Below are 57,518 nucleotides of genomic sequence, written 5' to 3'. Positions count from 1 at the left end.
GAGCGACTTGCCCTCGACGAGCTCCATCACGATCCACGGCCGGTCGTCCTCGTCGACCACGTCGAACACGGTCACAGCGCTGTTGTTGCGGATCCGCGCAATCGCCTTGGCCTCACGCAGGGTGCGCGTGATCAGCCGCCGCTTCTCCTCCTCGTCGATGTTCGACGGGAACCGCAGCTCCTTGACGGCGACGGTCCGCCCGAGCGTCTCGTCGACGGCACGCCACACCGTGCCCATGCCGCCCCGGCCGAGCACTCCGCCCAGCCGGTACCGCCCCGCGAGGAGACGCTCGCGGTCGTCCTGCCGAGTGTCCTGACGAGATGTCCCCGCCCGCTCCGCCTCCGACATGAGTCCCCTCATACAACCCGCCCTGACAGAGCCTCCATTGTCTCTCACCCGACAAGTGCCCGACGCCCAGGGTGCCCCTGGTCCCGCCACCCGACCGCGCGGCCCGAGCCTTGAGCGCACAGCGCGCCCGAGGCCCGGTGAATCGTGCGTTCCGCTTGACCGGCATGATGAGCCGCGACAAGGGAAGGAACCCACATGGCACGACCGGCGATGCCCCTGCTCCGCGCACCGCGGACACTGGTGGCCCTCCCCGTGGCCCTGGCGCTCATCGCCCTGGTGGCCCCGGCACTTCTCGGTCTGTCCCCCACCTCCTCCTCGGCACGCCTCGCCTCGTCGTCCTCCACGGCACGGGCCACGGACTCCCTGCTGCCGCGGCTGCTCACCCGGGGCAAGGCCCCCGCCGCGGCCCTGCTGGCCCGCGAGGCGACCGGTACCCATTACGCCGGGGCCGGCCAGGGCATCGCCCGCGCCGACCACTTCCGGGCCGGCAGCATCACCAAGACCTTCATCGCGACGGTCGTCCTGCAACTGGCCGCCGAGGGACGGCTGTCGCTCTCCGACCCGGTGGAGCGGTACCTGCCGGGCCTGGTGCGCGGGGCGGGCAACGACGGGCGCGCGCTGACCCTTCGTTCCCTGCTGACCCACACCAGCGGCCTGTACGACTTCACCGCCGCGACCGGGGGCGCCGTCCCCCTCACACCGCTTCAGGCCGTGCGCATCGCGCTCACCCACCCCCCTGCCGAACCCGGCACCTTCTCCTACTCGAACACCAACTACGTCCTGCTCGGCCTGGTCATCGAGCAGGTCACCGGCCGCTCCTACGCCGCCGAGACCGAGCGCCGCGTCATCGCTCCGCTGGGTCTGACCGGCACTTCCTTCCCTGGCTCGCGCACCTCCCTGCCCTCTCCGCACGGCCACGCCTACGCCACCGACGGGACCGATGTCACCGAACTCGACCCGCGGGTGGCCGGCGCCTCGGGCGAGCTGGTGACCACGCTCGCCGACCTCGACCGCTTCTACGCCGCGCTGCTCGGCGGCCGCCTGCTGCCCCCGCGCTGGCTGCGCGAGATGCTCGACACCCGTGCCGCACATGGCTCGTACGGCATGGGACTCTTTCCCGTGAAACTGCCCTGCGGCACCGTCGTCTGGGGGCACAACGGGCGCATCTCCGGCAGCTACGTGCGCTCCGCGGCCACCGTCGGCGGTCGTCGTGTACTGACCTTCCGGGTGAACACGACGGCGATAGCGGATCCCGGTCTCGAACCCCGGCTGCTCGCCGCCGAGTTCTGCCCTCGCACCAGGTAGAACGGTCGGGGTTCGAGCGGAGATCCCGCCTTCCGTCATCCGTTCGAGTGACGTTCCCGTGTCCGGGCAGTTGGCATGCCCTACAGCGGCACGATGTCCGGCGCCCCCAACCGCGCCGCGTCCGCCGTCAGATCGTCCGGCTGCCGCTGCGACTCCCGCTCGGCCTCCACCCGCTTCTCGTAGTGCTGGATCTCGCGCTCGATGTGGTCCTTGTCCCAGCCCAGCACCGGCGCCATCAGCTCGGCCGCCTCACGGGCGCACCGCGTCCCCCGGTCGAACGTCTCGATGGAGATGCGCGTACGCCGCGTCAGGACGTCGTCCAGATGCCGCGCGCCCTCGTGCGAGGCGGCGTAGACGACCTCGGCGCGCAGATAGTCGTCGGCGGACTGCAGGGGCTCGCCCAGGGTGGGGTCGGCGGCGATGAGTTCGAGCAGCTCCTCCGCCAGCGAGCCGTACCGGTTCAACAGGTGCTCCACCCGGACCACATGAATGCCCGTCCGTGCCGCGATCCGCGCACGCGCGTTCCACAGCGCCCGGTACCCCTCCGCGCCCACCAGCGGAATGTCCTCGGTAACGCACTCGGCGACCCGCATGTCGAGCCCGTGCACCGCCGCGTCCACCGCGTCCTTGGCCATCACCCGGTACGTCGTGTACTTGCCGCCCGCCACGACGACGAGCCCGGGCACGGGGTGCGCCACGGTGTGCTCGCGCGAGAGCTTGCTGGTGGCGTCCGACTCGCCGGCGAGCAGCGGCCGCAGGCCCGCGTACACGCCCTCCACGTCGTCGCGGGTCAGCGGCACCGCGAGCACCGAGTTCACGTGTTCCAGCAGGTAGTCGATGTCCGCGCTGGACGCGGCCGGGTGGGCCTTGTCGAGGTCCCAGTCGGTGTCGGTGGTGCCGACGATCCAGTGCCGGCCCCAGGGGATGACGAACAGGACGGACTTCTCGGTGCGCAGGATCAGCCCTGTCGTGGAGTGGATGCGGTCCTTGGGTACGACCAGGTGGATGCCCTTGGAGGCGCGCACGTGGAACTGCCCCCGCTCCCCCACCATCGACTGGGTGTCGTCGGTCCACACACCGGTCGCGTTGACGATCTGCTTGGCGCGGATCTCGTACTCCCCGCCCGCCTCGACGTCCTGCACCCGGGCCCCGACGACACGTTCGCCCTCGCGCAGAAACCCGGTCACGCGCGCGCGGTTGGCGACTTTCGCGCCGTAGGCGGCCGCCGTGCGCACGAGGGTGGCCACATAGCGGGCGTCGTCCATCTGGGCGTCGTAGTACTGAAGCGCGCCGACGAGGGCGTCCTTCTTCAGCGCGGGGGCGATGCGCAGGGCGTGACGGCGGCTCAGGTGGCGGTGCAGGGGCATCCCGCGACCGTGGCTGCGGGCCATTGACATGACGTCGTAGAGCAGGACGCCCGAACCGGCGTACAGGCGCTCCCAGCCCTTGTACTGGAGCGGGTAGAGGAAGGGCACCGGTTTCACCAGATGCGGGGCCAGCCGCGACACCAGCAGCCCGCGTTCCTTCAACGCCTCGCGTACGAGGGCGAAGTCGAGCATCTCCAGATAGCGCAGGCCGCCGTGGATGAGTTTGCTGGACCTGCTGGAGGTGCCCGACGCCCAGTCACGGGCCTCGACCAGGCCGGTGGACAGTCCGCGGGTCGCCGCGTCGAGGGCGGTGCCCGCGCCCACCACGCCGGCGCCCACGACCAGTAGGTCCAGCTCGCGCTCGGCCATTGCTGCCAGTGACTCGGCGCGCTCCGCCGGCCCCAGTGTCGCTGTCCTCACCGCTGCCTCCCGCTCATCGGTCGCGTAGGCCGCACCCGTCGGGCGAAGCCCGCTTCGTACCACCCCTGCCCAAAATTCTGACCGGGTTGCCCGAGTTCAGCCACCACGCGCCCCCAGCCTGTGGACAACACTCACGGAAACGCGATCATTCAATGCCGTAAATCGGTCATATTTACTCCTAGTCTGACATTGCGCTCCCTCGATCTGTCCACAGGGCTTGCGCACCTGCTCCACTTCGGTTACTGGGAAGGACGGCCCACGCCATGCCCGCAGATCTCGCCGTCATCGGACTCGGCCCGTACGGCCTGCCGCTGGCCAAGGCCGCTGTCGCGGCCGGCATCGCCACGCTCGGTTACCGGACCGGGCCCGAGGCCGCCTCCCTCAGCCCCGCGGAACTGCGCCGGATGCTCTCGGGGGGCTTCCGGCACGCCACCAGTCCCGCCGAGCTGGGCCGGGTACGCACCGCAGTCATCTGCGCGCCGACCCCGCGCGGCGAGGGCGGCGGACTCGACCTGAGCCAGGTGGAGGCGGCCGCCCGCACTCTGGCCGCACGGCTGCGCCCGCACACCACCGTCATCCTGGAGTCGCCCGTTCCGCCGGGCACCACCGAGAACCTCCTGCGCCCCCTCCTCGAAGAGGGCTCGGGGATGCGCGCCGGCCGCGACTTCCACCTGGCCTACTCCCCCAGCCGCATCGACCCCGGCAACCGCGACTTCACGCCCACCAACACTCCCAAGGTGATCGGCGGCCTCACATCCGCCTGCACCGAGTCGGCCGCCGCCTTCTACGGCCGCCTCACCGACAAGGTGGTACGCGCGCGTGGCCCGCGCGAGGCGGAGACCGTGCAGGTCCTGGAGACCAACTTCCGGCACGTCAACATCGCCCTCGTCAACGAAATGGCCGTCCTCTGCCACGACTTGGGCGTCGACCTGTGGGACGTCATCCGCTGCGCGGAGACCAAGCCCTTCGGCTTCCAGTCCTTCCGCCCCGGCCCCGGCGTCGGCGGCCACGCCGTCCCCCAGGACCTCACCGCCCACGCGGGCCGCACCCTGCGCATGGTCGAACTGGCCCAGCAGGTCAACGACCAGATGCCCCAGTACGTCGTCCAGCGCGCCGCCGCCCTCCTCAACGAACACGGCAAGTCCGCACGCGGCGCCCGCATCCTCCTCCTCGGCGTCACCTACAAGCCCGACCTCGCCGACCAGCAGTCCACGCCTGCCGAGGAGGTCGCGGTCCGCCTGATGCGGCTCGGCGCCTCCCTCAGCTACCACGACCCGCACATCCCGTCCTGGAACGTCCTGGACCGCCCGGTCCCCCGCGCGGACTCCCTGTACGAGGCCGCCGCCGACGCCGACCTGACGATCCTGCTCCAGCAGCACCGGCGGTACGACCTCCAGGGGCTGTCGGTGAAGGCACAGCTGCTGCTGGACACGCGGGGGGCTACGCCTACGGGGGCGGCGCATCGGTTGTGACGGGGGGCGCGTGTGGGTGGTTGTGCTTCTGAGGCTGGTGGCGCGCCATTCCCTGGCGTCGGTAGCGTACGGACTCGGAGCCTGTCGGCCCGGCGGCGGGCTCCAGCTGGTAATGAGTGTCCGCCCCTAGCTCTTGTGGGGGCGGCCGCTCATCGCTCTGCCGCCAGGCGGGCGATCCGGTACCGCCCAAGAGACGGAGCCCACCGCAGCGGGCACTGCGCCCCAGAGAGCTTGGGTCGCCGATCACGGACACCACCGACTCCCTACGCCCGTTCAGCCCACATTCGCCCCAAACGCAACCGCGCGCCCCCACCAGCACAACGCGCTCCCGTGCAGCCGCCGTTGGGCACGCAAAAGGGCCGGTCACCCCACCCGGAGTGACCGGCCCTTCCCTGACGTATCGGCCGTAGCCGTACCGGCTACCGCTGGTGCTGCGAGTCCGCCACCGTCACCTCGACCCGCTGGAACTCCTTCAGCTCGCTGTACCCGGTCGTGGCCATCGCCCGCCGCAGCGCACCGAAGAAGTTCATCGAACCGTCGGGAGTGTGCGACGGCCCCGCCAGCACCTCCTCGATCGTGCCGACCGTGCCCAGGTGCACCTTCTTGCCGCGCGGCAGCTCCTCGTTCACGGCCTCCATGCCCCAGTGGTACCCCTTGCCCGGAGCGTCCGTGGCACGCGCGAGCGGCGAGCCCATCATGACGGCGTCCGCCCCGCAGGCGATCGCCTTCGGCAGGTCACCGGACCAGCCCACGCCACCGTCCGCGATCACGTGGACGTACCGGCCGCCGGACTCGTCCATGTAGTCACGGCGGGCCGCCGCCACGTCCGCGACCGCCGTGGCCATCGGGACGCGAATGCCGAGGACGTTGCGCGTGGTGTGCGCGGCGCCGCCGCCGAAGCCCACGAGTACGCCCGCGGCACCCGTCCGCATCAGGTGCAGGGCCGCTGTGTACGTGGCACAGCCGCCGACGATCACCGGGACGTCGAGCTCGTAGATGAACTGCTTCAGGTTCAGCGGCTCGTGCGCACCCGAGACGTGCTCCGCCGAAACCGTCGTCCCGCGGATGACGAAGATGTCCACACCGGCGTCGACGACCGCCTTGGAGAACTGGGCCGTGCGCTGCGGGGAGAGCGCGGCGGCCGTGACCACGCCCGAGTCGCGCACCTCCTTGATGCGCTGCCCGATCAGCTCCTCCTTGATGGGAGCGGCGTAGATCTCCTGGAGGCGGCGGGTGGCGGCCTCCGTGGGCAGCTCCGCGATCTCGTCGAGAAGCGGCTGCGGGTCCTCGTACCGCGTCCACAGGCCTTCGAGGTTCAGCACGCCGAGGCCGCCGAGCTCGCCGATGCGGATCGCGGAGGCCGGGGAGACGACCGAGTCCATGGGGGCGGCCAGGAAGGGCAGCTCGAAGCGGTAGGCGTCGATCTGCCAGGCGATCGAGACCTCCTTCGGGTCCCGCGTACGGCGGCTGGGGACGACGGCGATGTCGTCGAAGGCGTACGCCCGGCGGCCGCGCTTGCCGCGCCCGATCTCGATCTCAGTCACGTCTGTGGCCTTTCCCTGATGCGTTCAGCGTCTTCCAGTATCGCCGACGGGCACGACAGGGGCGGCCCCGGTTCATCCGGGACCGCCCTCGATCAAGCCTCACGCGCGCGTACGCGTCACTTACGGCTGTAGTTCGGCGCCTCGACCGTCATCTGGATGTCGTGCGGGTGGCTCTCCTTGAGGCCCGCGGAGGTGATCCGCACGAAGCGGCCCTTGGTCTCCATCTCCTCGATGGTCGCCGCGCCCACGTAGCCCATGGTCTGGCGCAGACCGCCGACGAGCTGGTGCAGCACGTTGGCCAGCGGGCCGCGGTAGGGCACCTGGCCCTCGATGCCCTCGGGCACGAGCTTGTCGTCGGAGGCGACCTCGGCCTGGAAGTAGCGGTCCTTGGAGTACGACCGGCCCTGGCCGCGGGACTGCATAGCACCCAGGGAGCCCATGCCGCGGTATGACTTGAACTGCTTGCCGTTGATGAACAGCAGCTCACCCGGCGACTCCTCGCAGCCCGCGAGCAGCGAGCCGAGCATCACGGTGTCGGCGCCGGCGGCGAGCGCCTTGCCGATGTCGCCGGAGTACTGGAGGCCGCCGTCGCCGATCAGCGGGATGCCTGCGGGGCGCGCGGCGAGGGAGGCCTCGTAGATGGCCGTGACCTGCGGAACGCCGATGCCGGCGACCACGCGGGTCGTACAGATGGAGCCGGGGCCCACACCGACCTTGATGCCGTCGACACCGGCGTCGATCAGCGCCTGGGCGCCGTCGCGGGTGGCGACGTTGCCGCCGATCACGTCGACGCCGACGCTGGACTTGATCTTCGACATCCAGCTCAACGCGTTGCTGTTGTGGCCGTGCGAGGTGTCGACGACCAGGAAGTCCACCCCGGCCGCGGCCAGCGCCTGGGCGCGCTCCAGGGCCTCGGGGCTGGCGCCGACGGCGGCACCGACGAGGAGCCGACCCTCGGAGTCCTTGGCGGCGTTGGGGTACTTCTCCGCCTTGACGAAGTCCTTGACGGTGATCAGGCCCTTGAGGACACCGGCGTCGTCGACCAGCGGCAGCTTCTCGATCTTGTGCTTGCGCAGCAGGTCCATGGCGTCGGTGCCGGAGATGCCGACCTGGCCGGTGACCAGCGGCATCGGCGTCATGACCTCGCGCACCTGACGGCTGCGGTCCGACTCGAAGGCCATGTCACGGTTGGTGACGATGCCGAGGAGCTTGCCGGCCGGGTCGGTGACGGGGACGCCGCTGATGCGGAACTTGGCGCACAGGGCGTCGGCCTCGGCGAGGGTCGCCTCCGGGTCCACCGTGATCGGATCGGTGACCATGCCGGACTCGGACCGCTTCACCAGGTCGACCTGGTTGACCTGGTCCTCGACGGACAGATTGCGGTGCAGCACGCCGACGCCGCCGAGGCGGGCCATCGCGATGGCCATGCGGGACTCGGTCACCTTGTCCATGGCCGCCGAGAGCAGCGGGATGTTCACCCGGACGTTGCGGGAGATGCGGGACGAGGTGTCGACCGCGTTGGGGAGCACCTCGGATGCGCCCGGCAGCAGCAGCACGTCGTCGTAGGTCAGCCCGAGTGTCGCGAATTTACCGGGCACTCCGTCGACGTTTGCAGTCATGACACCTTCCCCAAATGGCCTTGCTCGGTGCGGATGTCCATGCTAACGGGAAGCAAGGGTGGCAAATTCCACGGTTCAGGGCCGCTCCGGGCTTCGTATGTTCGTACGGAATCGGCGCGGCGCCCGTTCACAGGAACGCCGCCTACTGCTCGGCCAGCGCCCGCAGCCTGCTCAGCGCCCGGTGCTGGGCCACCCGGACGGCGCCGGGTGACATTCCCAACATCTGACCCGTCTCCTCCGCGGTCAAGCCCACCGCGATCCTCAGCAGCAACAGCTCCCGCTGGTTCTCGGGCAGGTTGGCCAGCAGTTTCTTGGCCCACTCGGCGTCGCTGCTCAGCAGCGCCCGCTCCTCCGGGCCCAGCGAGTCGTCCGGGCGCTCCGGCATCTCGTCCGAGGGAACCGCCGTGGACCCCGGGTGCCGCATCGCCGCCCGCTGGAGGTCGGCCACCTTGTGCGCGGCGATGGCGAAGACGAACGCCTCGAAGGGGCGGCCGGTGTCCTTGTAGCGCGGCAGCGCGAGGAGCACGGCGACGCAGACCTCCTGGGCGAGGTCCTCGACGAAGTGGCGGGCGTCACCCGGCAGACGGGACAGCCGGGTGCGGCAGTAGCGCAGGGCCAAGGGGTGGACATGCGCGAGCAGGTCGTGGGTGGCCTGCTCGTCCCCGTCCACCGCGCGATGGACGAGTGCACCGATCACCCCTTGGGCATGAGCCGCCTCGTCGTCGCGCATCGGTCCATGGTGCCCTGCGGCCGTATGGTCCGTGGCATCGCGCCCGTTGTTGTGCACCGAAGCGTTATGAGCAGGTGCGCCGGCACTCATCCCCTGCGCCCTCCCCTTCCGCTCGACCGACTCGTCCCCGAGAGACTCCACACCTCAAGGATGCGGCATCGGCCGCGAAACGAGCAGCGGGCACCGGAAGGACCGATTGGCCGACCTCGCAGCCGCGCCCCCAAAGGGGCGCGGGGCAGCATCCATATGCGGCTACCGCCGCGCGGCCGCGACCAGCCACGACGCACCGGCAGCCGCCATACGACATAACGCGGCATCCTCGGTGAGGCGGTTAACGAACCAGACCCCACCGGAAGCCGAGTGCCACGGCGTGCGCCCGGTCCGAAGCGCCCAGCTTCTTGAACAACCGCCGGGCGTGCGTCTTCACGGTGTCCTCGGAGAGGAACAGCTCACGGCCGATCTCCGCGTTGGAGCGACCGTGGCTCATCCCCTCGAGCACCTGGATCTCACGCGCCGTGAGCGTGGGCGCCGCACCCATCTCGGCCGAGCGCAGCCGTCGCGGGGCAAGACGCCAGGTCGGGTCGGCCAACGCCTGCGTCACCGTCGCACGCAACTCCGCGCGCGAGGCGTCCTTGTGCAGATAGCCGCGGGCACCGGCGGCCACCGCGAGCGCCACGCCGTCCAGGTCCTCCGCGACGGTGAGCATGATGATGCGCGCACCGGGGTCGGCGGACAGCAGCCGCCGCACGGTCTCGACGCCGCCCAGACCGGGCATGCGTACGTCCATCAGAATCAGGTCCGAGCGGTCGGCGCCCCAGCGGCGGAGGACTTCCTCGCCGTTGGCCGCCGTCGTCACGCGCTCGACGCCGGGCACGGTCGCGACCGCGCGGCGAAGCGCCTCTCGGGCAAGCGGGGAGTCGTCGCAGACGAGGACGGATGTCATGGCCGCCCTCCGCAGCTGATGCACGTCACCTTGAGCCTCCAGGCTGGTACGAAATCGTCACCTGTGCGGTCGACCGTCTCGGACGCCTGCCCGAGCCCTTGTTCCTTCAACCGCCTCCGCCCTCTCAACGACGGTCACTCGAAAGAGTTACGGGGGCATGTGCCGTCTTCGGCACTCTACGTGAGGGGGCGGACACGGGGCAGACATGCACGACGGACCCTCAACCTTTCATCACAACCCATGCCCCATTCAGCCCTTTTTCTTCCTGTTTGTTGGCGTTTGGGGCTAGATTCGCAATGAGTCATATTTTCATCTTCTTAGATCGTAGATGTACGGTCGTAGACACCGTATCCGCCCAGAACGGCTACAAGGGGTCACGCAATGGCAGATTTCTCCCGCCTTCCCGGACCGAACGCGGACCTGTGGGACTGGCAGCTGCTGGCTGCTTGTCGTGGGGTGGACAGCTCGCTCTTCTTTCATCCGGAAGGCGAGCGCGGTGCGGCTCGGAGCGCTCGAGAGAACTCGGCCAAGGAGGTCTGCATGAGGTGCCCGGTCCGCGCGCAGTGCGCGGCGCATGCGCTGGCGGTACGCGAACCGTACGGCGTCTGGGGCGGCTTGACCGAGGACGAGCGCGAGGAGCTCATGGGGCGGGCGCGCAACCGGCTGGTGTCGGCAGCATCGACGACCAGCGGGGAGGCCGGCTCGCACACCTGAAGGAACGTTTCTGCATCTGAGGGCACGCGCACGCGTGCCCTTCTTCTTCGCTAGCGGGCGGCAGCCCGGGCCAGCTGGTCGAGCGTCGCCGCCACGGCCGGCACCTGCGCCAGGTCGGGCAGCGTGAGCGCCACGATCTCCCGCCGGACCGCCGGTTCCAGCGTCACCATGCGCACCCCTCGCGGCCGTACGGACTCGACGGCGAGCTGGGGCAGGACGGCCACGCCCAGACCCGCGCCCACCAGGCCCACCACCGCCGGGTAGTCGTCGGTGGCGAAGTCGATGCGGGGCGTGAAGCCGGCGCCGGCGCAGACCTCGATCAGCTGTCCCCGGCAGCGCGGGCATCCGGCGATCCAGGGCTCGGCGGCGAGCTCACCGATGGCGACGGGCCCGGCGGAGGCGGTGCGCGCCAGGCGGTGCCGTTCGGGGACGAGGCCTACGAGACGGTCCGTCAGCAGGGGGCGTACGACGAGGTCGTCCCACTCCTCGGCGCCCGCGGCACCCTCGTACCGGAAGGCGAGGGCCACGTCGCAGTCGCCCTCGCGCAGCAGCTCGACGGAGTTCGGCGGCTCGGCCTCCTCCAGGGAGACCCGGGTGCCGGGGTGGGCGGCGCGCAGGGCGGCGAGGGCGGTCGGTACGAGGGTGGAGCTGCCGCTGGGGAAGGAGACCAGCCGGACGCGGCCGGCGCGCAGTCCGGCGATGGCGGCGACCTCCTCCTCGGCGGCGGTGAGTCCGGCCAGGATCCCGGCGGCGTGCCGCACCAGGGCCTCTCCGGCCTGGGTCAGCCGCATCTCGCGTCCGCTGCGGATGAGCAGGGGCGTGCCGACGGATGCCTCCAGGGCCTTCATCTGCTGGCTGACGGCGGGCTGGGTGCAGCCCAGTTCGCGCCCGGCCGCGGAGAAGGAACCGGTGGCGGCGACGGCGCGCAGGACGCGGAGGTGACGGGCTTCGAGCACGGAACCGAGCATAAGCGAGCCTTGGGGAGATCGCCGAATAATGCGTCGACACTTTGGCCACCGCTCCCCTACCTTGCCCACATGAAGCTTCTGTCTGTGAACCTGGGCCGCGCGAAGCCCGTGCCGAACACGGATGACCCCGATGCCGTGACCGGCATCGACAAGCGGCCGGTGGCGGGGCCGGTGCGGGTGGCGGCGCCCGGGCCCAAGGGCATCGGGGGGAGCGGGCTGGCCGGGGACGCGGTGTGCAAGAGGGAGCACCACGGCGGCGACGACCAGGCCGTGTACACGATGGCCCGTGAGGACCTCGACGCGTGGGAGCGCGAGCTGGGGCGGTCGCTGGCGAACGGCGGGTTCGGCGAGAACCTCACGACCTGTGGCCTCGACGTGTCCGGCGCGCTGATCGGCGAGCGCTGGCGGATCGGGTCCGGGGTGGTGCTGGAGGTCACGTGCGGCCGGATTCCCTGTCTCACCTTTCAGGGCCATATGGGTGAGAAGCAGTGGGTGAAGCGGTTCACGGCGAAGGGGGCGCCGGGCGCGTATCTGCGGGTGATCGAACCGGGCGAGATCCGGGCGGGTGACGCGGTGGAGATCATTCACCGTCCGGATCACGAGGTGACGGTGGCCCTCCAGTTCCGGGCGGTGACGACCGAGCGGAAGCTGCTGCCCGGGCTGCTGGCGGCCGGTGAGGCGCTGCATCCGGAGTTGCTGGAGGAGGCGCGGAAGTACGTGGCGAAGCACGGGACCTGACAGGCGCTCACCGCGCGGGTCTTCGCCCGGGCTTCACTGATCGGGAGGGCTTGTGCAGCAAACGGACGCACGCCGTCCCGGTCACTAATCTTGCGCCATGACAACGGCATTGATTACGGGATCGACCGCGGGCATCGGCGCCGCGTTCGCGCGACGGCTGGCGGCCGACGGGCACGACCTCGTCCTGGTGGCCCGGGACGTCAAGCGGCTGCGGGAGCAGGCGACCGAACTGCACGACCGGCACGGCATCGAGGCGGAGGTGCTGACGGCCGACCTGGCGGAGGACACCGGCATCGAGACGGTCGCCGCCCGCCTCGGCGACCGCAGGAACCCGGTCGACCTGCTGATCAACAACGCCGGCTTCGGCAACAAGGGCCGTTACCTCGACGTCTCGATGGCCGACGAGCTGAAGATGCTCAAGGTGCACTGCGAGGCCGTACTGCGGCTGACGTCGGCGGCCGCGGAGGCGATGCGGGAGCGGGGGCGCGGGGGTGTCGTCAACGTCGCGTCGGTCGCGGCCTTCGTGCCGCGCGGTACGTACGGCGCGTCCAAGGCGTGGGTCGTGCAGTTCACCCAGGGGGCGGCGCGGGACCTGGCCGGGAGCGGGGTGCGGCTGATGGCGCTGTGCCCGGGGTTCGTGCGGACCGAGTTCCATGAGCGGGCCGGGATGGGCACGGACAACATCCCGGGGTGGATGTGGCTGGACGCGGACAAGGTGGCGGCCACGGCGCTGGAGGACCTGGCCCGGGGCAGGGCGCTGTCCATTCCCGACCCTCGGTACAAGGTGCTGATGGGGGCGGCGAAGCTGGTGCCGCGGGGGATGCTCGGGGGGATCAGTTCGAGGACGGGGCGGAAGTACGGGCCGCAGTAGGCGAGTTGGCGGCGCCGGCCGGCCTCGGGGCGGGTGAACAGGCGCACGGCCCGTGCAGTGGGGAAAATGGTGCTGTCCAGCCGCACCCAGGGGGGCCGGGAGGCGACGACGTCATGACCTTCGTACAGCTCATCGACTGCCGGACCAGCCGATTCGACGAGATGAACCGGCTGATGGACAGGTGGGTCGAGCAGACCAAGGGGAAGCGGACGGCGACGCACGACATCATCGGGAAGGACCGGTCCGACCCGGCGCACTTCATCGAGATCGTGGAGTTCGCCTCGTACGAGGAGGCGATGCGCAACTCCAACCTGCCCGAGACCGACCGGATCTTCCAGGAGATGGTGGCGCTCTGTGACGAGGTGCCCACGTTCACCGATCTGGACGTGGTGCGCAACGAGCAGCTGAACGTCCAGGCCGCGCGGGCCTTCTTCGAGGCCATGGGCAGGATGGAGCCGGGGCAGATCGGTGACCACCTCACCCGTGACTACGTGGATCACGATCCGTCGTACCCGCAGCCGGTGCAGGGCATCGACGGGATCCGGGAGCAGTACGAGGGGTGGCGGGCCGCCTTCGACTTCACCTTCCGGATCGACGACCAGATGGCCCAGGACGACCAGGTGTGCACCCGGTGGACCTGGGTCGCGCACCACAAGGGCGAGTTCCTGGGGATCCCGGCGACCGAGCAGGACGTGAGCATGCGGGGCATGACCTGGCAGCGGTTCCGGGAGGGCAGGATCTGCGAGAGCCACTGGCTCTACGACCGGGCGGGACTGCTGGAGCAACTGGGGGTACTCGGTCAGTGAAGCCCGCGAAGGGGAAGGCCCCGGTCCCGCGCACACGCGCAGGAGCGGGGCCTTCTTCGAGCGCTGGGCTCAGTGGGCGTGCCCGTGGCCGTGGCCACCGGCGGCGGCCGGCTCTTCCTCTTCCTTCTTCTCGACGACCAGGGTCTCGGTCGTCAGGAGGAGGGAGGCGATGGAGGCGGCGTTCTCCAGGGCGGAGCGGGTGACCTTGACCGGGTCGATGACGCCGGCCTTGACCAGGTCGCCGTACTCGCCGGTCGCGGCGTTGAAGCCCTGGCCCTTGTCGAGCTCGGCGACCTTGGAGGTGATGACGTAGCCCTCCAGGCCGGCGTTCTCGGCGATCCAGCGCAGCGGCTCGACGGCGGCCTTGCGGACGACCGCGACACCGGTGGCCTCGTCGCCGGTCTTGCCGAGGTTGCCCTCGAGGACCTTGACGGCGTGGACCAGCGCGGAGCCACCACCGGAGACGATGCCCTCCTCGACCGCGGCGCGGGTCGCGGAGATGGCGTCCTCCAGACGGTGCTTCTTCTCCTTCAGCTCCACCTCGGTGGCGGCGCCGACCTTGATCACGCACACGCCGCCGGCCAGCTTCGCGAGGCGCTCCTGGAGCTTCTCGCGGTCCCAGTCGGAGTCGGTGTTCTCGATCTCGGCCTTGATCTGGGCGACGCGGCCCTGGACGGCGTCGGACTTGCCGGCGCCGTCGACGATCGTGGTGTCGTCCTTGGTGACGGTGATGCGGCGGGCGGAGCCCAGCACCTCGAGGCCGACCTGGTCGAGCTTGAGGCCGACCTCCTCGGAGATGACCTCGGCGCCGGTCAGGGTCGCCATGTCCTGGAGCATCGCCTTGCGGCGGTCACCGAAGCCGGGGGCCTTGACGGCGACCGCGTTGAAGGTGCCGCGGATCTTGTTCACGACCAGGGTCGACAGGGCCTCGCCCTCGACGTCCTCGGCGATGATCAGCAGCGGCTTGGAGGCACCGGCCTGGATGACCTTCTCCAGCAGCGGCAGCAGGTCCTGGATGGAGGAGATCTTGCCCTGGTTGATGAGGATGTACGGGTCCTCCAGGACGGCCTCCATGCGCTCCTGGTCCGTCACGAAGTACGGCGACAGGTAGCCCTTGTCGAAGGCCATGCCCTCGGTGAAGTCCAGCTCCAGACCGAAGGTGTTGGACTCCTCGACGGTGATGACACCGTCCTTGCCGACCTTGTCCATCGCCTCGGCGATGAGCTCGCCGACCTGGCTGTCCTGGGCGGACAGGCCGGCCACGGCGGCGATGTCGGACTTCTCGTCGATCGGGCGGGCGGTCGCGAGGAGCTCCTCGGAGACCGCGGCCACGGCCGCGTCGATGCCCTTCTTCAGGGCGGCCGGGGAGGCGCCGGCGGCGACGTTCTTCAGGCCCTCGCGGACCAGCGCCTGGGCCAGCACGGTGGCGGTGGTCGTACCGTCACCCGCGATGTCGTTGGTCTTGGTCGCCACCTCCTTCACCAGCTGGGCGCCGAGGTTCTCGTACGGGTCCTCGACCTCGACCTCACGGGCGATGGTGACGCCGTCGTTGGTGATGGTGGGCGCGCCGAACTTCTTGTCGATGACGACGTTGCGGCCCTTGGGGCCGATCGTCACCTTGACCGTGTCGGCCAGCTTGTTGACGCCGCGCTCGAGGGCGCGACGGGCGTCCTCGTCGAACTTCAGGATCTTCGCCATGACAGCGGGAGCCCTCTCGGAATGTGGGTGAAAAAGGCACTGCGCCCCGGGCGCCCGGCTTCTTGTGTGGTCGCGGGGGCCAGGGGCGCAGCTGGAAGCAAAAGGTGCTTCAGAAGGTGCTTCGGGTGAACTACTTCTCGATGATCGCGAGCACGTCGCGAGCCGAGAGGACGAGGTACTCCTCGCCGTTGTACTTCACCTCGGTGCCGCCGTACTTGCTGTACAGCACGATGTCGCCGGTCTTGACGTCGAGCGGCAGACGCTCGCCGTTCTCGAAGCGGCCCGGGCCCACGGCCAGGACGACGCCCTCCTGGGGCTTCTCCTTGGCGGTGTCCGGGATGACCAGGCCAGAGGCGGTGGTCTGCTCGGCGTCGAGCGGCTGGACCACAATGCGGTCCTCGAGCGGCTTGATGGCAACCTTGGAGCTGGTGGTCGTCACGATCCGACCTCCCCCTTCGGAGATCTCACGGGGCTAACTGTCTGAGGTGGCGACCAGGTGGATCCGTCGTCGCGGGTGCCGGACCTGCCCGTCGCGTAGTTGGCACTCTCATCTGCCGAGTGCCAGAGCCGAGACTATGGCGGGGGTTAGCACTCGGTCAAGCGGACTGCTAATTCGCGGCGCGTTCGCCGCGCCGGCTGAGCCGGGTTTCGGGTGACCGGCGTCGCCCTGACCGTCCTGGGGGCTGCGCCCCCAGACCCCCTATCGGCCTGAACGGCCTCGTCCTCGAACGCCGGACGGGCCGGCGGGGCTGGGCGGCGCCTGGAAGTTCTGTCAGATGTAGTCCTCCAAGCGGGCTACCGTCAGGCCTCTCCCCTGGATGTCGCGCAGCAGCCTCGTCGTGCGGTCTCTCAGGGACCGGCCTGTCGGTTCGCCGGAGGGGACGGAGATGATGTCGCCGGGGCGGAGGTGGGCGGGGCCGTGGGCGTAGGTGAGTTCGCCGTCGGCCTCCATCGCGGCCCGCCACAGGGTGACCGCCGTGATGCCGCAGTCCCTCGCCGCGCGGAGCGTGGTGGTGTCGTACGTGCCGTAGGGCGGGCGGAAGAGGCGGGGGCGGATGCCGAAGCGGGCGCGGAGTTTGTTCTGCTGGCCGCAGATCTCGGCGCGCTGGCCGGTGTACGGCAGCCCGCGCAGGGCGGCGTGGTCGAGGGTGTGGTTCTGGATGGAGGCGCCCACCGAGCGCAGGCGGGCGAAGTGGCCGTAGCCCGGGCCGACCACGCTGTCCGTGAGGAACATGCTGACGGGCAGCCGTAGTTCACGGACCAGGTCGACGAAGCGGGGGTCCTTCTCGGCGCCGTCGTCGTAGGTGAGGAAGACGACCTTGTCGCGGGTCGGGACGCGGTGCACGACGGGCAGCGGATCGGCGTCGGGGAGTCGCAGCCGTCGGGCCGGCGGGGACGGCGGTGCGGGGAGCGGGGCGGTCAGGCCCCAGCGGCGGTAGGGCTGGGCGGCGTGCGTCGGGCCCTTTGCCGAGCGGGCGCTGTGTGACCGCTCGTGGGACGGGCCTGCCTCGGGAGCCACCGTCGCCGTCGGCCGGGCGCAGCCGGTGAGCAGGGCGGACGCCAGGACGACGGCTGCCAGGACCACGGCCGACACGACGCGCAGCCTTGGCGTCGGCCTCACAGGTAGTCCTCCAGCCGGGCCACCGCGTACCCCTCGGCCGTGACCTTGTTCAGGAACCGGCGGATCATGTCCGGCATTGTGCCCTTCCAGTCGTCCCTGCCCCGGAAGTGCGTGAGGACGATGTCACCCGGTCGGATCTTCCGGTCCCACTCGCGGTAGTCCCAGTGATCGACGAAGACCTCCTCGTTCCACAGCGGGACGTACTTGACGCCGCACGACTTCGCGGCGCGCAGGCTGTCCCGGTTGTAGTTCCCGAAGGGCGGGCGGAACAGCAGCGGGCGCTTGCCGTAGCGCTCCTCGATCACGTCCTGCATGGCGCAGATCTCGTACTGCTGGCGGCGGTAGGAGAGCCCCGGCAGGTAGGGGTGGTGCAGGGTGTGGTTGTTCAGGGCGACGCCGTCGCGCTGCATGCGCTTGAAATAGCCGTAGTCGTCCTTGATCAGGTAGTTGCTGAGGAAGGCGGTGTACGGCACGTGCAGGTCGTTCATCATCCGCAGGAAGGCCGGGTCCTTCTCGGCGCCGTCGTCGATCGTGAGGAAGACGACCCGCTGCCTGGTGGGGATGGTGGTGAAGACCGGCGGGAGGCCCAGTTCCTCGTGCCCGTCGACCTCGAAGCCCTCGCGGGTGGTGATCTTCGGCTTGGTGGCGGGGGGCGGCGGGGGCGTGAGGGGGATTCTCGCCAGGCCCCAGCGTCTCGCCGCGGCGGCCCGGGCGGCGAGGGCGGACTTTCCCGACCGGAACCGACGGGGTTCTTCCTGGGTGGCGGGCGGGTTCTGCGTGGTGCCCGGGGGTGGCGCCTTGAGGGGCTGCCCGCTGGGGGTCGGCGAGGTGGCCGGGGTGGGGCCTGCCGTGCCGGTGCCGCCCGGGCCGACCTGGCCTCCTGGACCTCCCGGGGCACCGGCCGGTGTGCAGCCCGAGGCGATGGCCGCCGCGGCCAGCGCGGCGAGTCCGCCGCGGAAACCGGCACGCCCGGGTCTCCCACGGCGATGCCTCGACGCTGCCCCATTGTGGTGACTTTTGTCATTTTGTACTACTAGTCGCATGGTGCCGGATCTTCGCAGGCACTCACCCGGAAGCCCGGCCGACACCGCCGCCGGCCGCGGACCATCCACCGACTGGCCGACAATGGCCCGGTGAACGACCTCGCCTCCTTCTCCGCGCTCCTCACCCCCGAGGGCCGTGCCCTCCTCGACGCCGTACGCGACACCGATCCCGCCGACGAACTCGCAGTCGCCACCCGCCTGCGCCGCGAACACCCCGCCGAACTGGTGTCGGCGGCGCTCGGGCAGGCGCGGCTGCGGCAGCGGGCGGTGGCGAAGTTCGGGGCGGCGGACGCGGGGCGGATGTTCTTCACGCCGAACGGGGTCGAGCAGTCGACGCGGGCGAGCGTGGCGGCCTACCGCGCCGCGCGGATGAAGGCGCTGGGGGCCGGGTCGGTCGCCGACCTGTGCTGCGGGATCGGCGGTGACGCCCTCGCGTTGGCGCGGGCCGGGATCCGGGTGCTGGCGGTGGACCGGGATCCAGTGACGGTGGCGGTGGCGCGGGCGAATGCGGAGGTCCTGGGGCTTGCCGACCTCGTCGAGGTGCGCGAGGCGGATGTCATGGGCGTCGATACGGCCGGCTACGACGCCGTGTTCGTCGACCCCGCCCGACGCGGCGGCCGCGGCCGGATCTTCGATCCCGAGGCGTACTCACCGCCGCTGTCCTGGGCCGTGGAGGCGGCCGGCAAAGCGCCCTGTGCCGCGCTGAAGATCGCGCCCGGCATCCCCCACGAGGCGATCCCGCAGGACGCCGAGGCCGAGTGGATCTCGGACGGCGGGGACGTCAAGGAGGCGGTGCTGTGGTTCGGCACCCGCCCCGGGGCGATCCGCGCCACCCTGCTGCCGGGGCCGCGCACACTGCTCTCCCGTGGCCTGCCCGATCCCGAAGTCCGGCCCGTCGGACGGTACTTGTACGAACCCGACGGCGCCGCCATCCGCGCCCACCTGGTCGCCGAGGTCGCCGCCGAACTGGACGCCGGACTGATCGACGCGACCATCGCGTACATCACGGCGGACGAGCTACGGCCGACGCCCTGTGCGACGGCGTACGAGATCACCGACCAGCTTCCCTTCAACGTAAAGAAGTTGAGGGCTCTGCTGCGGGAGCGGGAGGTCGGCGTCCTGACGGTGAAGAAGCGAGGGTCGGCCGTAGAGCCGGAGGAGCTGCGGAAGAAGGTCAAGCCTCAGGGACCGAACTCCGCGACGGTGTTCCTGACCCGGGTGGCGGGGGCACCGACGATGCTGGTGGGCCGGCCGGTCTGAAGCGCGACCGGCCACAACGGCGCGGCAGCCGGACGACGGCCGGTCACGCCACGGCGAAACGCTCGGCCTCACTCCGCCGCAGCCGCCGCACGCCTGAGCAGCATCGCCCGCTCCGGCCCGTTACGCGTGAGCGCCGCCGCCCGTTCGAACTCCGCCCGCGCCTCCGCCGTACGACCGAGACGCAACAGCAGATCCCCCCGCACGCTCGGCAACAAGTGGTAGTCCCGCAGCGCCGCCTCCGTGGCGAGGGTGTCGATGATGTGCAGGGCCGGTCCCGGGCCCTCGGACATCGAGACGGCGACCGCGCGGTTCAGCTCGACGACCGGGGAGGGGGACCGGGCGGCGAGGAGGCCGTACAGGGTGGCGATGGTCTTCCAGTCGGTCTCCTCGTACGTGTACGCGTGCGCGTGGCAGGCGGCGATGGCGGCCTGGAGGGCGTACGGGCCGGGGGCTCCCGTGGCCGTGGCGTCCGCGCGGGACAGGGCCGTGATGCCGCGGGCGATGAGCATGCGGTTCCAGCGGCGGCGGTTCTGGTCCTTGAGCAGGACCGGCTCGCCGGAGGGGCCGGTGCGGGCCGCCGTGCGGGACGCCTGGAACTCCAGGAGGGCGGTCAGGGCGTGCACCTCCGGCTCCTTCGGCATGAGACCGGACAGCACGCGGGCCAGGCGCAGGGCGTCCTCGCACAGCGCCGGGCGCAGCCAGTCGTCGCCGGCCGTGGCGGCGTAGCCCTCGTTGAAGATCAGGTAGATGACGTCGAGGACCGAGCCGAGGCGGGCCTCGCGGTCGGGGCCGTAGGGGACCTCGAAGGCGACGTTCTTGGTCGCGAGCGTGCGTTTGGCGCGGACGATGCGCTGGGCCACGGTCGGTTCCGGGACCAGGAACGCCCGGGCGATCTCCGGGGTGGTCAGGCCACCGAGGAGGCGCAGGGTGAGGGCGATGCGGGCCTCCGGCGACAGGACCGGGTGGCAGGCGGTGAAGACCAGGCGGAGCAGGTCGTCGTCGATGTCCTCGGGGTCGGGCGGCTCCTCGGGCGGTGCCGTCGTCTCCAGGTCGCGGCCGATCTCCGCGAGCTTGCGGGCGTAGTTCTCGCGCCGGCGGACCAGGTCGACGGCGCGGTGTCCGGCGGTGGCCATGAGCCAGGCGCCGGGGTTGTCGGGAACACCGTCGCGCGGCCACTGCTCCAGCGCGGCGACCAGCGCGTCCTGCGCGAGCTCCTCGGCGATGCCGATGTCGCGGACGGTGCGGGCGACGGCGGCGATGACGCGGGGGGACTCGATGCGGAAGACGGTCTCGACGGCAGCCGCTGTGGTGTCGTGCCGGGGGACACGGGTGTCTGCGGTGCCGTGGGTGTCTGCGGTGGGCTGGGGCTGCGGTTGCACAGCTCACCATCAGACACCCCTGCGGCCCTGCCGCCAAGGAGGATCCGACCGGCGGGGGCTCAGCCCTCCACGATCTCCCGCACCTCGCACGTCATGGTCCAGTGCTCCTCGTGGATCTTCAGGAACCGCTTGGTCCACTCGATCGCCTCGGCCCGGTCCTTGCACTGCATGAGCGCGTATCCGCCGATGACCTCCTTGGTCTCGGTGAACGGCCCGTCGGTCACGGACAGCTGCCCGCCCTCGTAGTGCACCCGGGTCCCCTGGGCGGTCGGGGTCAGCCCGGCGGTGTCCAGCAGGACGCCCGCCTTGGTCATCTCCTCGATCAGCTCGCCCATCCGCTGCATCAGCTCGTCGCTGGGGCCCTGGGCGGCGGCCGACTCGTCGACACGGATCATGGAGAGGTAGCGCGGCATGGTGACTCCTCGGGTTCGGCGACCGGGTCCTTCCCCGGCCTTTCACCCCTGCGTCGAACGGGAGACCGCCGGATCGACACACTCACCGGATTTCCGCGGAGATTCTTTTTCTCACCGCAACGACTCCCACAACTCCCCCGCCTCCGGCTGCTCCGCCACCACCCGGTTGCGGTCCGACGGCGCCGGCGCCACCGGCATCGTCACCGTCCGCACCGTGTCCGAGGTCAGCCCCCGCAGGCTCTGGCCGAGGCTCATCAGTTCGTTCAGGGAGTCCAGGCCGGTGTCGGTCGTGAGGCCGGCCGTCACGGCGTCGGCGACGCGGTAGAGCTGGGCGGGGTCGGTGAGGAGGGAGGTGGTGGAGATCCGGTCCAGGAGGGCCTTCACCAGGTTCTGCTGCATGCCTATGCGGCCCAGGTCGCTGCCGTCGCCTATGCCGTGCCGGGTGCGGGCGAGCGCCAGGGCCTGTTCGCCGTCCAGGTGGTGTGTGCCCGCCGTGAGCGTCAGGTGGCTGTCCTCGTCCTCGATGTCCTCGTCCGTGGTCACCGTGACGCCGCCCAGCGCGTCCACCAGCTTCGCGAAGCCCGAGAAGTCGATCTCCAGATAGTGGTCCATGCGGATACCGGTGAGCGACTCGACCGTCTTCACCGCGCAGACGGGGCCCCCGACGGCGTACGCGCTGTTGAACATGGTGTTGTACGCCTCCTGCGTGGTGCCGCCCGACGGCAGCGGGCAGGAGGGGCGGGTGACCAGGGTGTCGCGCGGGACGCTGACGACCGTCGCCTCCGTGCGGCCGGCGTCGATGTGGACCACCATCGCCGTGTCCGAGCGGGCGCCGGTGCTGCTGCCGCCGCCGAGTTCCCGGTTCTCGGCGCCGGTGCGCGAGTCCGAGCCCAGGACCAGGATGTTCAGGGATCCGGTGGGCAGGGGGGACGCCGAGGCCGCGGGTGACGGTGTCGTCATCGCCCTGGGTGGGCGGTTGTCGCCGAGGGCGCTGTTGATGTCGACGCTCTTGATGTTGTCGTTCAGGTGCCAGTAGGCCCAGCCCGCCGCGCCCACGCCCAGCAGCAGGGTGCCCGCGAGAACGAGGCCGGCGGTCTTCAGCACCCTCGACCGCAGGCCCGCGTGTCTGCCGTCGTCCCCGTTCGTGTCCCGCCCGTTCGCCCCGAGTCCCGTCACAGGCAGGAACGTACGTCCGAATTATTACGGGCAGACGCCAGAGCCGGCTTTCTTCGGAAATTCTCAGACTTTCCGCCCTGTCTCAGCCCAGCGTCACCGTCGACACCGGATTGCTCCCGCTCCACGCCCCGTTGAAGCCGAAGGTGACCGAACCGCCGTCGGGAACCGTCCCGTTGTACGAGGCGTTGGAGCAGGTGACGGTCGCCCCCGACTGCGTAAGGCGACGCTGTAGACCGCCGTGCACGCGTCCGTGGGTGGGAACGATTTGGAGGTTCTCATGGCGGGGCATCCGAAAGTTTCGGCCGTGTAACCGATTGACTTCGGGGGAGTGTGGAGGCGCTCTCCCCACCCGTCAATACGTCAGTTTCCGGCCGCAGGCGCCCCGGTGCTGCTGCGCACCACGAGGCTGGTCGCCAGCTCCACCCGCGTCGCCGCCGGTGTCCCCTCCTCCCGCGCCAGGTCGAGGACCAGCTTCGCCGCGGCCTCCGCCATCTCCGTCAGCGGCTGCCGTACGGTCGTCAGCGGCGGCCCCACCCAGCGCGCGATCGGCAGATCGTCGAAGCCGACCACGCTGAGGTCCTCCGGGATCCGCAGCCCCAGCTCGCGCGCGGCCTCGTACAGACCGAGCGCCTGGAGGTCGTTCCCGGCGAAGACGGCGGTCGGCCGGTTCGGGCGGCGCAGCAGTTCCAGGCCCTGCCGGTAGCCGGTCTCGTGGTGGAAGTCGCCGGGCCGGATCAGGTCGGGGTCGACCGGGAGCCCGGCCGTCTCCAGGGCGGCGCGGTAGCCGTCGATGCGGGCGCGGCTGCACATCATCCGGGACGGCCCGGTGATCGCGCCGATCCTGCGGTGTCCGAGCTCGACCAGGTGCCGGGTGGCGGCCAGTCCGCCCTGCCAGTTGGTCGCCCCGATGGACGGCACGTCGGCGCCCGGGTCGCCCGCCGGGTCCATCACCACGAACGGGATCGACCGGCTGGTCAGCAGGGCCCGCTGGGACTCGTCGAGGCCGGACAGCACGAGGATCACGCCGTGCGGGCGGCGGGCGGCGACCTGGTCGGCCCAGGTGCGCCCCGGGGTCAGGCGCCCGGCGCTCTCACTGAGCACCACACTCAGGCCGGCGTCCCGGGCGACGTTCTCCACACCCCGGATGACCTCCATCGCCCACGCGCTCTCCAGCTCGTGGAAGACCAGGTCGATGAGGGGTGACCGGCTGGCCTCGGCCCGCCGCCGGCGGTAGCCGTGGGCGCGCAGCAGCTCCTCGACCCGGCTGCGGGTGGCCGGGGCGACATCGGCTCGTCCGTTGAGGACCTTCGAAACAGTCGGCGCGGAGACGCCGGCCTCGCGGGCGATCTCGGCGAGGGTCGCGGTCTGCGTGGACCGGCCGGAGGACGGGGATGTCGTCCGGGTTTCACGCATTGTCGTCCGGGTTTCGGCGGGCTCCGAAGGTGTCATGGCGGCGATCGTATCCCTGCGCGGCCTCTTGACGAACCCTTCTCACCACGCCTAGGTTCCCGGAACATTCGAGGTGAACAACGAAACATTCGCGAGTGGGCCTCGCCCCGACAGGAGTTTCATGACCACCGCCCCCTGGCGCGACCCCGCCCTGCCCGCCGCCGACCGCGTCGACGACCTCCTCTCCCGGATGACCCTTCAGGAGAAGACCGCCCAGCTGTACGGCGTGTGGGTGGGCGCCGAAACGGACGGCGAGGGCGTCGCCCCGCACCAGCACGACATGAACGCCGACTACGACTGGAACGAGCTGATCACCCACGGCCTCGGCCAGCTCACCCGCTCCTTCGGCACCGCCCCCGTGGACCCGGCGCTGGGCGCGCAGGCGCTGGCCCGCGCCCAGCGCCGGATCGCCGCGGCGGGCCGCTTCGGCATCCCGGCCGTGGCCCACGAGGAGTGCCTGGCGGGGTTCACGGCCTGGCAGGCCACGGCCTATCCGGTCCCGCTGGCGTGGGGGGCCACCTTCGACCCCCCGCTCGTCGAGGAGATGGCCCGCCGCATCGGCGAGGACCTGCGCTCCGTGGGCGTCCACCAGGGTCTCGCGCCCGTCCTGGACGTCGTACGCGATCCGCGCTGGGGCCGGGTCGAGGAGACCATCGGCGAGGATCCGTATCTGGCCGGCACGATCGGCACGGCGTACGTCCGGGGCCTGGAGTCGGCCGGGGTGGTCGCGACGCTGAAGCACTTCGCCGGGTACGCGTCCTCGGCGGGCGCCCGCAATCTCGCGCCGGTGCGGGCGGGCGTCCGGGAGCTGGCGGACGTGACCCTCCCCCCGTTCGAGATGGCGCTGCGCGAGGGCGGGGCGCGCTCGGTGATGGCGGCGTACAACGAGACGGACGGCGTGCCGGCCTCCGCCGACCCGGCACTGCTCACCGAACTCCTTCGCGAGCAGTGGGGTTTCACGGGCACGGTGGTCGCCGACTACTTCGGCATCGGCTTCCTGGAGACCCTGCATCGCGTGGCGGGGTCACCGGCCGAGGCGGCGCACGCGGCGCTGGCGGCCGGCATCGACGTGGAACTGCCGACCCTGAACTGCTACGGGAAACCGCTGGTGGAGGCCGTCCGGGCGGGCGAGGTCCCCGAGGAGCTGGTGGACCGCGCGGCCCGCCGGGTCCTGCTCCAGAAGTGCGAGCTGGGCCTCCTGGACGAGGACTGGTCCCCGGAGCCGGCGACGGCACGTATCGACCTGGACTCCCCCGCGAACCGGGCACTGGCCCGACGCGTGGCGGAGGAGTCGGTGGTCCTGCTGGACAACCCGGACGGCATCCTGCCGCTGCCGCCCGACGCCCGTATCGCGGTCGTGGGCCCGCGCGCGGCGGACGCCCTGGCGATGCTGGGCTGCTACTCCTTCCCGTCGCACGTCCTCACGCACCACCCCGAGGTGCCGACGGGCGTCGAGATCCCGACGGTCCTGGAGGCGCTGCGCGCCGAACTTCCGGACGCCAAGGTGACGTTCGCGCAGGGCTGCGACGTCTTGGACCCGGACCCGGCGGGCTTCGAGGAGGCGGTGACGCGGGCGTCGGAGGCGGACGTGTGCCTCGCGGTGCTGGGCGACCGGGCGGGGCTTTTCGGGCGGGGCACCTCGGGCGAGGGCTGCGATGTGACGGACCTCCGCCTGCCGGGTGTGCAGGCAGATCTGCTGGACGCGCTCGTGGCCACGGGCGTCCCGGTGGTGCTGGTCCTGCTCACCGGCCGCCCGTACGCGCTGGGCCGCTGGGACGGTCGTCTGGCGGCGGTCGTCCAGGCGTTCTTCCCGGGCGAGGAGGGCGGCCCCGCGGTGGCGGGAGTGCTGTCGGGCCGGGTCAACCCGTCGGGGAGGCTGCCGGTGAGCGTGCCCCGGGAGCCCGGGGGCCAGCCGTGGACGTACCTACAGCCGCCGCTGGGGCTGGCGGGGGAGGTCAGCAATCTGGATCCGACGCCGTTGTACGCGTTCGGGCATGGGCGGTCGTACACGTCGTTCGCGTGGGAGTCCGTGGATTCGGGAGAGTCGGAGATCAGCACGGACGGCTCGTACGACGTGTCGCTGACCGTCCGCAACACGGGCGAGCGCGCGGGCGCGGAGGTGGTCCAGCTGTACCTGCACGATCCGGTGGCGTCGGTGACCCGGCCGGACGTGCGGCTGATCGGCTACCAGCGGGTGGAGTTGGCGCCGGGCGAGGCGAGCCGGGTGACGTTCGGCTTCCACGCGGATCTGTCGTCGTTCACCGACCGTTCGGGTCGAAGGGTGGTCGAACCCGGCCTGCTGGAACTGCGGCTGGCGGCCTCCAGCGCGGACACTCGGCACACGGCGCGGCTTGAACTCACGGGGCCGGTACGGGAGTTGGGGGCGGACCGGCAACTGCGCTGCGAGACGGAGGTGCGGACCCTTTCCTGAAGGGTCCGCACCGGCGGCAGGCGCCCTCCCGGCTACCCGGCCGACGTGGGCGCCAGCCCCGAGAAGTCGCTTCGGGACTGCCGCTCCACGGCGCGGGAGATCTCCTCGCGCGTGACACGGTCGACGACTACGAGGTTCGCCACGGCGAAAGATCCGTCCGCCGCCACTTCGTCGGTGACCTCCTGGCCGAGGCGAACCGGGTCGTAGATCGTCAGTTCATAGACGGAGCCACGCCGGCTCACCTTCACGCCCTCCAGATAGCCCTTGGCCTCGACTTCGGCCTCGTAACCGTCCAGATGGTCGGGGAACTCCAGGTCGTACACGCGGGCCATCCCCTCACTACTCATGCAGCCTGATCTTCGCGAGTTCCTCGGCGTATCGCTCGGGCGTGAGATCCGCGCCCGGAGCAGGAACGATCTCGAAGTGCCGAGGATCCCTTCCGCGCTGGATGATACGGAGGGTGTCGGGCAGCGACGACTGGTCGATCATGTGCGGGACGAAGCCGTTCGAGGTGACGCTCCCGGGATTGTCGAACACCGACACCCCGTGGGTTTCGCGTACGAAGCCCGTCTCGCGATCGACTTTGTAGTCGCGGGGGCTCGGAACGAACGACGGCGCGTCGTCACCTCTGGCCCCGCGGAAGCACTGGCGCGGGCTGGAGTTGTGCACCAGCAGCGGGGTCTCGCCGGCCAGCACGTAGTACGAGTGGAAGTCGGCGACGGTGAGGTTGTGTACCGTGGCCGACCGGCTCCGGCGGTCGACGTTCGCGATCCGGACCAGCTTGCCTGCGGCCGTCCGCAGTTCCCGCCCGGGCGTCAGCTCGTCGGCCGTGATCCACTCGGCGATCTCAGGGACCCAGAAGGGGTGTCCGTCGGTCGCGGTGACGGTCGCCTCGACACCCTCGATGTCGAGAGTGATCGTCACCAGGTTCTTGCGGCCCTGACCCGTGATCTCCGCGGTGACCGTCTTGACGGTGGTCTCGCCGGTCTTCGGATCCGTTGCCAGGACCTCGTCACCGATCTCGACGTCCTCGATGGCCTTGGTCGTGCCGTCCGCCATCAGCACCCGGGTGCCGGGCACAAAGCTGTTGCACGCCTTGAGGACCTTCGCCCCCTTGAACACCCGCGCCCACGGCAGATCAAGCGCCGCCGAGCCGCAGCTCTTCACGCTCTCGCCGCTCAGACAGCTCTTCCAGGCGTCGATGTCCGGGGCGACCAGAGCGACGACGATCTTGTCGAAGAGGGTCTGCTCGTAGTTCAGGAGTCCCAGGGACTCGGCTGCGCCGCAGAACGCGGAGGTGCTGTCGTCCGGGACGAAGCACTTGCTCTTGGCCCACTTCTCGACGCGCTCGTTCTCGTCGACGGTCGGGTACAGGTACTCCAGTTCAAGGGCGGTGGGCACCCGGATGTTCTCGACCCAGACCTCGCCCTCCTTCTCCGTGACGTTGACCGTCTTGCTCGGGGACTGCGTGGACTTCTTGGTGGCCGTGCCGCTGCCGCCGGTCAGGTACTGGACGTCGCCGTCCTTGTCGTAGCAGGCGTACGTCGTGCATCCGGGGCCGTTGCCCTTGTCCGGGGCCCACACCGAGTCCGGGTTGTCGACGCTGCACCCGTCGCAGTAGAGGCCCGTCGGGTCGGAGAACGTCACCGGGCTGTTGTTGCTGTAGGCGTAGCCGTTGATCTGCTGCGGATCGGTCAGGTCCAGCACCGGGTCGACCGAGAGGAAGCGGCCCGTCTCCGGGTCGTACTCACGGGCGCCCAGGTGGGTCAGTCCTGTCGAGGCGTCCTTCGTGCCGCCGACGAAGCCCTTGGTGCCGGGCCAGGTGGCCGGTTCAGGACCCCTGGTGCCGCCGAACGGCAGCACCCGGCGCTGGCTGAGCTGCTGCGTCGCCGCGTCGATGGCGAGCAGCGCCGTGCCGTGGTGGTCGGCGGTGGTGAAGGAGACCTTGCCGTCGTCGGACTGGATGGCCGTGTGGCCGCCGCCGAGGTCGATGTACCTGGTGGCCTTCGGCGTCGTCGTGCCCTTGGCGACCGTGATCTCGGTGCTGCCCAGGTAGAGCGTCGTCTCCGTCGGCGTGCGGCCGATGAGCCGGTTGCCGTCGGCGTCGTACACGTACTCCGTGACCTTCGGTGACCCGCCCTCGACCGGCTCGGTCACCTTCACCAGCCGGCCCTCGGCGTCGTGGTCGAGGTCCTGGGTCGTGCCGCTGCCCAGCGTGCGGGTGTCGGTGTTGCCGGTCGCGTCGTACGTGTAGCTGTCGCCCGCCGTGACGCCGGGGCCGGTGCGGGTGACCGACCTCAGGGCGTGCGGGCGGACCACTCCGGCGCCCGGGACCGGGTAGTCGTAGGTGCTCTTGACGTCCTTCGTCGCGTCACCCGTGACGTCGTGCCGGACCTCGGTACGCCGGTTGCCGATCTTGTCGTAGGTGTACGACTGCCAGTACGGCGCCGGTCCGCCGAGCACGGACGCGGCGGGCGCGCTCGCACAGCCGGCGGTCGGCTGGGTCCACGCCTCGGTGAGACGGCGCAGGTGGTCGTAGCCGAAGCACTGGGTGTCCGTGCCGGAGCGCGAGGTGTCCGAGACGGACAGGACGTTGCCGATCTCGTCGTACTTGAAGGTGGACGCCTGGTCCACGCCCGCGATGTCCTGACGGTCGACGCGGGTGGAGGACAGGCGCTGGGTGCCGGGCTCGTACTCGTTGGTGACCCAGGCCTTCTTGCCGCCCGCGTTGGACAGTTCGTACTGCTGCGGCTTGCCGGTCAGGCTGTACCTGGCCGTCGACTTGATGCCCTCGCTGCCGTCCACGCCGATGAGCCGCAGCGTGTCGTCCTCGTAGGTGTAGGCCATGGAGGAGGCGGGCAGGGCACCGGCCTTGGGCAGGCCGGCAGCGGCGACCAGGCCGGACACCTTGTACGAGGTGGTCGCCAGGTAGGTGCCGCTCAGGCCGTTGTTCGCCTCGGTGGCGGGAATGGTCAGCGAGGTGCGCAGCGGCCGGTAGAGCCGGTCGTAGGCGACTACCTTCGAGGTGTAGGCCTGACCGTCGACGTACCGGGTGGACTCGGCGAGGTGGCCCTTCGCGCCGCTGATGGTGTCGTACGTCCACTTGGCGCGCAGGGCGCCCGTCGCGGACCCGGTGCGCATCTCCGTCTTGCGGCCCATGCCGTCGTGGACGTAGGCGAGCGTGTTGTTGCGGGCGTCCAGCGTGGAGGTGAGCAGGCCTCGGTCGTCGTAGAAGTATTTGACCGAGCCCTTGTCCGGGTCCTTGGACAGGGTCATCAGGCCCAGCAGGTCGTAGTCGTAGCTCCACTCGTTGCCGGCCGGGTCGGTGACCTTCGACAGGTTCCCGCTCGGCGAGAAGCCGTACTTCGTGGTGTCGTACGACGACTCGGCGGCGCGCTGGTGGTGCTGTCGCAGCTCGGTGGTCTGGCCGCGGGCGTCGGTCAGGGTGGTGGCGGCGGTGCCGCCGGCCGGCGGGATGACCGTCGTGCGGTCACCGCCGTAGCTGGTCCTGGTGGTGTTGAGGACCTGGCCGCCGTCGCCGTTGCCGAAGATCTGCTTGAACTCGGTCTGCCGGCCCAGGCCGTCGTACGCGTACCGGTTCTGCGTCTCCACATCCAGCGCGTCCTGCGGCTTGACCAGCGTCGTGGAGGGCCCGGCCGCGTCGTAGTAGGACAGGAACTCCTTCGCCGTCAGGCCGCGTTCGTCGTAGAAGGTGTCGGTGAGCAGCCGTCCGCCGTCGGGGCCGGGGGCCTGGGACTGACGTGGGCGCAGGAAGCCGTCGTAGAGCATGTACGAGGTGACCTGGGCGCCGTCGTTGCCGAGGGTCTTGGTGCCGACGGCAATGGGCTGGCCCTCGGTGATCGTGTAGCTGTACTCGTACGTCGGGACATCGCCCGTGAGCCGGTCGGCGAGCCACACCTTGGTCTTACGGCCCAGCGCGTCGTAGGCGAAGTTGGTGACCTTGGTGTTGGTGTCGGTGACCGTCAGCGGTACGCCGCGCGCCGGGTCGTTGCTCGTGGTCGTGGACTGCGCGGTGGTGCTGTCGCCGGGGGTGACCGGCGGGGTGGTGACCTTCGCGGAGGTCGGGAAGCCGGTGGCCGGCGTGTAGGCGGTCGTGGTGGTACGGCCGTCCGTGCGGGCGGTGCGGGTCAGTGCGCCGGACTTCACCGTGACCGTGCCGCTCAGGTCGTTGGTGGTGAGCTTGCGGCCGTAGGAGTCGTAGGTGGCGCTGGTCTCCGTGTAGGTGGCCGTGGTGCCGTCGTGGGACTTCAGCATCGCGGTCCGCGTGGCGTCGCCCTTGGTGGGGGCGGCGTCGTAGCCGAGGCCGTCGTAGGCCGTGCGGACGTCCGAGATGACGTCCTTGGCGCGGTCGGTGGTGGCGTCGCAGGCCTTGGCAACCGTCTCGGCCCTCAGCGGCACGGCGAGGACCGTGCCGGACGCCGGGTAGGACGTGCGGGTGCACTTGTCGTCGGCGGTGGTGGCGTCGTCACCGCGGTCGTCGGTCTGGGTGATCCGCCCGGCCGTCGTGTCGAAGGCGTTCGTGGTCGTGGTCGTACGCCACCTGTCGCCCGCCCCGTTGTCCAGCGACGTCCAGGTCCTGCTCTCGCCGGCGCCGGAGAGGTTGGCGGTGATCGTGCCCCAGTCGCGAACCCGCTTGGCGGTCTCGTGGTGCCACGGCCGGCTCACGGTCTTGGACAGCACCGAGCCACCGGGACCGGAGTAGTTGACGGTCTTGTACTCGAAGCCCGCCACCGACTCGTGGTCGGTGATCGTGTCGCCCTCGCCCGTGCCGAGCGAGACGCTCACGCTCTTCGTGCCACCGCTCGGCGTCTCACGGTCGCCGTGCATGCCGCGCAGGAAGTAGGTGTCGGCCTGCGAACGCATCGCGGCCGCACCGCCCTGACCACCGGTCTTCACCCGGACGTGGCCGTAGCCGCGCCACTGCGACCAGGTCTTCTCCTTCTCCTTCGTCAGCCCGTCATCGTCGTCGTAGTGCCAGGCCGCGCCGTCCAGGTACTCGTACGCGCTGACCTGGTCCGGGGCGCCGCCGGTGCGGTCGGTCCGGGTGACCGTCGAGGTGACGTACTTGTTGAACCAGTGCAGGTCCGGGGCGTCGGTGTCACTGCCGCCGATGTACTGCGGGAAGCAGCGCGTGGTGTTGGTCTGCGGGGTCGGCAGCGCGCCGAAGTCGCACACCGGCGCCGAGTAGCCGACGTCGATCTGGCCGCCCGCCTCGTCGGCGACGGTGGCCAGGCGCTCCTTGATGAACGGGGCGAAGCCGTCGCCGGTCCTGTCGAGCCGGTTGGCGAGCTGGACGTAGGTGAAGGACGTCTTCGGCAGGGTGATCGCCGGGCTGGCGGTGTGGCCGGTGCGCTGCACGGAGTCGAGGAGCAGCTGGTAGTCGGTGTCGGCCATGCCCCAGTGGTGGGTGAGCTTCCAGGAGTCGACGTCCGTGTAGGCGCCCGACTTCAGGATCTGCGTCTTGACCGAGGTGAGCCGCTTTCGGGTGAAGAACACCGGGGAGAGCCGGCCCTCGTCACAGGTGGCGCCCTCGTTGCAGTTCAGGTCCCAGGGCGTGTCGTACCAGTAGAAGGCGTCGGCGTTGATGTCGGAGCAGGTGGTGTTCGCGTTCGGGATGCACCGCTCGCTGCTGGTGAAGTCGACCTTGCCCAGCGCCTGCGCCGAGTACATCGAGGACTTCCGCAGGCCGTACTCGATCCGGTCGAGGAAACCGCCGCGCACATAGCGGGTGTCGTCGGTGTCCTTGAGGTTGCGGCCGTAGGAGTTCCACTCCTTGTCGTAGTAGTACGCGATGGCGTTGTCGTGCGGGTCGACGACGTAGTCGAGGTTCCAGCGCCAGCCCTGGGTGCAGTAGGAGCTCGCGAACGTCGAGGCGTGGCAGGGCTCGTTCGCGTCGTCGCCGAAGACGGGGGCGGTCCAGGTGGAGTCGGTGGTCTCGTTGCCGCTCGCCCAGCCGGGCAGCCGGTTGTAGCCGAAGTAGTACTGGACGCCGTCCGGGGTGGTGACCTTCCAGTACTCGTCGTTGCGGGCGCCGTTGGAGCGCACGTCCGAGGTGGAGCCGTAGATCCGCTGGATCTTCGTTCCGTCGTCGTCCTTCAGCCGGAAGGCGTCGGTGCCGTCGGGCACCAGCTCGCCGCCCTTGCCGTTGAGGGAGATGAACGCGTTGTCGTAGGCCCAGCACAGGTCGCCGGGCTTGCCGCCGTCCGCGTGCTCCACGCCGTCGTCGGAACCGCAGGACTTGTAGCGGCGCTCGATGAACCCGGGCCACAGATCGAAGCCGTCACCGAGCCAGGAGCCCTGGTTGTTGCTGTTGCCGGTCCGGCCGTCGATCGAGCCGGAGGAGTAGGAGAGGCCGACGCTCGGCGTCAGTCCGCCCGGCACGGCCGGCACGCCCATCGGGTACGACCAGGAGAAGTCACCCGTGTTGAGGCTCGTGCTCCACTGTGCGGACGGCGCCAGCGGGGTCGCCTTGTAGTCGCTGCCCATGCTCGACTCGTCGGCGACGGCCGCGAGGACGGTGGCGCCGGAGGAGCTCAGGGCGACCTTCGGTGCCGTCAGGGTCTGCTTCTCGGTGTCGTTGACGGTCTCGACCGGCTTGCTGGTACGGCACTTGGCCTTGTCGGGCGTGGTGATCGCGCACGCGGGCAGCTCGACGAGGCGCAGCCGGTCGGCGTATCCGCCGCCGAAGGCGCCTGCGAACGAGGAGTAGTCGAGGCGGGTGCGAACCGTCTGCTTCCTGGCCGACCCCAGGCTGAACAACAGGCCGTCCGTACCGGCCCGTTGAGCCGCCTTACGGTCGAACAGACGGGCCCGGACCGCTCCTTGGGCGCCCCGTACCCCCTTGCCACCGCCCACCGCGAGCGGCAGCCCCTTCGCCCGTACGACACCGGCGGAGCCCTCGGCCCACTCCACCGTCGCCGCTCCCGCCTTGGGCCACGCGGCCCTCGGCTTCTCCTTCGGCGTGCGCGGCCCCTTCGTCACCGGGCGCGGCGTGCCCTTGACCGGAGTGACCGCGACCGGCTTCTCCGACTCGGGCAGTCCGGGGCGGCCGGTGCCGCGGTCGGCGGCGACGCTCGCGGGCTGGGCCACCGCCTGTAGCAGCGTGCCGATCATGACCGCGGCCGAGGCCAGGGCGACGCGGCGGCGCAGGGCACGCACGCGCGTACGGGATCTACCGTTCATCCTCGTCCTTCAATCCCTAAGGGAGCGTGAAGCCGGTGTCGTACGGGGGTGGGGCGGGGAGCAGTGAGCGGTCAGCTGTTGCCCGGGACGGTGGTGGCCGTGCCCGGCTGGCCGAGCGCCAGGTGCTCGATCTGCGTGTCGTCGAGGGCGCCCTGGAAGGTCCAGACGTCCGAGAGGGAGCCGGGGAAGTAGGCGCCGGCCCGGTCGCGGCCGAGTTGCAGGGACTGGATGGCCTTGAAGGTCAGCACGTTCTCGGAGTACGAGACCTGCTCGGCGCAGCCGCTGACGTCGGGCTCACCGTCGTCATTGGCGTCCTGGCAGGCGATTTCTTCCAGCTCGCCGTTGACGTACAGCCGCATCTCGCGGGCGAACCCGTCGTAGACCAGCGCCAGATGGGTCCAGTCCTCGGGGCCGTAGAACTGCCCGTTCTCCACCTCGGCCAAGGCGGCGTCGGTCTTGTCGGCGTCGGCGGTGGTGATCCGCCAGCGGCCGCCGTCGGTGGCCGGGGTGCTGCTCGGGATGTAGCGGACGGAGAAGGCGTCCTTGTTCGTGCCGGGCGCGCTGAGCAGCGCGACCTCGCCGGTGGGCCTGGCCGACGCCTGCGCGAAGGCGCTGACGGTGAAGCTGGCGGTGGTGTCGAGGGGCACCGTGCCGCTCGCCGTGGCGGCGTAGTCGTTGACGCCGTCGAGGGTGAGGCCGCCGTCGACCCAGCCGGAGCCGAGCGCGGCGCCGTTGTGGAGGCTCAGTCCCGCGGCGGCGGGGCCGGCGTCCGGGGTGACCGGCGGGGTGGCGGCGGACGCGGTCTCGAACTTCCAGCGGCTCTTGACCAGCGGCCGCTGCTTGAACAGCTGCTTCACCTCGTCGTCGGAGACGGCCCGGTCGTAGAGGCGTACATCGTCCATCTCGCCCTTGAGCGGGCTGACCAGTTTGCCGCCGTAGTAGCTGCCGCCCAGGCTGACCTCGCCGGTGGCGAGCCACGGCGTGGTGTAGGCGGCGGTGGCCTCCAGGACCCCGTTGACGTACAGGCGGAGCTCGGCGGCGTCGATGTCGTACACACCGACGAGGTGGTTCCACTCGCCGAGCCGCGCGGCGGCGCAGTGGGTGTTCGCCGGGCAGGCGGTCTGGGTGGCGCGGACCACCGTGGAGTCGGGATCGGCGCTCTTCTCCCGCATGAACACCCAGCCGCCGAGGGCGGAGGAGTGGTACAGCTCGAAGCCGGCGTTGACGGTGTCGGCCTGGGAGACGGCCGCCATCGCCCGTGCCTCCTTGTCCTTGGGCAGTTTCACCCAGGCGGAGACCGCGAAGCTCTGGAAGGTGTCCATGATCGGGCGGCCGGTCGTCGCGTAGTCGTCGACACCGTCGAACTGGAGCGCCTTGCCGTTCACCCCGCTGATCCCGGCGGTGGCTCCGCCCTTGAGCTGGGCGGGGGCCGCCTGGGCGCGGCCGGTCAGCGCGACGTCGGTCGCGGTCTCGTCGAGCGGGAGGACGAGCTTGGCGGGCCGGTTCGTGTCCACCGGCTGGCGGTTCTTCAGCCGGGTCACCTGGGCGTCGACGAGCTGGTAGTCGAAGAGCTGGACCTCGTCGAGGGAGCCCTTGAAGAAGTTCCCGACCGTGCCGTAGTGGGAGGCCGCGCCCAGGAAGGTGCGACCGCGCGCGTCCCACGGGGTGCTGAACGGGGCGGTGCCGGCGAGCTTGCCGTCCACGTACAGCTTGATCATCTGGTTGGGGTTGTCGTAGACGCCGACCAGATGGGTCCAGGTGTTGACCCGGGCCGCCTGGCAGGAGGTGTCCCCGCTGGCGCACGCGGGCTGGACGGCGCGGGCCACCGGACTGCCCGCGGCGTCCGCACCGTGCCGCAGGAAGACCCAGCCGCCGAGCGAGGTGGAGTAGTAGATCTCGAAGCCGCTGGTGTTGGCGGCGGACTGGGAGACGGCGGCGGGCGCCCCGGAGGGGTTGTCGGGCAGCTTCGCCCATACGGACACCGAGAAGCTCTTGCCGGTGTTGAGGACCGGCGAATCGGTGGCGGCGTGGTCATCGACGCCGTCGAGGTCCAGGCCGCCTCCGGAAACGCCCGCACCGCCGGGCTTGACATCGCCGTACAGCGAAGCGGGCCAGGTGCCGCCGGCACCCTCCGCCTGGCTCGCCCCGGTGCCCTCGTCCATCTGCCAGGACAGCCGATCGGGCTGCCCGGAGCGGACCCGGAAGTAGTACGTGCGCGTCTCGGATCCGTTGCCGGCCGCGTCGAACGCCTTGGCCGTGACGAAGTTGACGCCCGGCTTGGTCGGCATGAACTTCATCGTCTTCGCCCCGCCGCCCGAGGTGGTCAGCGTGTACTTGCTGCTGGGCGTCGTGTTGACGCCGAACCAGTACTTGCTGACGTCCGAGGAGGACGAGTCGATGGTGAAGGTTCCGTACCTGCCCACGCCGTCCCACCAGGGGTCGTCCGGGTCGGCCGCGTCGGAGCGTGGGTAGTGCGTGGAGGTGATGGAGGGACCGGCGGGGACGGAGGTGTCGTAGACGAAGAAGCAGCTGTGCGCGTTCTCGGCGCTCCAGGCCGACCACTGGCCGCCGTCCCAGGCCCGAGCCTGCCATGCGGTCTTCAGGTTCTGGGGGATGGTGGTGGGCAGCTGGACGGAGAAGTCCGAACCGGACGCCTTGTCGGTGCTCTTCGCCGAGATCCAGCGCTGCTTCCAGCCGTCGCCGCTGTCCCACAGCACCCGGAACTGCACCTGGACGCGGTCCTTGTCGGGGTCGGTGACGTTGTTGGCGCGGACCGTGGCCCGGGACCGGACCCGCGCCGGGCTGCTGGTCGTGGCGCACACCCCGCCCGGATCCATGGTGAGCTGCGAGGTGCCGATCCGCGGCGGCGGACGGTTGTACCTGACCCTCAGGTACGCGTCGTCCGAGAACCGCTTCCACGTGTACCGGTCGTCCTCGCTGGTGGCGCGCATGCCGAAGGTGATCTGCGACCACTTGTTCGCCGCCGCCTGCGCCACCACGCCCTTCACGTCGAACTCGGCGTCGGCCGAGGCGCAGCCGTCGTAGCCGTGGGCGAAGCTGCGGGTCTGGAGGTGGTCGACCCAGAAGCCGGCGGCGTTCTGGCTGTTCCAGGTGGTGGAGGAGTTGATGGCCTTCGTACGCCAGAGCTGCACCTCGCGCGCCTCGCAGGAGGCGGCGTGCGTCTCGCGGACCACGAACTCGGCGGACAGGATGCTGCGGCCCGCGAACTTGGTGGTCGGGATCTGGTAGAAGAGCCGCTTCACGTCCTGCGGCTGGCAGTAGCTCCAGCCGCAGAAGCCGAGCCCGGCGTCCGGGTCGCCGTTGAACTTCCACTGCGGCGAACTCGCCCAGTACCGCGAGGCCATGGTCCACGAGGTGGCCTTCGGCGAGTACCACTGCGGGTCGATGAAGACGGGGTAGACGGTGTCGGCCCCTGTGAGCAGCTCCTTGTCCGGGGTGAGGACGAGTTCGTCGCCGCCGGCGGGGAGGTCGACGCCGATGGGCTCGACCCGGCCGGAGTCGGCGGCGGTGGGCTCGCCTTCCCGGGGGGCGGGACTCGCGTCGGCAGCCGTGAACGACGCGGTCCGTACGCCTGTCCCAGCCTGCGCGTCCGATGACGGCTGGGCTTTTGCGGCGCTGGAGTCCCACATCACCGGACGGGGCGCCTCGAAGACGACTCCGCCGGACCCCTCGTCGACCGCCGCGAGCCCGCCGTTCGCGGTCTCGCGCGTCCGCAGCCCCTCGGTCCCCAACTGCATCCGCAGTTCGGCGAGTTCCTCGCTCCGGGCCGCCTCGGCCGACTTGACGACGAGCAGCTGGGTGAAGCCCTCGGGCCGGGCCGCGAGCCGCAGGTCGACGTCCGGCAGGATGTCGGGGTAGGTGGCGGTGTCGCCCTCCAGGCGGGGCGCCGGCACGGCGCCGGGCCACGACAGCTCAAGAGCCCGGCCGGCTCGTTCCAGCCGTACCAGCGGCCCGTCGCCGCCACCGGAGAACGCGAGCCCGACCGAGGCGGCCTTCGGGGCGACCATGCCCTTGTCGGTGCCGTCGCCGACCACGGCCAGGGCGGTGTCGACCGACCGCCACTCGCCGTCGACCCGGGTGCGCACCGGACGCAGATGCTCGCGGGACTCCAGGTCACCGTCGGGGGTGGCGTACACGTCGGTGCTCTCGCCCCGCAGCGAGAGGATCTCGACGTTCTTCCCGAGCCGCTCGGCCCGCGCGAACGCCTCCTCCTCGGTGGCGGCGACGGCGGCCTCCCCGGCCTCGCCCGACCGCCCGCTACCGGACCGCGCCTCGACTGCCGCCGACTGCCCCGCGGCAGCCGCCGGAAGCACTCCCATCGGCAGCAGGCCGACGGTCACGGCGATGCCCATCCCCACCGCGACGGACGCGACGGGTCTGCCCGACCCCCTGCGTCCGCGCACACGACGAACCCTCACGGTCCCTCCCCGTCCCGGCCGCATTTCGGCCAAGATCCGCTATGGACACGCCAAATTAAGCGGATCCGGCGAAGGAACGATGAATTCCGAATGCCCGGGCCTTGAACTGCTCAGGCCCCTGGAGACGACTGGAGCCCCACGGACTCGAACCGCCACCGATGCACCGGGCGGGTCACCAACTCCCCACTCGGCTCCGGCAGTTCGGGCAGCTCGGCGTCGATCTCCGCGTCCCACCACGTGATGACCAGCACCCGGTCCTGCGGCGCCCGCAGGGTCTCCCGGCGCAGCGGCCGTACGGCCGGCTCCTGTGCCCGTGCCCAGGCCAGCAGCTCCTCCCCGCGCCCCGGAACCGCCCGCGCCTCCCACATCAGCGCGACCGTCACGAGTACAGGTTCTCCTTGCTGACCTCGTGCACATGGTCGTGGTCGTGGCCGTGTCCCGGCACATGAGGATCCGTCACCGGCAGCGATGAGTCCGCAGACAGGTCCCAGCTCGACGCCGGCCGGCCCCGCGCAACCATCTCCGCGCCCAGCGCCGCCACCATCGCCCCGTTGTCGGTGCACAGCTTCGGCCGGGGCACCCGCAGCCGGATCCCCGCCGCCTCGCAGCGCTCCTGGGCCAGGGCCCGCAGCCGGGAGTTGGCCGCCACGCCGCCGCCGATCATCAGGTGGTCGACGCCCTCGTCCTTGCAGGCACGGACGGCCTTGCGGGTCAGCACGTCCACGACCGCCTCCTGGAAGGAAGCGGAGACGTCCCGCACCGGCACCTCCTCGCCCGCCGCCCGCTTGGCCTCGATCCAACGGGCGACCGCCGTCTTCAGCCCCGAGAAGGAGAAGTCGTACGCGGGGTCGCGCGGGCCGGTCAGACCGCGCGGGAAGGCGATCGCCTCCGGGTCGCCCTCGCGCGCGTACCGGTCGATGACCGGGCCGCCCGGGAAGCCCAGGTTCAGCACCCGGGCGATCTTGTCGAAGGCCTCGCCGGCCGCGTCGTCGATGGTCGCGCCCATCGGGCGGACGTCGGAGGTGATGTCCGTCGACAGCAGCAGCGAACTGTGCCCGCCGCTGACCAGCAGCGCCATCGTCGGCTCCGGCAGCGCCCCGTGCTCCAGCTGGTCCACGCAGATGTGGGAGGCGAGGTGGTTGACGCCGTAGAGCGGCTTGCCCAGCGCGTAGGCGTACGCCTTCGCGGCCGACACGCCGACCAGCAGCGCGCCCGCGAGCCCCGGGCCGGCGGTCACCGCGATGCCGTCCAGGTCACGGGCGCTCACCCCGGCCTCCTTCAGGGCGCGCTCGATCGTCGGGACCATCGCCTCCAGGTGCGCCCGGGAGGCGACCTCCGGCACGACGCCGCCGAAGCGGGCGTGCTCGTCGACGCTGGAGGCGATGGCGTCGGCGAGCAGGGTGGTGCCGCGGACGATGCCGACGCCGGTCTCGTCGCAGGAGGTCTCGATGCCGAGGACGAGCGGCTCGTCACGTGAGTCAGTCATTGATCTCGGTTCCTTGTACGGAAGGCGAACCCGCGGCGGAGCCGCTGCTGGATTTCGTGTTCAGTCGCATCACCAGGGCGTCCACGTTCCCCGGCTGGTAATAGCCGCGCCGGAAGCCGATCGCCTCGAAGCCGAAGCGCTCGTACAGCCTCTGCGCGCGGACGTTGTCCACCCGGCACTCCAGCATCACTTCGGCGCACTCGAAGGCGGTGGCGGCCCGCAGCAGTTCGGTGAGGAGACGGCCCCCCAGGCCGGTCCCCCACTGGTCGCGGGCGACGGCGATGGTCTGGACGTCGGCCAGGTCGCCGGAGGAGGCGAGCCCGGCGTATCCGACGAGCCGTTCACCGTCCTCGGCGACGAGGTAGTGCCGGGTCGCCCCGGGCCCCCGCGAGTGGGCCAGCTCGGACCAGAACATCCCCCGGGACCAGGCGTCCTCGGGGAACAGGTCCTTCTCGAGACCCAGCACGGCGTCGATGTCCCACCAGCGCATCTCGCGCAGCACAGGAGTCACGGGCGGCCCGGTCTGCGGTCCGGTCGGCTGTCCTGTCACTTGGGGGTGACCACCTTGTAGTTCTTGGGGACCTGGGCGTCGGGCCGGCGCAGGTACAGCGGCCGGGGCGCGGGCAGTTCCTCGCCCGCCGCCAGCTTCTCGGCGGCCAGCGCCGCGAGAGCCGCCGCCGACACGTGCTCGGGCTCATGGGCGCCGGGGAAGGTGTCGGGGTACAGCAGCGCGCCCGCGCCGACGGCGGGCAGCCCCGCGACCTGGTCGGCGATGTCGGCGGGCCGGTCGACGGCCGGGTCGGTCAGGCGCGTACGGGAGTCGGCGTAGCGCGCCCAGTAGACCTCCTTGCGCCGGGCGTCGGTCGCGACGACGAAGGGGCCCGTCTCGATGTCGGCGGCGTACGCGAGACCGTCCAGCGTGCACACGCCGTGCACGGGGACGCCGAGGGCGAGCCCGAAGGTGTCGGCGGTCATGAGTCCGACGCGCAGCCCGGTGTACGGGCCGGGTCCGATGCCCACGACGATGCCGGTGACGGCGTCGAGTTCGAGTCCGGCCTCGGCGAGGACGCGGTCGACGGCCGGCAGCAGCAGCTCGCCGTGCCGGCGCGCGTCCACCTGGCTCGACGAGGCGATGACGTCCGTACCGTCGTGCAGCGCGACGGTGACGGCGGGGGTGGCGGTATCCAGAGCGAGCAAGAGCACGCAAACAGCCTACGGCGCCCGCGCCCCCAGAAGCGCCGCCCCGGTCGGCCGCTTGACGGCTGCTACGGTCGGCTCGAACGCGACGTACGACACGAACGCTGAGGTGGTGACGGTGGCAGGCAGCAGCTCCGGAATCGTCGCGGGGCTCACCGTGGCGGCCCTCGCGACCGTCGGCTTCCTCGCCTTCCAGGCCTCGGCGACCGTCCCGGCCGACCTGCGGGCGCCGCACGCCGCCCGCTCACCCGAGGTGAGCGCCTCCAAGGCACCCCGCGACAGGAAGGCACCGGGCGCGTTGCCCGCCGGTTCCGGTACCGGTCAGCGGGTCGTGTACTCCGTGGCCGACGACCGGGTCTGGCTGGTCGACACGGGCGAGAAGGTCAAGCGCACGTTCCGCGTCACCCCCGGAACGGTCGACCCGCCTCCGGGCACCTACACCGTCACATCCCGCTCCAACGCGGTCACCGGCACCGACGGCCTCCCTGTCGAGCACGTGGTCCGCTTCGCCACCATCGAGGACACCACCGTCGGCTTCAGCGCCCCCGCCGACGGCTCGGCCCCCCAGCCCAACAACCCGACGGTGAAAACGGGCGGCATCCGCGAATCCAGGGAGGACGGCAGCGCGATGTGGGACTTCGCGACGATCGGCCGCACGGTAGTGGTGATCCGCTAGGAATAGGAAGGGGATACGGGTCAGCTGAGCTTCGGTGGCGGTGTCGGTCGCGGTTCCGCAACGTCCCCAGGGGCGCGGGGAACTGCGCGACCGGCCACAGCGGGCCCGCAGACGACGGACGGCCTCACGGCGCCCCCGGCGGAGCGCCGCGGCGGCGTGGAAATCACGTTCGCAGCCACACCCGCCGCCAGCAGATCACGCATCGACACCCCGGAGACCACCTGGGGCCGCCGCTGGACCTTGTTCTCCGAAGCCGACATGGACGCCTCCTGGGAGCCGGGGGCGGAGTAGTTAGGTAGACCTAACTACGAGCTGGATACCATGTGACCACGCCCGCGACCGCAAACGCAATATTTTGCCGACGTCTTGTCGGAACCCATCCGGAACGCATCCGGTTCAGGCGGAGAGCACGCTCAGATCCACGGCCGCCCACCGCTCACCCAGCCCGGTCACCGTCACATGCCGCACCTCGTCCGTGGTGTCGCCCACGGCCCGATGGATCACGAGCTGCAACCGCTCCTCCGTCAGCTCCTCGACCTTCCCCTCGCCCCACTCCACGACGATCACCGACTCCGGCAGCGAGACGTCGAGGTCGAGGTCCTCCATCTCGTCCAGCCCGCCGGCCAGGCGATACGCGTCGACGTGGACGAGCGGCGGGCCGTCGCCGAGAGAGGGGTGGACCCGGGCGATCACGAAGGTCGGCGAGGTGACCGCGCCCCGGACCCCCAGCCCCTCGCCGAGCCCGCGCGTCAGCGTCGTCTTGCCCGCGCCGAGCTCCCCGCTCAGCATCACGAGGTCGCCGGCGCGCAGCAGCTTGGCGAGTCGGCGGCCCAGCTCCCGCATCTGGTCGGGAGAAGTGACAGTGAGCTCTAGGTCACCCGGGTTGTGCGGTGCTGCTGGTGCTTCCATAGCCACTTACGGTAGCTCCTGCCGGCACGGCACCCGCCCGGGTGAGCAGGTCTGCCATACGGTCGGTGACGACCTCCGGGTGCTCCAGCATCACGAGGTGCCCGGCGTCCGGCACCAGGACCAGCTCGGCGTCCGGCAGCAGGTCGGCGATCGCCTCACTGTGCTCGCTGGGCGTGACGAGATCCCCCACACCGGCCAGGACGAGCACCGGCATGTCCGTGAAGAGGGCGAGCGCCTCGGTCTTGTCGTGGTCGGAGAAGGCCGGGTAGAACTCCGCGACCACGTCGATCGGTGTCCCCTCGATCATCCGCTCGGCGAACCGGGCGACCGCCGGGTCGACGTCCCGGGACGAGAACGAGTACCGCTTGATGATCCCGGCGAACAGGTCGGCCGTGGCCCGGCGCCCCTTCTCCACCAGCTCGGCCCGCTGCCCCAGCGCCCTGAGCACGCCCGGCAGCACCCGCCGTACCGCGTTCACTCCCGCGACGGGCAGCCCGAAGTTGACCTCGCCGAGCTTCCCGGACGACGTGCCGACGAAGGCGGTGGCGACGACGCGGTCGCGGATCAGCTCCGGGTACTGGTCGGCCAGCGCCATGACGGTCATGCCGCCCATGGAGTGCCCGACCAGCACGAGCGGACCCTCGGGCGCGGCCGCGTCGATGACGGCCTTCAGATCGCGCCCGAGCTGCTCGATGTCGACGTGCGTGCCCTGCTCCATCTGGGCGACGCCCCGCCCGGACCGGCCGTGGCTGCGCTGGTCCCAGTGCACGGTGCGGACGACGCCCCGCAGCGCGGCGCGCTGGAAGTGCCAGGAGTCCTGGCTGAGGCAGTAGCCGTGGCTGAAGACGACCGTGACGGGGGCGGGGGCCTTGCGGCCGAAGAGCCGTCGCCGGCGCGGGGTGAGGGCGGGAGCGGCCTCGGGGTCGATGTCGTCGACCTCGTAGTACAGCTCGGTGCCGTCGTCGCCGTAGGCCTTGCCGGGCATGCCGCGCAGCGAGCCGTACGGTCCTGCCGAGTCCAGGGCGAGGCGGGCCTTCTGCCGCATGCCCCGGCCCACGGTCATCCGCTCTATGGCGACCCCGGCGGCCGCGCCGGCCGCGATCACGCCTATCGCCGCACCGGCGAATCCGGTCGCCCTGCGCCAGTTCGCGGCCGCCCCCGTGGCGGAGGCGACGGCCGCGACGGCCTCCGCGCTGCTCTCGCTCACGTACCGCTCCTCTTCGCTGGGTCGGTGGTGCTGGTGTGACGTCATGATGCTGGTGTGACGTCGATGGTGGATGGTGCCGGTGTTCGGTTTCGGTGTTCGGCTACGGGTTACCCGTCTAGTTCCTCATTCACATAGCCGCATGCCCACGAACGCGTCACATGGACGCGTCCATCAGCCGCATCATGTGCCCGTCGGTCGGCCGCATCACAGGGACGCGTTCCTGTAGACGCGTGGAACGCGCGTTCCGATCCGGGTGACGATTTCGTATGCGATGGTCCCCGCGGCCTGCGCCCAGTCCTCGGCGGTGGGCTCTCCTCGTTCGCCGGAGCCGAACAGCACGGCTTCGGCCCCGGGCCCGGGCTCGTCCCCGCCCAGGTCGACCACGAACTGGTCCATCGCGATCCGCCCCGCGACCGTCCGCCACTTGCCGCCGACCAGGACGGGCCCGGCGCCGGAGGCGTGCCGCGGGATGCCGTCGGCGTAGCCGAGGGGGACGAGGCCGAGGGTGGTCTCGCCCGGGGTGACGTAGCGATGGCCGTAGCTGACGCCGTGGCCGCCCGGTACGTGTTTCACCAGTGCGAGGGACGCCGAGAGGGTCATCACCGGCCGCAGTCCGAAGTCGGCGGAGCTGCCGAGCTCGGGGCTGGGCGAGATGCCGTAGGTCGCGATGCCGGTGCGCACCAGGTCGAAGTGGCTGTCCGGGACGGTGAGCGTGGCGGGCGAGTTGGCGATGTGCCGCACCTCGGGCCGCGCGCCCTGTGCCTCGGCGTACGCGACCATCTCACGGAAGCGGGAGAGCTGGGCCGCGATGGACGGGTGCCCGGGCTCGTCGGCGCAGGCGAAGTGTGACCAGAGCCCGGTGATGCGGAGCAACCCGTCGGCCTCGGCGCGCAGGGCCTCGCGCACCAGCTCGGCCCAGTCGTCACCCGGCTGGCAGCCGCCCCGCCCGAGCCCGGTGTCGGCCTTGAGCTGCACGCGCGCGGGGGCGCCTGCCTGCCGGGCGGCGTCGGTGACCTCGCGCAGGGCCCACATCCCGCTGGCGGAGACGTCGAGATCGGCCTCGATGGCCTCCCGCCAGGGCCCGCCCGGCGTCCACAGCCAGCACATGATGCGTACGCCGTCCAGCCCGGCGGCCCGCAGCACGAGTGCCTCCTCGGGCGTGGCCGTACCCAGCCACCGGGCGCCGCCCTCGATCGCGGCGCGGGCACACGGCAGCGCCCCGTGGCCGTACGCGTCCGACTTCACGACGGCCATCAGGGCCGCACCCGGCGCGTGGGCGCGCAGGGTCCGCACATTGGCCCGCAGGGCGGCCAGATCGATCTCGGCGCGGGCCCGCAGGGGCGCGGTCCGCAAGGCTGCTGTTTCTGTCATGGCGCCCCCAGTGTCTCAGAGGGCACCGACAACGCCGCCGAGCCGGGACCCCGCCCGTGGCTGCCGGGCCTATGCCTCCGGCCGGTGCCCCCAGACGTACACCCGGTCGTTCTGCTTCAGCACGCCCCACAGTTTCCGGGCGTCCTCCAGGCGCAGATTGACGCAGCCCATGGAGCCGACGGGGGTGAAGAGGTTGGCGTAGACGCCGTGGAAGGCCTGGCCGCCGCTGAAGAACTGGGAGTAGGGCATGGGGCTGTGGTAGAGCGACGACACGTGGTTCTTGTGCCGCCAGTAGACGCGGTGCCAGCCGGCCCGAGTGCCGTATCCCTCACGGCCGCTGCGGATGTGCACGGGCCCGTACACGACCTTCTCGCCCCGCTGCACCCAGGCCAGCTGCCGGTCGAGGTCGACGCAGGCGATCCGGTACGCCCGCACCGGGCACTTCCGGGCGGCGTTGGGGTTCTTGCGGGCGGCGTCGAGCCGCATGGTGGCCCAGGTCACAGGGCCGGCGAAGCCGATGGCGGGTTCGATCTTGTGCTTGGTCTGGAAGGCACGGATGGCCCGGCAGTCCGCGGCCGACTGTTTCCCGTCCGCCTCCCGTTTCAGCCACGCCTCGACCTGCCGCTGATGGGGACCCGTCTGTTCGCTGCACTTGGGCTCGTCGAGGACGTCCCAGGGGTCGACGTACTCCACGAGTTCGTCCGTCCCCTTCTTCGCCTTCGGTGGCTCGACCGCGTCCTCCTCGGCGCTGGGCTCGTACACCTTCGGCGGCAACGCCTGGTCGGGCGTGTCGGTCGCCCAGAGCGGGAGTGTGCTCAGGGGGATGCCGGGCACGAGTTCGGCCTGCGGTCCGGAAGCCGGGGGTTCGGGGTCGGCCGAGGCGCTGCCGACGGGCAGCACGGCGGCGCCGGCGAGCAGCAAGGCGATGCTCCGGCTTGCGATACGTCCGCTGATCATGCGGACAGGGAAGCGTGCGGTCCTGCCGGGCGGGAGGAGCCGCGCGGCGAGGTCACTCTTTAGGGAGCGTTTTCGAGCGAGCCATAGGGTGCTCGGCATGAGCATCATCGGGGTCGGTATCGACGTGGCGGAGATCGACAGGTTCGAGGCGGCGCTGAAGCGCACCCCCGGGCTCGCCCAACGCCTGTTCCTGGAGAGCGAGTTGCTGCTGCCCACGGGCGAACGCCGCGGCAGCGCCTCGCTCGCCGCCCGTTTCGCCGCGAAGGAGGCCCTGGCGAAGGCGCTGGGCGCGCCGGCGGGCCTGCTCTGGACGGACGCCGAGGTCTTCGTCGAGGACAGCGGCCGGCCCCGGCTGCGGGTGACGGGGACGGTGGCGGCACGGGCGGCCGAACTGGGCGTGCGGTCCTGGCACGTGTCGCTGAGCCATGACGCCGGGGTCGCGTCGGCGGTGGTGGTGGCGGAGGGCTGAGCCTCCTCCACCGGGCACCCGGCGGTCAGCAGATGGACGGGCTGTTGGGCAAAGGCACGGCAAAGCGTCAATGGATGCGACGTGTTCGGGTCGGTGCGGGAGACTCGAACGCATGCGGACTGCGTACAGCGTGGAGACGGTAAGGGCGGCCGAACGGGAGCTGATGGCACGGCTTCCGGACGGGACGCTGATGCAGCGGGCGGCGGCCGGACTCGCCGCGGCCTGCGCGGATCTGCTGGGCCGGGTGTACGGCAGCCGGGTCGCCCTGCTGGTCGGCAGCGGCGACAACGGCGGCGACGCCCTCTACGCCGGGGCCCGGCTGGCCAGGCGCGGTGCGGGAGTCACGGCGATCCTGCTGACGCCCGAGCGCGCGCACGCCTCAGGCCTGGCGGCGCTGCGCCGCGCGGGCGGGCGGGCCGTGGGCACCTCCGACGCCGAGGCCCTGATCGAGCGGGCGGACCTGGTGGTCGACGGCATCGTCGGTATCGGCGGCAAGGGCGGGCTGCGCCCGGAGGCGGCACCGCTGGCCGCGGCGGCCGAGCGCTCCCGTGCGGCCGTGGTCGCCGTGGACCTGCCGAGCGGCGTGGACGTCGAGACGGGCGAGGTACGCGGCACGGCACTGCGGGCCGACCTCACCGTCACCTTCGGCACCCACAAGCCGGGCCTGCTGATCGATCCGGCGCGGGAGTACGCCGGTGTGGTGCGCCTGGTGGACATCGGACTGGCGCTGCCGCTGGACGCGGTGGAGCTGGAGGCACTCCAACACGCGGACGTGGCAAGGCTGTTGCCGCTCCCCTCGGCGGAGACGGACAAGTACCGGCGAGGCGTCGTGGGCATCGCGGCGGGCTCGGCCCGCTACCCGGGCGCGGCGGTGCTGGCGGTCGCGGGGGCACTGCGGGGCGGGGCCGGGGCCGTACGGTACGTCGGTCCGGCCGGCGTCGCGGTGATCGCCCGGTTCCCCGAGACGCTGGTGTCGGACGGGGGCCCGAAGAAGGCGGGGCGCGTGCAGGCCTGGGTGGTCGGTCCGGGCGCCGGGGACGACGCGGCGACGGTGGCGGAGGTGCTGGCGACGGACGTACCGGTGCTGCTGGACGCGGACGGGCTGCGGCTGGCGGACCCGACGGCGGTACGGGAACGTACGGCCCCGACCCTGATGACCCCGCATGCCGGGGAGGCGGCGGCGCTGCTCGGGGTCGCGCGGGAGGAGGTCGAGGGGGCTCGGCTGGCTTCGGTACGGGAGTTGGCGGGGCGGTATGCGGCGACGGTGCTGCTGAAGGGGTCGACGACGCTGGTGGCGGAGGCGGGCGGTGCGGGAGCCGTGCGGGTGAATCCAACCGGCACCGGCTGGCTGGCCACGGCAGGCAGCGGTGACGTGCTCTCCGGCCTGGCGGGATCGCTGCTGGCGGCGGGGCTCACCGGCGTGGACGCCGCGAGCGTGGCCGCGTATCTCCATGGCCTCTCGGCGAGGTTCGCGGCGGACGGCGCGCCGGTGGGGGCGCATGACGTGGCCGACGGGATTCCGGGAGCCTGGCGGGATGTACGGGGGTGACGCGAGTATGCGGGCGCGTTCACCGTCTTCCCGTAAGCCGTCAGCGACGACCGGTGATCCGCGTTTCGCGCGGAGCGCCATGCCGGCACCGGCTGGCCACGGCAGGCAGCGGACGAAGCCGGATGCAGCAGCTCGCTCGTCAACATCAAGCCCAAGGAGTCCATCAACCTCCGCAGCCCGCCCAGGACGAGCTCCACGGCCCTCGGCGTCCGGGGCAAGGGCAAGGGCAAGCCGGGCGGGGTCTGCCCATCTCCGGCTGACCGGCTGACCGGCTGACCATGTGAGGGCGAACGGCGTCCAGCCGTTCGCCCCTTTCATGCGCTCGGCCCTTACGCGCCGCTCACTCCACCGTCACCGACTTCGCCAGGTTCCGAGGCTGATCCACCTCGTTGCCGCGAGCCGTCGCCAGCTCACACGCGAACACCTGCAACGGCACCGTGGCCACCAGCGGCTGAAGCAGCGTCGGCGTGGCCGGGATCCGGATCAGGTGGTCGGCGTACGGCACCACCGCCTCGTCCCCCTCCTCCGCGATCACGATGGTGCGCGCACCCCGAGCGCGGATCTCCTGCATGTTGGACACGATCTTGTCGTGCAGAACAGACCGCCCCCGTGGTGAGGGAACGACCACGACGACCGGCAGGTCGTCCTCGATCAGGGCGATGGGCCCGTGCTTCAACTCCCCCGCCGCAAACCCCTCGGCGTGCATATAGGCGAGTTCCTTGAGCTTGAGCGCCCCCTCGAGGGCAACCGGATACCCCACATGCCGCCCCAGGAAGAGCACGGTGTTCTTGTGGGCAAGTGACCGTGCCAGCTCCCGCACCGGCTCCATGGTCTCCAGGACCCGCTCGACCTCACCGCCGATCTTCGCCAGGTCCCGCACCACCGCGTGGATCTCGTCGCCCCACTTGGTGCCGCGCACCTGCCCCAGATACAGCGCGACCAGATAGCAGGCCACGAGCTGCGTCAGGAAGGCCTTCGTCGAGGCGACCGCGACCTCCGGCCCGGCGTGCGTGTACAGCACGGCGTCCGACTCCCGTGGAATGGTCGACCCGTTGGTGTTGCAGATCGCCAGGACCCGCGCCCCCTGCTCACGGGCGTGCCGGAGCGCCATGAGCGTGTCCATGGTCTCGCCGGACTGGGAGATGGCGATGACCAGCGTCTGCTGATCGAGGATCGGGTCCCGGTAGCGGAACTCGCTCGCCAGCTCCACCTCGCACGGAATCCGCGTCCAGTGCTCGATGGCGTACTTGGCGATCAACCCGGCGTGAAAGGCTGTACCGCAGGCGACGATGACGACCTTGTCGACCTCCCGCAGCTCGAAGGCGCTGATGCGGACCTCGTCCAGCGTCAGGGAGCCGGCGGCGTCGATGCGCCCCAGCAACGTATCGGCGACCGCTTTGGGCTGCTCGGCGATCTCCTTGAGCATGAAATAGTCATAGCCCCCCTTTTCCGCGGCGGCGGCATCCCAGTCGACGCGATACGACCGCACCTGCGCCGGCCGCCCGTCGAACCCGGTGACGGTCACCCCGTCCCGCCGCAGCTCGACGACCTGGTCCTGACCCAACTCGATCGCCGACCGCGTATGGGCGATGAACGCGGCCACGTCCGAGGCGAGAAAGGCCTCACCTTCCCCAACGCCCACCACCAGTGGCGAGTTCCGTCGCGCCCCGACCACCACATCGGGCTCATCGGCATGCACCGCGACCAGGGTGAAGGCCCCCTCCAGCCGTCGGCACACGAGCCGCATGGCCTCGGCGAGGTCGGCCGTCGCCGAGAACTCCTCGGCGAGCAGGTGGGCGACCACCTCGGTGTCCGTCTCGGAGGCCAGCTCGTGCCCCCGCTCCTCCAACTCGGCCCGCAGCCCGGCGAAGTTCTCGATGATCCCGTTGTGCACGACGGCAACGCGCCCGGCGTTGTCGAGATGCGGGTGTGCGTTCGCATCCGTGGGTCCCCCGTGCGTGGCCCACCGCGTATGCCCGATCCCGGTGTTCCCTGTCGGCAGCGGCCGCTCCGTCAGCTCCTTCTCCAGATTGACGAGCTTGCCCGCCTTCTTCGCGGCCGCCAGCCCCCCGTCCGCCAGGACGGCGACGCCCGCCGAGTCATACCCCCGGTACTCCAGCCGCTTCAGTCCGGCCGTGACAATCTCCAGCGCCGACTGCGACCCCACGTATCCCACGATTCCGCACATGCGCGGCAGCCTACGGTCCGATCGTCGCCGAATTCGCCCCCGAACACCGCGCCGCCTGCCCGAATTCGGAAATTCCCACGGGGGTACGAGGGCCTCGGTCCGCATCGGTCCGCACGCCCCGCAGGCCGGCTCACGTCTTGGCCCGATAGGCCCGCATGGCCACCGGATAGAACACCACAGCGATCCCCGCAGCCCACACCAACGACCACAGCACCGGCTCCGCCACAGGCCCACCCAGCAGCAATCCCCGGAACGCGTCCGACAGATGCGTCACCGGATTGACGTCGCTCCACGCCTGAAGCCACCCCGGCATGGTGTCCACCATGACGAAGGCGCTGCTGGTGAAGGTGATCGGGAAGATGATCGTGAACGCGAAGGCCTGCACCTTCTCCGCGTCCCCGGCCAGCATCCCGATGAGCACCGCGCTCCACGACACCGCCGCGGCGAAGACGACCACCAGCAGCATCCCGAGCAGCAGTCCGTCCAGTCCCCCGGTGATCCGGAAGCCGAGCAGCAGGCCGAGGCCGATCATCAGCAGCATCGCCCAGACGTGCTTGGCGAGGTCCGCGGTGATGCGGCCGATGAGCGGGGCGGAGCGGGCTATCGGCAGGCTGCGCAGGCGGTCGAAGACACCCTTGGTGAGGTCGGTGTTGAGCGCCATGGCCGTGTACATGGTCATGAACAGGGTGTTCTGGACGATGATCCCGGGCAGCGCGTACTTCAGGTACGCCTCGGGCGATCCGGCCATCTGCCCGCCCAGCACATAGGTGAAGAGGAACACGAACATGATGGGCGTGATGCTGTAGTCGACCAGCTCCAGCGGGTTGTGCTTGACCGCGACGAGGCTGCGCCAGGCCATCGTGAAGGTCTGGCGGAGTCCGTCGAGCGGTCGGACGCGGCCCGACTTGGTGACCGGTGCCGTGATGGTCGTGGCGGTGGCAGTCATGGCCGCATCACCGCCTTTTGCAGCTCGGAGTCCCCGTCCGCGTCCCCGTCCCGGACGGTCGCACCGCCATTACCCTGGGGGTCGCCTGGTTCGGCGCGGTGGCCGGTCAGGGCGAGGAAGACCTCGTCGAGCGAGGAGCGGCGCAGCGCGAGCTCGCCGACCGCGATCCCCTCGCGGTCGAGGGTGCGCACGACGGCCGGCATCAGCTCGGGGTCCTTCACCGGCGCGGTGATCGTCTCGCCCTCGATCCGGGCCTCCGGCCCCGCGGCCCCGGCCACCAGCACATGCGCCCGCGCGAGATCCCGCTCCGCGACCGGCCGCAGCTCCAGCACTTGCCCTCCGACCTGCGACTTCAGCTGGTCCGGGGTGCCCTCGGCGATCACCCGCCCCTTGTCGATCACCACGATGTCGTCGGCGAGCACATCGGCCTCGTTCAGATACTGCGTGGTCAGCAGCGCCGTCGCCCCGTCGGCGACCAGGCCCCGCAGCAGGTCCCACAGCTCACCGCGGCTGTGCGGGTCGAGGCCGGTGGTCGGCTCGTCCAGGAAGAGGATGCTGGGCCGGCCCACGAGGCTGGCGGCGAGGTCCAGACGCCTGCGCATACCACCGGAGAAGGTCTTCACGGCCCGCCCGGCCGCGTCCGTCAGCTGAAAGCGCTCCAGCAGCTCACGCGCTCGGGCCCGGGCGTCCCGCCGGGACAGTCCGAGCAGCCGGCCGATGAGCAGCAGGTTCTCCGTGCCGGTCAGGTTCTCGTCGACCGCCGCGTACTGCCCGGTCAGCCCGACCATGGCGCGGACGACCCCGGCCTCGCGGACCACGTCGTGCCCGGCCACCTGCGCCCTGCCGCCGTCGGGCCGGAGCAGCGTCGCGAAGATCCGCACCGCGGTCGTCTTCCCCGCGCCGTTGGGCCCCAGCAGTCCGAGCACCGTGCCTCTACGGGCCCCCAGATCGACCCCGGCCAGCGCCTCGGTGTCCTTGAACCGCTTGACCAGGCCTTGCGCCTCGATCGCATACGTCGTCATGGTCACCCCTCGTCACCCCTCGAGGTCGTGGACCCGGACCGGGCCCACCTCTCCCACAACTGTGACGCACGGCACTGACATTCCCCGCCTTGCCCAGATTTGCCCGGGTTTCCAGCGGAAGCCGTAGGTTTCTCCAAAAGGTCGCTGGGTGACGGATCCCACCTCACCGTCCGTTCGTACTCCCGTAACAATGGACTGTGATCTCTCCGGTCTCCTCGATGCCCCGGAGCGCCCACCGGCCCAGGCCGGAGGCGACTCCCTACGTCGACCTCACCCGCTCCGAGTGGAGCGCGCTGCGCGACAAGACCCCGCTGCCGCTCACCGCGGAGGAGGTCGAGAAGCTGCGCGGTCTGGGCGACGTCATCGACCTCGACGAGGTCCGTGACATCTACCTCCCGCTCTCCCGCCTCCTCAATCTCTACGTGGGCGCCACCGACGGCCTGCGCGGCGCCCTGAACACCTTCCTCGGCGAACAGGGCTCCCAGTCCGGCACCCCGTTCGTCATAGGGGTCGCCGGCTCGGTCGCCGTAGGAAAGTCCACGGTCGCCCGTCTCCTCCAGGCCCTGCTCTCCCGCTGGCCCGAGCACCCGCGCGTCGAGCTGGTCACCACCGACGGCTTCCTGCTCCCCACCAAGGAGCTCCAGGCCCGCGGCCTGATGTCGCGGAAAGGTTTCCCCGAGTCCTACGACCGCCGCGCCCTGACCCGTTTCGTCGCCGACATCAAGGCCGGCAAGGACGAGGTCACGGCACCCGTCTACTCCCACCTGATCTACGACCGCGTCCCGGACCAGCGGCTCACCGTCCGCCGCCCCGACATCCTGATCGTCGAGGGCCTGAACGTCCTCCAGCCCGCCCTCCCCGGCAAGGACGGCCGCACCCGGGTCGGCCTCGCCGACTACTTCGACTTCAGCGTGTACGTCGACGCGCGCACCGAGGACATCGAGCACTGGTACCTCAACCGCTTCAAGCGGCTGCGCGAGACAGCCTTCCAGAACCCCTCCTCGTACTTCCGCAAGTACACCCAGGTGTCCGAGGAGGAGGCCCTCGACTACGCCCGCACGATGTGGCGCACCATCAACAAGCCCAACCTGGTCGAGAACATCGCCCCCACCCGCGGCCGGGCCACCCTGGTCGTCCGCAAGGGCCCGGACCACAAGGTCCAGCGGCTGAGCCTGCGCAAGCTGTGACGGCTACGCTGCCCCCATGCTCCACCTCCGCCTGATCACACCGTCCGACAAGACCGACGACGTGGTCCGCCTGATCGAGAAGACGGTGGGGACGGCCCATGTCGCCGTCGTGCCCGGCGCCGCCCGCAACCCCGTCGGGGACCTGGTGCTGTGCGACGTGGCACGTGAGGCGGGCGACGAACTCCTCACCAGCCTCCAGCAGTTGGGCATCGAGGAGTGCGGCTCCATCGCCGTGGAGAACATCGACCTGTCGCTGTCCAAGCGGGCCGACAAGGCCGAGGCGGAGGCCCCCGGCGAGAGCGCTGACGCGGTGCTCTGGGAGCACCTGGCGGACGCCACGCACGAGGAGTCGACGCTCTCCGTCACCTACCTCGCCTTCATCACGCTCGCCACGATGATCGCGGCCTGCGGTGTGGTCCTCGACAACGCGATCCTGATCGTGGGCGCGATGGCGGTCGGCCCGGAGTTCGGCCCGCTGGCCGGCATCTGCACGGCGATCGTGCAGCGGGCACCGCGGCTGGCACTGCGCTCGCTGATCGCGCTGCTGGTGGGCTTCGCGGTGGCGATGGCGGTGACATTGGGCTTCAGCTACTTCATGGACGCCGTCGGCCTGTTCACCGAGGCCAAGCTGGAGGCCGAGCGGCCCAACACCGGCTTCATCTACGCGCCCGACTGGTTCTCCTTCGTCGTGGCGGTCCTGGCCGGCGCCGCCGGCACCCTCTCCCTGACGTCCGCCAAGTCCGGTGCCCTGGTCGGAGTCGCCATTTCGGTGACGACGGTCCCGGCCGCCGCCAACGCGGCCGTCGCCCTGATCTACGACGATGCCAGGCAGACCTGGCTCTCGACAGGCCAGCTGCTCCTGAACCTCCTGGGCATCATCCTGGCCGGCACACTCACGCTGCTCGCCCAGAAGTGGTTCTGGGACAGGCAACGCCAACGCCGCCACGCCCTGCGGGACAGCGCCCCGTAAGGGGCGCGGGCTGTGTCGATATGCGGCCCCGCCGCGCGGGCGCGACAAGCCACAACGAACCGGCAGCCCGCAACGGAGCAGAAGTCCCCGCCCCTACCCGGAAAGAACCACTACCCCAGCGCAGACTTCACCGCATCGGCCAACCGCCCCGCCACAGACCGCGCCTGGTCGATGTCCGCGGCCTCGACCATCACCCGCACCAGCGGCTCGGTCCCGGACGGCCGGAGCAACACCCGCCCCGTGGACCCCAGTTCCCGCTCAGCCTCGGCAACGGCAGCCGCAAGGTCGGCCGAGTCCCCGACCCGGGACCGGTCCACGTCCGGCACGTTGATCAGCACCTGCGGCAACCGCTCCATCACACCGGCGAGATCCCGCAGCGTACGCCCGGTCTGCGCGACCCGAGCCGCCAGCAACAGCCCGGTCAGCGTGCCGTCACCGGTCGTCGCGTGATCGAGGATGATCACATGCCCGGACTGCTCGCCGCCGAGGGCGTACCCGTGCTGCTTCATCTCCTCCAGCACATACCGGTCACCGACGGCTGTCTGCACCAGCTTGAGCCCCTCGCGCTCCAGCGCCAGCTTGAAGCCGAGGTTGGACATGACGGTCGCCACCACGGTCCCGGCACGCAGCACCGACCGCTCCCGCATGTCCAGCGCGAGCACGGCGAGGATCTGGTCGCCGTCCACTTCCTCGCCGGTGTGGTCCACGGCGAGGCAGCGGTCGGCGTCACCGTCGTGGGCGATCCCGAGGGCGGCACCGTGTTCGACGACGGCGGCCTTCAGCTTGTCCAGATGAGTGGATCCACACCCGTCGTTGATGTTGAGCCCGTCGGGCTCGGCGCCGATGGTCACGACCTCGGCCCCGGCCCGCGTGAACGCCTCCGGCGAGACACCCGCCGCGGCGCCGTGCGCCTCGTCGAGGACGATCTTCAGCCCGTCCAGCCGGTTGGGCACGGCGCCGAGCAGGTGGGCGACGTACTCCTCGAACCCCTCGTCGTACGACCGCACGCGCCCGACCGCCGCACCCGTCGGCCGCTCCCACGGCTCACCGTGCCGGTGCTCGTCGTAGACGGTCTCGATACGGTCCTCCAGCTCGTCGGCGAGCTTGTGGCCGCCGCGGGCGAAGAACTTGATGCCGTTGTCGGGCATGGCGTTGTGGCTGGCGGAGAGCATGACGCCGAGGTCGGCGCCGAGCGAGCCCGTCAGAAACGCCACCGCGGGCGTCGGCAGCACGCCGACCCGCAGTACGTCGACGCCCGCGCTCGCCAGGCCGGCCACCACGGCGGCCTCCAGGAACTCCCCGGACGCGCGCGGGTCCCGCCCGACCACCGCCGTCGGCCGGTGGCCCTCGAAGGTGCCCGCCTCGGCCAGTACGTGCGCTGCCGCCACGGACAGACCGAGCGCCATCTCGGCCGTCAGATCCGCGTTGGCGACGCCTCGCACGCCGTCCGTGCCGAAGAGTCGTCCCACTTGTCCTCCTGAGGAAACTTCAGATCCGGTAGCGGATCCGGCCCGCGGTCTGCGGCCGGCGGCTCCCGCTTCCCGGCATTCCATGCCTGGGGCATCGGATCACACAAGCCTTTGAACGTCTTGTGCCGTTATACGCCCGAGCCCGTGGATAAAACGAACGCCCCGGCGGCACTGTGCGTGCCGCCGGGGCGTTCGGAGTACCGGAGTACGAGCAGAGGCAGCCTGCGCTTAGCGCTTGCTGTACTGCGGGGCCTTGCGGGCCTTCTTCAGACCGGCCTTCTTGCGCTCGACCGCACGGTCGTCGCGCTTGAGGAAGCCGGCCTTCTTCAGCGGGCCGCGGTTGTTGTCGACGTCGGCCTCGTTCAGCGCACGGGCGACACCGAGACGGAGCGCACCGGCCTGACCGGAGACACCGCCACCGGCGATGCGGGCGACGACGTCGTAGCGACCCTCGAGCTCAAGAACCTTGAACGGCTCGTTGACCTCCTGCTGGTGCACCTTGTTCGGGAAGTAGTCCTCGAGCGTCCGCCCGTTGATCTTCCACTTGCCGGTGCCCGGCACGATGCGAACGCGCGCGATGGCGTTCTTACGGCGACCCAGGCCGGCGGCGGGCTGGGGCTCACCGAAGCGCGAGGCGAGGGACTCGGAGGTGTACTCACCCTCCACCGGAACCTCGGACTCGGTGGTGTAGCTGTCGATGTCAAGCTCTTCGAGCGGCTGCTCGGCAGTGGTCTCGGCCACGATTCTCCTCAGATTCTCTTCTGGCTTAGGGGGTGGCCGGACTTACTGCGCGACCTGGGTGATCTCGTACGGCTGCGGCTGCTGCGCGCCGTGCGGGTGCTGGTCACCCTTGTAGACCTTCAGCTTCGAGAGCATCTGACGGCCCAGCGTGTTCTTGGGGAGCATGCCCTTGACGGCCTTCTCGATGGCCTTCTCGGGGTTCTTGTCGAGGAGCTCGTCGTAACGGACGGAGCGCAGACCACCCGGGTAGCCGGAGTGGCGGTACGCCATCTTCTGGGTCCGCTTGTTGCCGGAGAGGTGCACCTTGTCGGCGTTGATGATGATGACGAAGTCACCGGTGTCGACGTGGGGCGCGTAGATCGGCTTGTGCTTGCCCCGCAGGATGGAGGCGGCGGTGCTGGCGAGACGACCCAGGACGACGTCCTGAGCGTCAATGACGTGCCACTGGCGCGTCACATCGCCGGGCTTGGGGCTGTACGTACGCACGGTTCGTAGCCTTCGCTTCGAGTGAATGGTCCTGAACAGGTCACCGAAACGATCACGACAGCCTGGACCGCACTGCGGCGACGCATACCGCGTACGTGGGGTCGCTGGTCATCGGCCCGGTGGACCGGTGTAAGGGCCCGTCCCGTGAGAATGAGCAAGCCAATACACAACGAACATGCAGGATACCTGCGGCGCCACGGCCGGGTCAAAATGGCCGGGCGCGGCTGACCCCGCTGTCCGCTCACCAGCGTAAACGGTCCGCTGGAGGACTGGGGCCCCGGACCAGCACCGGTGGGCGATGCGCAGCGCTCACTCCCCCGCCCCGGGGGGCCACCCCTCGGCCGACCGAGTCGGGTGGCGCGTGGACGAGGCCCGGGGGTCCGGGGGCGGAGCCCCCAGCGGGGTCGAAGGGGTGGAGTCCCTGGAGGACGGGACGGGTAGGGGTGGCGGGGGCGAGGAAACGCCTCGCCGGCAATGGACGGCCAACGTGACCGCGCTCGCACACAACGTCACCGCGTCCCGGAACGCCCGCCGCTGAACCGTCTCCAGATACGGCCAGCTCACCCCGGGCAGCTGCGGCACCAGCGCCAGCCAGAACCACGGCCCCCGAGCCACCGCCCCCGCACACGGCAGCCCCGCCATCGGCAGGAACACCGCCGCGAACGCCGCCGGATGCGAACCGGACACCTCCGTGGCGGCATGACTCACCGCGCCGCCGCCCAACGCGGCGA

The 57,518-nt window shown here is 70.8% G+C and carries 47 protein-coding genes and 1 pseudogene (1 of these 48 running past the window's edge); 14 read left to right on the top strand and 34 right to left on the bottom strand.

Annotation, left to right across the window (positions count from 1 at the left end; genetic code table 11):
* Positions 1-348: the 5' portion of a serine/threonine-protein kinase gene (locus KUM44_RS18120; RefSeq protein ID WP_217208980.1), read on the bottom strand. 1,791 nt of this gene lie to the left of the window's left edge; only the first 348 of its 2,139 coding nucleotides appear in the window; it begins with the start codon at positions 346-348; its stop codon lies off the left edge, out of view.
* A gap of 195 nt (positions 349-543) precedes the next feature.
* On the opposite strand from KUM44_RS18120, the gene KUM44_RS18115 reads away from it, so the two are divergent.
* A complete protein-coding gene (locus KUM44_RS18115; RefSeq protein WP_254389687.1) occupies positions 544-1,653 on the top strand; it encodes a serine hydrolase in 1,110 nt (369 codons plus the stop codon).
* Between the two features lie 80 nt (positions 1,654-1,733).
* On the opposite strand, the gene KUM44_RS18110 is transcribed toward KUM44_RS18115, so the two are convergent.
* Complete coding sequence (locus KUM44_RS18110; RefSeq protein WP_217208978.1) at positions 1,734-3,440, bottom strand: glycerol-3-phosphate dehydrogenase/oxidase; 1,707 nt, start codon at positions 3,438-3,440, stop codon at positions 1,734-1,736.
* Positions 3,441-3,703: 263 nt separating this feature from the next.
* Between KUM44_RS18110 and KUM44_RS18105 the strand changes: the two genes are divergently transcribed.
* A complete protein-coding gene (locus KUM44_RS18105; RefSeq protein WP_217208976.1) occupies positions 3,704-4,912 on the top strand; it encodes a nucleotide sugar dehydrogenase in 1,209 nt (402 codons plus the stop codon).
* Between the two features lie 419 nt (positions 4,913-5,331).
* Here KUM44_RS18105 and KUM44_RS18100 read toward each other — a convergent pair whose 3' ends face one another.
* The 4 genes from KUM44_RS18100 to KUM44_RS18085 form a co-directional block, all read right to left on the bottom strand.
* A complete protein-coding gene (locus KUM44_RS18100) occupies positions 5,332-6,456 on the bottom strand; it encodes a GuaB3 family IMP dehydrogenase-related protein (RefSeq protein ID WP_217208974.1) in 1,125 nt (374 codons plus the stop codon).
* Between the two features lie 116 nt (positions 6,457-6,572).
* On the bottom strand, positions 6,573-8,075 hold the full coding sequence (guaB, locus tag KUM44_RS18095; RefSeq protein ID WP_217208971.1) for an IMP dehydrogenase: 1,503 nt from the start codon (positions 8,073-8,075) through the stop codon (positions 6,573-6,575).
* 142 nt (positions 8,076-8,217) lie between these two features.
* Positions 8,218-8,805 carry a sigma-70 family RNA polymerase sigma factor gene (locus KUM44_RS18090; protein WP_030046446.1) on the bottom strand — a complete coding sequence of 196 codons (588 nt, stop codon included), beginning with the start codon at positions 8,803-8,805 and terminating at the stop codon, positions 8,218-8,220.
* 331 nt (positions 8,806-9,136) lie between these two features.
* Positions 9,137-9,748, bottom strand: a complete 612-nt coding sequence (locus KUM44_RS18085; protein WP_003948568.1) for a response regulator transcription factor — start codon at positions 9,746-9,748, stop codon at positions 9,137-9,139.
* 381 nt (positions 9,749-10,129) lie between these two features.
* On the opposite strand from KUM44_RS18085, the gene KUM44_RS18080 reads away from it, so the two are divergent.
* A complete protein-coding gene (locus KUM44_RS18080; RefSeq protein ID WP_030046445.1) occupies positions 10,130-10,462 on the top strand; it encodes a WhiB family transcriptional regulator in 333 nt (110 codons plus the stop codon).
* Between the two features lie 50 nt (positions 10,463-10,512).
* On the opposite strand, the gene KUM44_RS18075 is transcribed toward KUM44_RS18080, so the two are convergent.
* Complete coding sequence (locus KUM44_RS18075; RefSeq protein WP_217208969.1) at positions 10,513-11,418, bottom strand: LysR family transcriptional regulator; 906 nt, start codon at positions 11,416-11,418, stop codon at positions 10,513-10,515.
* Positions 11,419-11,499: 81 nt separating this feature from the next.
* On the opposite strand from KUM44_RS18075, the gene KUM44_RS18070 reads away from it, so the two are divergent.
* From KUM44_RS18070 to KUM44_RS18060, 3 genes are all read left to right on the top strand, one after another.
* Entirely contained in the window at positions 11,500-12,168 is a 669-nt protein-coding gene (locus KUM44_RS18070) for an MOSC domain-containing protein (protein ID WP_217208967.1), read from the top strand.
* 97 nt (positions 12,169-12,265) lie between these two features.
* A complete protein-coding gene (locus KUM44_RS18065) occupies positions 12,266-13,039 on the top strand; it encodes an SDR family oxidoreductase (protein WP_217208965.1) in 774 nt (257 codons plus the stop codon).
* A gap of 113 nt (positions 13,040-13,152) precedes the next feature.
* Complete coding sequence (locus KUM44_RS18060; RefSeq protein ID WP_217208964.1) at positions 13,153-13,845, top strand: ester cyclase; 693 nt, start codon at positions 13,153-13,155, stop codon at positions 13,843-13,845.
* A 69-nt stretch (positions 13,846-13,914) separates the two neighbouring features.
* On the opposite strand, the gene groL is transcribed toward KUM44_RS18060, so the two are convergent.
* The 4 genes from groL to KUM44_RS18040 form a co-directional block, all read right to left on the bottom strand.
* The gene (gene groL / locus KUM44_RS18055; protein ID WP_217208963.1) at positions 13,915-15,543 is read right to left on the bottom strand and encodes a chaperonin GroEL; all 1,629 of its coding nucleotides are present in this window, start codon (positions 15,541-15,543) and stop codon (positions 13,915-13,917) included.
* A gap of 130 nt (positions 15,544-15,673) precedes the next feature.
* Positions 15,674-15,982 (bottom strand): co-chaperone GroES, encoded by a 309-nt coding sequence (gene groES, locus KUM44_RS18050; protein ID WP_003998759.1) that lies wholly within the window; start codon positions 15,980-15,982, stop codon positions 15,674-15,676.
* 333 nt (positions 15,983-16,315) lie between these two features.
* A complete protein-coding gene (locus KUM44_RS18045) occupies positions 16,316-17,164 on the bottom strand; it encodes a polysaccharide deacetylase family protein (protein ID WP_308402649.1) in 849 nt (282 codons plus the stop codon).
* Positions 17,161-18,207, bottom strand: a complete 1,047-nt coding sequence (locus KUM44_RS18040; protein WP_217208962.1) for a polysaccharide deacetylase family protein — start codon at positions 18,205-18,207, stop codon at positions 17,161-17,163. The genes KUM44_RS18045 and KUM44_RS18040 overlap by 4 nt, the downstream gene beginning before the upstream one ends.
* A gap of 90 nt (positions 18,208-18,297) precedes the next feature.
* Here KUM44_RS18040 and KUM44_RS18035 point away from each other — a divergent pair, with 90 nt between their 5' ends.
* Positions 18,298-19,467: a methyltransferase domain-containing protein gene (locus KUM44_RS18035; RefSeq protein WP_217208961.1), complete on the top strand. Its 1,170-nt coding sequence runs from the start codon at positions 18,298-18,300 to the stop codon at positions 19,465-19,467.
* Between the two features lie 68 nt (positions 19,468-19,535).
* Here KUM44_RS18035 and KUM44_RS18030 read toward each other — a convergent pair whose 3' ends face one another.
* The 5 genes from KUM44_RS18030 to KUM44_RS18010 all read right to left on the bottom strand — a co-directional run bounded on the left by KUM44_RS18030 (position 19,536) and on the right by KUM44_RS18010 (position 23,884).
* On the bottom strand, positions 19,536-20,846 hold the full coding sequence (locus KUM44_RS18030) for an RNA polymerase sigma factor (protein WP_217208960.1): 1,311 nt from the start codon (positions 20,844-20,846) through the stop codon (positions 19,536-19,538).
* Positions 20,847-20,905: 59 nt separating this feature from the next.
* Complete coding sequence (locus KUM44_RS18025) at positions 20,906-21,259, bottom strand: YciI family protein (protein WP_217208959.1); 354 nt, start codon at positions 21,257-21,259, stop codon at positions 20,906-20,908.
* A gap of 111 nt (positions 21,260-21,370) precedes the next feature.
* Positions 21,371-22,435: an LCP family protein gene (locus KUM44_RS18020; RefSeq protein WP_217208958.1), complete on the bottom strand. Its 1,065-nt coding sequence runs from the start codon at positions 22,433-22,435 to the stop codon at positions 21,371-21,373.
* A gap of 82 nt (positions 22,436-22,517) precedes the next feature.
* Positions 22,518-22,724: a cellulose binding domain-containing protein gene (locus tag KUM44_RS18015; RefSeq protein ID WP_374202047.1), complete on the bottom strand. Its 207-nt coding sequence runs from the start codon at positions 22,722-22,724 to the stop codon at positions 22,518-22,520.
* Positions 22,725-22,795: 71 nt separating this feature from the next.
* Positions 22,796-23,884, bottom strand: a complete 1,089-nt coding sequence (locus KUM44_RS18010; RefSeq protein ID WP_217208957.1) for a LacI family DNA-binding transcriptional regulator — start codon at positions 23,882-23,884, stop codon at positions 22,796-22,798.
* A 121-nt stretch (positions 23,885-24,005) separates the two neighbouring features.
* On the opposite strand from KUM44_RS18010, the gene KUM44_RS18005 reads away from it, so the two are divergent.
* On the top strand, positions 24,006-26,315 hold the full coding sequence (locus tag KUM44_RS18005; protein ID WP_217208956.1) for a glycoside hydrolase family 3 N-terminal domain-containing protein: 2,310 nt from the start codon (positions 24,006-24,008) through the stop codon (positions 26,313-26,315).
* Positions 26,316-26,347: 32 nt separating this feature from the next.
* Here KUM44_RS18005 and KUM44_RS18000 read toward each other — a convergent pair whose 3' ends face one another.
* The 7 genes from KUM44_RS18000 to tsaB form a co-directional block, all read right to left on the bottom strand.
* Positions 26,348-26,662, bottom strand: coding sequence for a hypothetical protein (locus tag KUM44_RS18000; protein ID WP_217208955.1), 315 nt, complete (start codon positions 26,660-26,662; stop codon positions 26,348-26,350).
* Positions 26,655-33,518, bottom strand: a complete 6,864-nt coding sequence (locus KUM44_RS17995) for a polymorphic toxin-type HINT domain-containing protein (protein WP_217208954.1) — start codon at positions 33,516-33,518, stop codon at positions 26,655-26,657. The genes KUM44_RS18000 and KUM44_RS17995 overlap by 8 nt, the downstream gene beginning before the upstream one ends.
* 71 nt (positions 33,519-33,589) lie before the next feature.
* Positions 33,590-37,942 carry a LamG-like jellyroll fold domain-containing protein gene (locus KUM44_RS17990; RefSeq protein ID WP_308402647.1) on the bottom strand — a complete coding sequence of 1,451 codons (4,353 nt, stop codon included), beginning with the start codon at positions 37,940-37,942 and terminating at the stop codon, positions 33,590-33,592.
* Between the two features lie 125 nt (positions 37,943-38,067).
* A complete protein-coding gene (locus KUM44_RS17985; RefSeq protein ID WP_217208953.1) occupies positions 38,068-38,340 on the bottom strand; it encodes a hypothetical protein in 273 nt (90 codons plus the stop codon).
* Positions 38,337-39,443 carry a tRNA (adenosine(37)-N6)-threonylcarbamoyltransferase complex transferase subunit TsaD gene (gene tsaD, locus KUM44_RS17980; protein WP_217208952.1) on the bottom strand — a complete coding sequence of 369 codons (1,107 nt, stop codon included), beginning with the start codon at positions 39,441-39,443 and terminating at the stop codon, positions 38,337-38,339. The genes KUM44_RS17985 and tsaD overlap by 4 nt, the downstream gene beginning before the upstream one ends.
* Complete coding sequence (gene rimI, locus KUM44_RS17975) at positions 39,436-39,933, bottom strand: ribosomal protein S18-alanine N-acetyltransferase (RefSeq protein WP_217209008.1); 498 nt, start codon at positions 39,931-39,933, stop codon at positions 39,436-39,438. Before rimI ends, tsaD begins: the two co-directional genes overlap by 8 nt.
* A gap of 56 nt (positions 39,934-39,989) precedes the next feature.
* A complete protein-coding gene (gene tsaB, locus KUM44_RS17970) occupies positions 39,990-40,646 on the bottom strand; it encodes a tRNA (adenosine(37)-N6)-threonylcarbamoyltransferase complex dimerization subunit type 1 TsaB (protein ID WP_217208951.1) in 657 nt (218 codons plus the stop codon).
* A gap of 112 nt (positions 40,647-40,758) precedes the next feature.
* On the opposite strand from tsaB, the gene KUM44_RS17965 reads away from it, so the two are divergent.
* Together KUM44_RS17965 and KUM44_RS46805 are read left to right on the top strand one after the other, a co-directional pair.
* Positions 40,759-41,316, top strand: a complete 558-nt coding sequence (locus KUM44_RS17965; RefSeq protein WP_217209007.1) for a hypothetical protein — start codon at positions 40,759-40,761, stop codon at positions 41,314-41,316.
* Positions 41,317-41,472: 156 nt separating this feature from the next.
* Positions 41,473-41,607: a hypothetical protein gene (locus KUM44_RS46805; RefSeq protein ID WP_302186016.1), complete on the top strand. Its 135-nt coding sequence runs from the start codon at positions 41,473-41,475 to the stop codon at positions 41,605-41,607.
* Between the two features lie 105 nt (positions 41,608-41,712).
* Here KUM44_RS46805 and tsaE read toward each other — a convergent pair whose 3' ends face one another.
* The 4 genes from tsaE to KUM44_RS17945 form a co-directional block, all read right to left on the bottom strand.
* The gene (gene tsaE, locus KUM44_RS17960) at positions 41,713-42,225 is read right to left on the bottom strand and encodes a tRNA (adenosine(37)-N6)-threonylcarbamoyltransferase complex ATPase subunit type 1 TsaE (protein WP_217208950.1); all 513 of its coding nucleotides are present in this window, start codon (positions 42,223-42,225) and stop codon (positions 41,713-41,715) included.
* Positions 42,191-43,432 carry an alpha/beta fold hydrolase gene (locus KUM44_RS17955; protein ID WP_217208949.1) on the bottom strand — a complete coding sequence of 414 codons (1,242 nt, stop codon included), beginning with the start codon at positions 43,430-43,432 and terminating at the stop codon, positions 42,191-42,193. The genes tsaE and KUM44_RS17955 overlap by 35 nt, the downstream gene beginning before the upstream one ends.
* Before the next feature lie 204 nt (positions 43,433-43,636).
* On the bottom strand, positions 43,637-44,803 hold the full coding sequence (alr, locus tag KUM44_RS17950) for an alanine racemase (protein ID WP_217208948.1): 1,167 nt from the start codon (positions 44,801-44,803) through the stop codon (positions 43,637-43,639).
* A gap of 69 nt (positions 44,804-44,872) precedes the next feature.
* On the bottom strand, positions 44,873-45,760 hold the full coding sequence (locus KUM44_RS17945) for a L,D-transpeptidase family protein (RefSeq protein WP_217208947.1): 888 nt from the start codon (positions 45,758-45,760) through the stop codon (positions 44,873-44,875).
* A gap of 97 nt (positions 45,761-45,857) precedes the next feature.
* Here KUM44_RS17945 and KUM44_RS17940 point away from each other — a divergent pair, with 97 nt between their 5' ends.
* Together KUM44_RS17940 and KUM44_RS17935 are read left to right on the top strand one after the other, a co-directional pair.
* Positions 45,858-46,229 carry a holo-ACP synthase gene (locus KUM44_RS17940; RefSeq protein ID WP_217208945.1) on the top strand — a complete coding sequence of 124 codons (372 nt, stop codon included), beginning with the start codon at positions 45,858-45,860 and terminating at the stop codon, positions 46,227-46,229.
* Between the two features lie 112 nt (positions 46,230-46,341).
* Positions 46,342-47,778: an NAD(P)H-hydrate dehydratase gene (locus KUM44_RS17935; RefSeq protein ID WP_217208944.1), complete on the top strand. Its 1,437-nt coding sequence runs from the start codon at positions 46,342-46,344 to the stop codon at positions 47,776-47,778.
* 340 nt (positions 47,779-48,118) lie between these two features.
* Here KUM44_RS17935 and glmS read toward each other — a convergent pair whose 3' ends face one another.
* From glmS to KUM44_RS17920, 3 genes are all read right to left on the bottom strand, one after another.
* Positions 48,119-49,966 (bottom strand): glutamine--fructose-6-phosphate transaminase (isomerizing), encoded by a 1,848-nt coding sequence (glmS, locus tag KUM44_RS17930; protein ID WP_217208942.1) that lies wholly within the window; start codon positions 49,964-49,966, stop codon positions 48,119-48,121.
* 130 nt (positions 49,967-50,096) lie between these two features.
* On the bottom strand, positions 50,097-50,912 hold the full coding sequence (locus tag KUM44_RS17925; protein ID WP_048584864.1) for an ABC transporter permease: 816 nt from the start codon (positions 50,910-50,912) through the stop codon (positions 50,097-50,099).
* On the bottom strand, positions 50,909-51,934 hold the full coding sequence (locus KUM44_RS17920) for an ATP-binding cassette domain-containing protein (RefSeq protein WP_217208940.1): 1,026 nt from the start codon (positions 51,932-51,934) through the stop codon (positions 50,909-50,911). Before KUM44_RS17920 ends, KUM44_RS17925 begins: the two co-directional genes overlap by 4 nt.
* A 218-nt stretch (positions 51,935-52,152) precedes the next feature.
* Between KUM44_RS17920 and coaA the strand changes: the two genes are divergently transcribed.
* Both coaA and KUM44_RS17910 read left to right on the top strand, forming a co-directional pair.
* Positions 52,153-53,121, top strand: a complete 969-nt coding sequence (gene coaA, locus KUM44_RS17915; protein WP_217208938.1) for a type I pantothenate kinase — start codon at positions 52,153-52,155, stop codon at positions 53,119-53,121.
* Between the two features lie 16 nt (positions 53,122-53,137).
* Positions 53,138-54,091, top strand: a complete 954-nt coding sequence (locus tag KUM44_RS17910) for a DUF389 domain-containing protein (RefSeq protein ID WP_217208936.1) — start codon at positions 53,138-53,140, stop codon at positions 54,089-54,091.
* A gap of 110 nt (positions 54,092-54,201) precedes the next feature.
* Here the strand turns inward: KUM44_RS17910 and glmM are convergent, their stop codons facing one another.
* The 4 genes and pseudogenes from glmM to KUM44_RS17890 all read right to left on the bottom strand — a co-directional run.
* Entirely contained in the window at positions 54,202-55,560 is a 1,359-nt protein-coding gene (gene glmM / locus KUM44_RS17905) for a phosphoglucosamine mutase (protein ID WP_217208935.1), read from the bottom strand.
* Positions 55,561-55,788: 228 nt separating this feature from the next.
* The gene (gene rpsI, locus KUM44_RS17900) at positions 55,789-56,301 is read right to left on the bottom strand and encodes a 30S ribosomal protein S9 (protein WP_019754544.1); all 513 of its coding nucleotides are present in this window, start codon (positions 56,299-56,301) and stop codon (positions 55,789-55,791) included.
* A 42-nt stretch (positions 56,302-56,343) separates the two neighbouring features.
* Positions 56,344-56,787, bottom strand: coding sequence for a 50S ribosomal protein L13 (rplM, locus tag KUM44_RS17895; protein ID WP_030046395.1), 444 nt, complete (start codon positions 56,785-56,787; stop codon positions 56,344-56,346).
* A 309-nt stretch (positions 56,788-57,096) separates the two neighbouring features.
* Positions 57,097-57,518: pseudogene (locus KUM44_RS17890) on the bottom strand (hypothetical protein); the annotation flags it as partial.

The sequence above is a fragment of the Streptomyces sp. AC550_RSS872 genome (assembly GCF_019049285.1).
Classification (GTDB): domain Bacteria; phylum Actinomycetota; class Actinomycetes; order Streptomycetales; family Streptomycetaceae; genus Streptomyces.
Note: the sequence above shows the minus strand (reverse complement) of the source record. Positions and strands in the feature narration are given on the sequence as shown.

Excerpts from the sequence above, each read along its gene's own strand:
- KUM44_RS18065 (WP_217208965.1), top strand. The coding sequence starts at position 12,266 with ATGACAACGGCATTGATTACGGGATCGACCGCGGGCATCGGCGCCGCG.
- KUM44_RS17940 (WP_217208945.1), top strand. The coding sequence starts at position 45,858 with ATGAGCATCATCGGGGTCGGTATCGACGTGGCGGAGATCGACAGGTTC.
- KUM44_RS18090 (WP_030046446.1), bottom strand. The coding sequence starts at position 8,805 with ATGCGCGACGACGAGGCGGCTCATGCCCAAGGGGTGATCGGTGCACTC.
- groL (WP_217208963.1), bottom strand. The coding sequence starts at position 15,543 with ATGGCGAAGATCCTGAAGTTCGACGAGGACGCCCGTCGCGCCCTCGAG.
- guaB (WP_217208971.1), bottom strand. The coding sequence starts at position 8,075 with ATGACTGCAAACGTCGACGGAGTGCCCGGTAAATTCGCGACACTCGGG.
- tsaD (WP_217208952.1), bottom strand. The coding sequence starts at position 39,443 with ATGACTGACTCACGTGACGAGCCGCTCGTCCTCGGCATCGAGACCTCC.
- KUM44_RS18040 (WP_217208962.1), bottom strand. The coding sequence starts at position 18,207 with ATGCGACTAGTAGTACAAAATGACAAAAGTCACCACAATGGGGCAGCG.
- KUM44_RS17925 (WP_048584864.1), bottom strand. The coding sequence starts at position 50,912 with ATGACTGCCACCGCCACGACCATCACGGCACCGGTCACCAAGTCGGGC.
- KUM44_RS17920 (WP_217208940.1), bottom strand. The coding sequence starts at position 51,934 with ATGACGACGTATGCGATCGAGGCGCAAGGCCTGGTCAAGCGGTTCAAG.
- KUM44_RS18085 (WP_003948568.1), bottom strand. The coding sequence starts at position 9,748 with ATGACATCCGTCCTCGTCTGCGACGACTCCCCGCTTGCCCGAGAGGCG.
- KUM44_RS18115 (WP_254389687.1), top strand. The coding sequence starts at position 544 with ATGGCACGACCGGCGATGCCCCTGCTCCGCGCACCGCGGACACTGGTG.
- KUM44_RS18005 (WP_217208956.1), top strand. The coding sequence starts at position 24,006 with ATGACCACCGCCCCCTGGCGCGACCCCGCCCTGCCCGCCGCCGACCGC.
- KUM44_RS18000 (WP_217208955.1), bottom strand. The coding sequence starts at position 26,662 with ATGAGTAGTGAGGGGATGGCCCGCGTGTACGACCTGGAGTTCCCCGAC.
- KUM44_RS18060 (WP_217208964.1), top strand. The coding sequence starts at position 13,153 with ATGACCTTCGTACAGCTCATCGACTGCCGGACCAGCCGATTCGACGAG.
- rimI (WP_217209008.1), bottom strand. The coding sequence starts at position 39,933 with ATGCGCTGGTGGGACATCGACGCCGTGCTGGGTCTCGAGAAGGACCTG.
- KUM44_RS17945 (WP_217208947.1), bottom strand. The coding sequence starts at position 45,760 with ATGATCAGCGGACGTATCGCAAGCCGGAGCATCGCCTTGCTGCTCGCC.
- KUM44_RS17910 (WP_217208936.1), top strand. The coding sequence starts at position 53,138 with ATGCTCCACCTCCGCCTGATCACACCGTCCGACAAGACCGACGACGTG.
- KUM44_RS17935 (WP_217208944.1), top strand. The coding sequence starts at position 46,342 with ATGCGGACTGCGTACAGCGTGGAGACGGTAAGGGCGGCCGAACGGGAG.
- KUM44_RS17995 (WP_217208954.1), bottom strand. The coding sequence starts at position 33,518 with ATGAACGGTAGATCCCGTACGCGCGTGCGTGCCCTGCGCCGCCGCGTC.
- glmS (WP_217208942.1), bottom strand. The coding sequence starts at position 49,966 with ATGTGCGGAATCGTGGGATACGTGGGGTCGCAGTCGGCGCTGGAGATT.
- tsaE (WP_217208950.1), bottom strand. The coding sequence starts at position 42,225 with ATGGAAGCACCAGCAGCACCGCACAACCCGGGTGACCTAGAGCTCACT.
- alr (WP_217208948.1), bottom strand. The coding sequence starts at position 44,803 with ATGACAGAAACAGCAGCCTTGCGGACCGCGCCCCTGCGGGCCCGCGCC.
- coaA (WP_217208938.1), top strand. The coding sequence starts at position 52,153 with ATGCCCCGGAGCGCCCACCGGCCCAGGCCGGAGGCGACTCCCTACGTC.
- KUM44_RS18080 (WP_030046445.1), top strand. The coding sequence starts at position 10,130 with ATGGCAGATTTCTCCCGCCTTCCCGGACCGAACGCGGACCTGTGGGAC.
- KUM44_RS18105 (WP_217208976.1), top strand. The coding sequence starts at position 3,704 with ATGCCCGCAGATCTCGCCGTCATCGGACTCGGCCCGTACGGCCTGCCG.
- KUM44_RS18025 (WP_217208959.1), bottom strand. The coding sequence starts at position 21,259 with ATGCCGCGCTACCTCTCCATGATCCGTGTCGACGAGTCGGCCGCCGCC.
- KUM44_RS18010 (WP_217208957.1), bottom strand. The coding sequence starts at position 23,884 with ATGACACCTTCGGAGCCCGCCGAAACCCGGACGACAATGCGTGAAACC.
- KUM44_RS18070 (WP_217208967.1), top strand. The coding sequence starts at position 11,500 with ATGAAGCTTCTGTCTGTGAACCTGGGCCGCGCGAAGCCCGTGCCGAAC.
- KUM44_RS18015 (WP_374202047.1), bottom strand. The coding sequence starts at position 22,724 with ATGCCCCGCCATGAGAACCTCCAAATCGTTCCCACCCACGGACGCGTG.